The organism is Nitrosomonas sp. HPC101, assembly GCF_009833125.1.
Classification (GTDB): domain Bacteria; phylum Pseudomonadota; class Gammaproteobacteria; order Burkholderiales; family Nitrosomonadaceae; genus Nitrosomonas.
On record NZ_QRCC01000010.1, the window covers coordinates 57,672 to 115,342 of the forward strand.

The following is a 57,671-nucleotide window of genomic DNA, read 5'->3' on the forward strand; positions in this document are numbered from 1 at the left end:
GAGATGTTATCCATGTAGGCGCGTACCAGCTGGTGGTAATAGTCATCCTGCATGAGAAAGGAGTCGTGCCCGTATGTGGAAGGTATTTCCGCATAGCTGACGTTCAGTTTATTGTCGAGCAGTGCCTTGACGATCTCGCGTGAGCGTTCCGGAGAAAACCGCCAATCGGAGGTGAACGAGAGCACCAGGAAATCTGCTTGTGCACGCGCAAATGCTGCGCTCAGGTTGCCATCATAATCCTGGGCCGGATCAAAATAATCCAGTGCTTTCGTCATCAACAGGTAGGTGTTGGCATCGAACAGATCGGCAAATTTATCCCCCTGGTAATGCAGGTAAGACTCGATCTGGAACTCGACATCATAATTGAATGCAAGTGAGCCATTGCGCAGTTCACGGCCGAATTTGGTGGCCATGGAGTCATCCGATAAATAGGTGATATGACCCAGCATGCGCGCCAGGCGCAGCCCCCTGCGCGGGTGAGTGCCACGGGAATAATAGTCTCCGCCATGAAAGTCGGGATCGGTCAGAATTGCCTGGCGTGCGACATCATTGAAAGCGATGTTCTGTGCCGTCAATCTGGCGGAGGCAGCAATGACTGCGACATGACGCACTCTTTCCGGAGCATCCAGCGCCAGCTGCATGGCTGACATCCCTCCCAGGCTGCCGCCGATGATAGCAGCGAAACAATCGATACCGAACTGGTCAGCAAAACGTACATAGGTTTTTGCCCAGTCAGCCGTCGTAACCAGCGGAAAATCCGGGCCATAGCGCTTCCCGGTTCTGTCATTGATGCTGATCGGCCCGGTGGAACCATGACAGCCACCCAGATTGTTAACGCCAATAACGAAGAATTTCCGGGTATCAATCGGTTTTCCCGGACCGATCATGTTGTTCCACCAGCCGGTATTTCTGGGATTGTCTGCGTAAACACCGGCCACATGATGATTACCGGATAGTGCGTGACAGACCAGAATCGCATTGGATCGCTCCGGATTCAGTTCTCCGTAAGTTTCGTAGATAAGTTCGTAGTTATCCAGTACGGCACCGCTTTTCAGGCTGAGTGGCGTGTCAAAATGCACGCGTCGTGCCGAGACGATGCCGATTGAATCAGAATCTTGCATAGACATCTGAAAATAATAAAACCAACTGTAGATGTGAAAAATGAATGCTCATTGTATCCAATTGTGTTACTGAAAATTCAATATTCCTTGCGGGTCCTCTGCAGTGCGGCTCATAGGGGATTTAATCATAGGTTTCTTAGCTATTGAGTTTCTGCAGCAGGTCATGAATTTTGTCCGGCTCGTCCGCCTTGAGTATCTTTTGTGTCAAGCGGGTAATGTCAGGCAGATGGCTATCCAGTACTTCCCGTTTCACGGTCAGCAGCTGTGTTGGGTACATGGAAAATTGCCGTAATCCCATCCCGAGTAGCAGGCGAGTATATTTTGAATCCCCCGCCATTTCTCCACAGATGGAAACTGGCATACCGGCTTTAGCAGCGCTCTGGATGATTTGGGATAATAGCCGGAGAATGGCCGGATGCAGCGGATCAAACAGATGTGCAACGGTTTCATCGGTGCGGTCGATTGCGAGCGTGTACTGAATGAGATCGTTTGTGCCAATGGATAAAAAATCCAGTTTGCGCATGAACAGCTCCAGGCTGAGTGCAGTTGCCGGAACTTCCACCATGCAACCAATCTTGATGGTTTCATCGAAAGGCATGTTTTCATCCCGCAGGCTTTGCTTGGCAAATTCGATCATTTGCAGTGTCTGATCGACTTCCCGGCTGCTGGAGAGCATCGGGATCAGAATTTGAGTGTGACCGAGGATTGAAGCGCGCAGAATGGCGCGCAGCTGTACCAGAAACATGCCCGGTTCGGCCAGGCTCATCCGGATTGCGCGCAATCCAAGTGCCGGATTAGGTGCCATGCGATAAGCGCTTCTGAGATTCTTGTCCGCGCCGAGATCAAAAGTGCGGATAACGACGGGCAAGCCGTTCATGCCCCCGATAACCGTGGAATAAGCCTCAAACTGCTCTTCTTCATCCGGCAGATCATCCCGGTTCAAAAACAGGAATTCGCTGCGAAACAGGCCAATTCCGATTGCACTGTATTCTTTCGCCCGTTCAACTTCCTGCGGCAGCTCAATGTTGGCGTGCAGATCCACCGGTGTACCATCTCGTGTAACCGCTGCTACAGAGCGGAGACGCCAGAGTTTGCGTTTTTCCAGTTCGAGCTGGTTTTGCTTCAGGCGATATTCGGCGAGGATATATTTATCCGGATTGATGATGACGATGCCCTGGTTGCCATCTACAATCAGATTGTCATTCTCGTAGATCAGCTGCTGGGCATGCTGCATGGCTACAATCGAAGGAATGTTAAGGCTGCGCGCTACGATGGCGGTATGCGAGGTTGGCCCGCCCATGTCTGTCAGAAAGGCAGAGAACTGGTGCTGCTTGTACTGCATGACATCCGCTGGACTCAGGTCGTGCGCTACCAGAATACCAAAACCATCGTGTTTCACCGGGGGCGGAGTATGCCCCGGATGGCCGAGTAACACTTTCAGAACACGTTCGGCTATCTGAGCAACATCGGTTTTGCGTTCGCGCAGATAGGGATCCTCTATTTCTTCGAAGCGCGCAATCAGTACCTCCGTTTGCTGTGCAATTGCCCATTCAGCATTGCATTGCGCTTGCTTTACAATGCTCTGTGTGGCCTGGGAAAATATCGGATCGTCCAGAATCATCTGGTACAGCTCCAGGAAGGCGTTGAATTCAGCGGGTCCGGTTCCCGGTAGAATAGAATTTTTGAGTGTTTCCAGTTCCAGCCGTACCGTGGAGAATGCGCTGCACAACCGTGTCACTTCGGTATCAATCTGATTTTTTGGCAGCTGGTAGTGAGGAATGTTCAATGCAGCCGACGAAGCCAGATGAGCGCGTCCGATCGCAATGCCGTTGGATACACCGACACCGTGCAGGATGAAACTCATTCATCTTCCTCGAAGTAGTCATTAATCAGTGCTTTTAGGGCCTCCATCGCTTGAATTTCATCCGAGCCGATGGTTTCCAGTTCGACTACAGTACCCTTGCTGGCAGCAAGGGTCATAACACCCATGATGCTTTTGGCGTTAACCCGGCGCCCGTTGCGTGTCAGCCAGACCTCACTCTCAAATTTTTCTGCCAGCTGCGTCAGTTTGGCTGACGCGCGCGCATGCAAACCCAGTTTATTGAGGATTGTTAACGTTTCAGTTGGCATCGTCCGCTTCCTGCGCTATTTGAAGAATGCTTTCCCGGCCACCGGTCAGAACTTTATCAATCAGCTGGGGCAGCGGAAGATGTCGATGTTGTACGGCGCGTAACAACATGGGCAGATTTAATCCGGCCAGGCACTCAACGCGTCCATCCTGGATCAGTTCGCAGGCAATATTGGCAGGTGTGGCGCCTAGAATATCCGTCAGAATCAGAACACCATCCCCCTGATCCAGCTGCCGGAGCATTGCCTGCAATTGAATGATCTCGATCTCCGGATCTGCAGCAGGAGAAACAGCGTGATTCAGCAGCAATGGAGGACACTCGTCCAGAATGTGTATGATGCAATTGATCAGACTGGCCCCCAGCTGCTCATGAGTGATGATCAGAATGCCGATCATTTTGTGATTTATCCACCTGTTTACCGAAAATATCTCCGGATTTTATCATTCTCTTCTGATTGATCAGAGGTTCCTTCACCGCTTCCGGATTTGTTTGGGGGCAGCAATGGCAGCAATGTACTTTTCTATAGCCAGCGTTTATGGCGAAAGTAGATCAGCATGCCGATGACGACAACCACCATGATACTGAGTACATAGAGGTAACCGAAGGGCCAGTGAAGTTCCGGCATGTTCCAGGGACTGGAGGTATCAAAATTCATTCCGTACAACCCGGTGATGAACATCAGCGGAAGAAAAATGGTTGCGGCGATGGTGAGTGCTTTCATGATGTCATTCATGCGCTGACTCACTGCGGACAGATAGGTATCAAGCAGGCTATAGGCCATTTCGCGATAAGTTTCCACAAAGTCGATGATAATGACGCAATGGTCGTAGCAGTCACGCATATAAAGGCGTGTGGTTTCAGAGAGAAATCGCCCGTCGTCGCGCATGAGCTCGGCAATAATCTCGCGTTGCGGCCACCAGGTGCGACGCATCAGCACCAATTTACGTTTGGCATAATGAATGCTGTTGCGTGCTTCACGATTGGGATCATTCAGGATTTCGTCTTCCAGTGATTCCAGTTCGTCACCCAGTTCTTCAAGCAGAGGAAATCCGCTGTCTACAATGACATCAAGCAGCGCATACAGGAGATAATCTGCCCCGTGCGTACAGAGCTTGCTCACGCCACGAATCCGCTGGCGTACAGATTCGAACGTATCATTCCGGTTTTCGCTGATGCTGATCAGGTAGTTTTTACCGGAAAAAAAGCTGATCTGGTTGATAACCAGCGTATTTTCATCCGTCCGGTGTACGTGATTGAATACAATGAACTGGTGATTGTCATAGGCTTCAATCTTTGCTCTCGCCTCCTGATGCAATACATCTTCAAGTGCAAGCGGGTGTAGACCGAAGGCCTGGCCAAGTATTCCCAGTTGTTCCGGCGTTGGCTGACCTCGCAGGTGCAGCCAGGTAATATCAGTGGCGTCAGCTTCAGGAGGCTTGCAATCTGTGATCGCCAGATCATGCCGTTCCTCAACCGGGCCTTCTTTGCGGTAACGCAACAGAGATAACTTCGCCGGCAGTATATCGGTGGTTTTTTCGCCTTTGGCAAGTTCCAGTGAGCCTGGAGAGGCACCCGGTCGATAATTGCGCGTGCGCTTTCTGTGCAGTCTGGCCGAGCGCGTTGCTGTTTTGTGTCGCATAAAATCTGTTATATGTTGAGATCTATTGGAGAATAGCGGTTGATCAGCATATGATGCGACAGGATTAACAGTCAACCGAGGTTTCCAGGTTCAAGTGCCTGGTAGTAACTTTGCCAGTCGAAATAGGGGCCGGGATCGGTTTTTCTGTGTGGAGCAATGTCGGCATGGCCGACGATATTATCGACTGGATAAGCTGCCTGTATAGCCCGTGTAAGTTTGACCAGCCGGGTATATTGAACAGGTTCAAACGGTTGATTATCGCTGCCTTCCAGTTCGACGCCGATCGAAAAATCATTACAGTGTGAACGGCCCTGCCAGCTGGATATGCCGGCGTGCCAGGCGCGCAAGGTGCAGGGGACAAACTGGATGATTTCCCCATCGCGGCGAATGAAAAAATGACTGGACACTTTCAAATCCTGTAATCCCTGATAATACGGATGTGCCTGTGGATCGAGCTGGTTGGTGAAAAGCTCGATGACACTATCGCCCCCAAATTCTTCCGGCGGCAGGCTGATGGCATGGATAACCAGCAGGCGGATGTCACTCCGATCCGGTCGTTCGTCGCAATTGGGCGAGGGGATGTATCTGGCCAGAGTCAGGTGGCCTGCGGTATCGATAAGCATGGATGTGACGGATTAATAGAGCAGTGATTTGAGCGTTGCTTCAAAGAAGAAGAGATGATTTTAATCAAATGATTACCTTGCAGTACGGAAAATTTATTACCTTTGAAGGCATCGATGGCGCAGGAAAAAGCACGCATCTGGCCTGGCTGGAGCATTTTCTGCAGGACAAAGGGTTGGAGGTGGTCGTGACACGCGAGCCTGGTGGTACCGCATTGGGCGAGGCGCTGCGGTTGCTGCTGCTGGATCATCGTCAGGCCATGCATCCCGAGACTGAAGCCTTATTGATGTTTGCTGCACGACGGGAACATCTGGATAAAGTCATACTACCCGCGCTGGAGCGCGGCGCCTGGGTAATTTCAGATCGTTTTACCGATGCCAGTTTTGCCTATCAGGGCGGGGGCAGAGGGATCGCACTGGAAAAACTGGAGGCGCTGGAACAGTGGGTGCAGGAAGCGTTCTCGCCTGACCTGACCGTGTATTTCGATGTGCCGGTGGTACTGGGCCGTGAACGGGTGCAATCCACCAGAGCGACCGATCGTTTTGAAAAAGAAACGGATCTATTTTTTGAACATGTACGACAAGCTTACCTGCAACGTGCCAGACAATTTCCGCAAAGGATTCGGGTGGTGGATGGCAGCCAGCCACTGGAAGCTGTCAAAACAGCTGTGGCGGAAGTAGTGGAGAACTTTTGGTCAGATCAAGCTGATCCATGAGCTTACGAGTACTGCTGTTGCAGTTGCGAAAATTTTCAAAGAACACCGATTTTCCGGCAAGCATCGAGAAACGGCTTTTTGAGGAAGTTACATTCAGCGTACGGGTTCTTCTGCACCTGTCGCGCTAGCGTGGTCATGAAGTCTGCAGGATCCCGACCATCTTCTTTCCACTCATCCAGTACCTGTGTCAACCAGTATTTTCCATCGTTCTCAGCGCAGATTTTGGCTTTGTAGCGCTCATCAATGCTGTATACGTCCTTCCAGGTTTCGATTTCCTCGGTGATGGCAGCGGGGCCGAATTGTAACTGTACGTTCACAGGTTTCAGATGTTCGATGTTGGAATGCTGCAAGACTACCTGAATATCGATGGTGTGGGCCGCAGTTGCGAATGGGTAGAAGGCCTTGCGCCGCCCAGCCGGGTTGCGGGTAGGATCCTTGCTGAGCTTATAGGTACTATTGCACTCGTGGCAGGCGGGCGCAAGATTGTGAAAATTGATGGAATTGAATGGATATAGCGCTTTCGGTAGATAGTGGTCGTAGGCCTCACGTTTGCTGTGATGCTCACCCAATGAAAGGCTTATGCTGACTCATTCGGCTTTAGTCGTTTTGGATACCATGCAAGGATCTATCCAGAGCTTGTTCAAATGTCGATGCCTTGTGCCTCATTTCGAGGTCAATTTCTCCAAATACATTCCGCAGTTCCTCTCGATAGGAGCGCTTTGTCGGAATGGTCGTCCCCAAGATCACGGCAGTCATGAATGACGATGAAACATTTGCCAGATCGCGATCACTCTGAAGCTTGATATGGCTGCGAATGGCAATTTCCAGCAGAGAGGTCTTGGATGATTTAGAGAGTTTCTCGCTTGGGATGATGTCTTCTAGCATAGAGCCGAGCACCTTAGTGGCTTCCTTGGAAATATAGTGCCGATCAAAACCATCGGCAATACGGGTAGCCTCGGGGATATCAGAGTCATTAATCCACGCACACTGTTCAGCCCAATCTGTGACAACGCTGACCAAGCGGTAGAGAAGATAGTGAAAAGGCGTCGGCCACTCCTGATAGGTTTCTTCGTCAGGTAGCCCAGACATTTGCTTGAGGATCTTTTTCGCAAAGTACCCAAAATAGTGTAGCCACATATGGTCTTGCAGGCCTTGATGAATACCCTCGTGGACCATGATTTCGAAGAGTGTTATTCCCGAATTGATTGGGCAGCGGAATCTACCTGCATCGGAGTATGAACCTAACGATCCATTGAGCTTCTCGACCAGCTTAATATCTTCATCCAGCCGTCGGCATACTGCCTCACCGATGGCTTTATCCAGGCCATTATTCAACGCAGCAGCTGCGTCGGCAAAGAAGAATCGGAGCAACCGGTTATTCTCCGGAAGGGATAGTCGATTTCCAACACTCAGGTTCTGGTTGTTTTTCAACTCTACGTAGAGACGGCTTCCAGATGCATCGAGCAATGCATCTATGTAGCGCCCAATGAAGTCAGAACGCATTGCTTCGTCGGATTCAAGGAGCTTGAGGCAAAAATGTGGGTGAGCTATCGCCAAGTGGATGGTCAGCTCCGGGGAAGTGACTAGATTCAAGAGAATCTCGTGGGCTTGCGTGCCGACCTCGTCACGAGCTAAGCTCCAGGATTTCAGATGTTGAAGCAAGGAATTCCAGCGCTTTCGCCAAGCCGGTAATGCTTTAGGTTCATCTCCGCGCAACAGTGCAGCTATGTCAATTTTGCGTTTGTCTAGACGATCAATCCAGCGCACAAGCAAAGACTGCTGCTTGGTCAAAGAAATAAGTTTGGGTAATTGAGGTTCAACTAGCAGTACCAACTCGTCGTAGCGCTTGGTGAGATGCAAGTTCTCAATTAACTCACGAAAGATGTGGACTCTTCCTCGGGAAAGTATAGGAAATCTTGTGCGCCAAAAGAAGTAGAAGGCAACAGAGAGCAGCAACAGGTAAACTGCGCTCGAACTATCGAGCCCCCATTTCCACGGCCCCAGGCTGTAGTATACAGCCCTAGACTTTTCAAGGCGGGAGCAAACACCAAATAGTGGATGAGGAGAAAAGCTATGCCGCCGATAACCCAATCCCCCCAAGTCATGCAGAAGCGAAGTCGAAGCCTATTAGTAGGAGATATTAGCGCCCATACTGCGGCGATAACGCCCAATATGGTGAGTAAGCTGGTCGTATCAATTTGGGTAGGAGCTGTCATAGTGCGGTGGTCAAGTAATTTCAGACACTTTAATAGGTTTTTGCGCCGCCATTTTTCGTTTGTAGACAGTGGGCGACAGATTGCCTAGCGCTGAAACGCCGATGCGTTACCGCTCCATTGCGATCTGTGCAGTGTGTATGTCATTGTAATCATCCATATTTTTGATCTATCTGTTTCTCGTTCATATTCAAATCCTCGCGGAATGTCCGGAGCGCAGCAAGCCGATTCCCAGCATAGCCATGATGATGGAAATCAGGGGGTTCAGCACATTGAGCAAAGCGTACGCGGCGTAATCCAGCGTCGGTACGCCCAGTGTTGCAGCATAAAAAACACCTGCTGTCGTCCACGGGATCAGGCCCGTGGTCAATGTGGAGCCTTCCTCGACAGAGCGCGATAATACGGCCAGATCCAGATTTTTTTCCTGATAGGTTTGCTTGAACAGCTGACAGTTGAGAATGATGGAGATATACGCTTCTCCCATGACCAGGTTGCCGGCCAGGCCGGAGGTGATGGTGGCTGCAATCAGGGTGCTGACCCGGTTAATCGGGGCGATCACCCGCTTCAGCAATATCTGTAGAAATCCGGCATGATGCAAAATACCGCCCAGCGCCAGTGCCATGATGGACAACAGCAAAGTCCAGGCCATGCTGTAGAGCCCGCCCCGCCCGAGTAATTCATCAATACTGGGAATGCCGGTATTGCCCGGTGTGTTCAGCCATAGTGCGTTGATGACATCGACGCTGTCTTTTCCCTGATAAGCCACAGCGATCAGCATCGCCAGCAGAATGCTGCACGTCATGCTGGTTTCGGCGCTGTAGCGTTTCATACTCATGCCAAGCATGACCAGCAAAGGCAGCAGGGTGATTGCTCCATCCATTCGATAGGAACCGGCCAGTGCAGTGCGAATTTCGGCCAGATGCACCTGTGACAGGGCGTGATCGCCATATTGCAAACCCCACGCGAAGAAAATGGCCAGAACGATCATGAATGTGGGCAGGGTGGTGTACAGCATCGAGCCGATATGCCGGTACAGATTCGTGCCGGCACTCATGGCTGCCAGATTGGTGGTATCGGAAATCGGTGACAGTTTGTCGCCAAACGTGGCGCCGGAAACGATCATGCCGGCTACCAGCGGCAAGGGAATCCCCATGGTATCGCCGATGCCGATGAGCACGACCCCGATGGTGCCAGCGGTGCCCCAGGAGGTACCGGTTGCAACTGACATCAGGCTGCACAACACAAACCCGGTTGCCAGAAACAGGGCAGGATCAAGCCGATCAAGGCCAAAATACAGTAAGCTTGCAATGGTGCCGCTGTGCATGAAACTGGCAATGACCATACCGATCAACATGAAAATATAAATCGCCGGTAATGCCTTGATGATGCCTTGATCCATCATGCTGCGAATGGTGGTGAACGAATGACCCAGCGCGTGTGCGTGCAAACCCGCCCAAACCAGCGTGAGGAAAATCAGCGCATGCAGACTGATCTGAAACACAAACAAGCCGAGCCCGATCAACAACACGGTTCCTGTAAAGCAGATGGTTGCCTGCCGGAATGAAGGCAGCAGCTGTATATCTGGCAATTCCCTGATTGCTGTTTCCTGATCTGTCATTGTTGCGATTGTCAGTGCTGGAGTTTTGTTTCAGAATTGACGGGAATAATGCTACATTTTTCGTTTCCCGAAAGAAGTGCCGACTGTATCATCGGAGCATATGAACAGCCAGACGGGTTGCAGGATTTTCGATATGGGCACGTTTGTCGGGAATGGCCGTATGCTCATTCGGAGCAGTTTTTTTATCCGGCGGAAAAATTGTTTTGCAAAACAGGATAACTTTGAAAATGACCGTGGCTGAAATTTTTCCGTGGCAGCAAGTCCTCTGGCAGCAGATCAGGCAGCCGGAGAATTTGAAGCGACATCATGCCCTGTTGCTGAAAGGACGCAAGGGAATCGGCAAACTGGGTTTTGCGTTTGGCCTGACGCAGTCCGTGCTGTGCGGACAAGTGGATGCAGCAGGTGTGGCGTGTGGAAAATGTCAGGATTGTTACTGGTTTGAACAGGGGCTGCATCCGAACTTTCGTCTGCTGGAGCCAGAAGCGTTATCAGCGCCGGGTGGTGCAGCAGGCAAGGAGAATGAAGAAGGCAGGGTAGAGGCTGCAGGGACTAAATCAGGCAAAAAACCAAGTCAGCAGATCACGATTGCGCAAATTCGTTCACTGGATGATTTTATTTACCTCAGTGCCCACCAGGCGCGTGACAAAGTAGTGCTGATTCATCCGGCCGAGGCGATGAATACAGCCGCTGCCAATGCATTGTTGAAGAAGCTGGAAGAACCTCCTGAGGGGGTTTTGTTTATTCTGGTTGCGCATGGCGCATCGTTGATTCCGGCGACTGTTCTCAGCCGTTGCCGGCAGATCGCAATGCCAGCTCCGGAGCATAAGCTTGCAAGAGATTGGCTTGTCCGGCAGGGCATTACGGATCCTGATTTCCGTTTGGCCATATCAGGTTTCTCACCATTGCTGGCGTTGCAGCATGACGAACAGCAATCCGCGCCTCATGCCGATTTTATTCAGAGCTTATGTGTGCCGGAAAAATTTGACCCGATCGGGCTGGCTGAAAAACTGCACAAGCAGGATTTATCCAGCGTGACCAGCTGGTTACAGAAATGGTGCTATGACCTGATGAGCAGTCGTATCAGCGGGAGAGTGCGTTACCATCTGCAGCAGGCAGATAGCATAAAGCGGCAGGCGGCTTTAATGAATCCGGTCGCGGTTGGATTTATGTGGCGTAACCTGGCTGCTTCACAGCAACTGGCACGCCACCCGCTTAATTCCAGATTGTTTCTGGAGGAGCTGTTTCTGACCTACGGAGAATTAATACGTCCGGTGGGTTCAGAAACGAGGTAATTACTACTGAATGCAGGATTCACTGGTTGGATCGATGGTGCAGGCCCAGAGCGTTCTGTGAATACCTGCCGCACGATTGACCAAGTGATCTGCCTGCTGGGATTTTTGCTGTTCCAGCGTGAGGGAAGCTTTTTCAGGAATGAAGTATTTCTGCACCCAGAAACGTACTCTGCAGAATTCCTTTTCATTGGCGCATAGCTTGTGAATGGCGGAGCTGTATATTGTTTTATCCGCCTGCCGTCCTTTTTCTATCAGCACCATGTTTACAAATTTTCCTGAATTGCCCATTTCAACACGGCGTATCAGTTGCCAGCCGATCCCGCTGGGCAGGGTATTATCATCCGCCTTGGCCGCAGTTTCGGGTGTGGCAGCAGCTGGAGCTGTTTCTTCCGCAGGAGCGGAGGAGGCAGCATTATCGGATGCAGCTTGTTCTTCGCCCTGTGCTGAAAAAGCCAGGCTTGACCAGGTGATTGTGAGTGCAATCAATAATCCTTTTCCTATACTGTTCATTTTCTCTCCTGAAAAAAAACTGTTCCAAAAATTGAATTGCATTACTCTGCCCGCGTCCAGCATGAATGATCAAATTGTTTGTGAAACGTGAAAAATCCGGCCATGACAACCTGCTTTCGTAACGCCCGACAGACTAACGTTTCTGATCTTATCCAAAGATTGGATCACTGTGCAACGATTGTGGCCGGAAACCGGCGGCTTGCACGTTCATTGCACCAGGAATTCGGCCGGAGCAAGTCTGCTGAAGGGCACGAGGCGTGGCCAGTTCCGGATATCCTGCCGTGGGATGCCTGGCTGCTGCGAGTGTGGCAGGAAGCGGTTATTTCCGGCCGGACTGAAGGCGCTCGGAGAGTGTTGCTTACTGCCCATCAGGAGTATTTTGTCTGGCAGAAGATGCTTTCAGAGCAGACCAGTGAGATGCCATTGCATGCTGTTAATGAAACCGTCACGCGCATCATGGAAGCGTGGCAGATATTGCATGCATGGCGTATTCCCCGTAACGCAGCGGATTTTGACCATAATGCTGATACCCGTTTGTTCTGGCAGCTGGCCACGCTATTCGAAGCAAGATGCCAGGAAAACGGCTGGCTTTCTGCTGCAGACTTGCCTGAAATACTGGTGGAATGTGTGCGAGCAAGTGACTTGCGATTATCACGTGGATTGCCGCATGAACTGATATTGATCGGTTTTGATGAATGGACACCGCAGCAATTGTTTTTGCTGGATGCACTTGAACAGGCAGGTTGTTCATTGCAGTGGCTGCAATTATCCGGTCAGCCGCAACAACCCGGCAAGCTGGCATGTGCAGACGGCCGTGATGAGATCTGGCAGGCAGCATGTTGGATACGGCAATGTCTGGAGGAAAATCCGGCGGCGAGGATTGCGCTGGTTGTGCCGGAATTGGCTGCACAGCGGGAAATGGTTTGCCAGACACTGGATGAAGTATTGATTCCGCAGGCATTGCAGCCAGATCAGCATGATCGTATGCGTCCTTACAATTTGTCTCTGGGTAAGCCCCTTAACCGATACCCGCCTGTCAGCCTGGCGCTGGATGTTCTTGATTTGTCGAAAATGATTATTGAGCTGCCGTGCGTCAGTCGCGTGCTGCGTTCTTCCTTCATCGCCGGGGGAGATCAGGAAATGAATGCGCGTGCCTTGCTGGATGCCCGCCTGCGTGAAGCAGGTGAATGGAATCTGGCATTGCAAAAACTGCTGACGAATGCTGCTCGCAGCGGCCAGTCCTATTCGTGTCCATTGCTGGCTGAATGTCTGGGCAGTTTTATGAAGCAGATGCAAATGTTACCTGTATCAGCTGGCCCGGGAGAGTGGGCGCAGCGATTCGGGCAGTGGCTGAAAGCCATCGGTTGGCCGGGTGAGCGAGGATTGTCCAGTGAGGAATATCAGGTTGTCCAGACATGGCAGGGCGTGCTGAGAGAATTTGCCACCCTGGATTGGGTGGCCCGGCCGATCAGTTTGGGTGAAGCGCTGCAGCAACTCAGGCGCATGGTTGCCGGTACGATTTTCCAGCCGGAATCGGTAGAAGCGCCTGTGCAGGTGTTGGGGCTGTTTGAAGTCAGCGGGCTGCAGTTCGATCATCTCTGGATCACGGGGCTGCATGACGGCGTATTTCCCGCACCACCCCGGCCCAATCCGTTTCTTCCCCTGATTCTGCAGCGCAAGGCGGATGCACCGCACTCCAGCGCCAGACGTGAATTGCACATAGCTGCGACGCTGTTGCAGCGAATTGCTGCTAGCGCGGCGGATGTTGTCATCAGTTACCCGCAGCGCAACGGTGATGAAATACTGGATGCCAGTCCGCTGATCAAAGATTTTCCAGCCTTGGACAAGGCAGAATGGGTGGGCGAATCATTGCCTCGCTGGCGAGAGCGCCTCTATCACAACAGGCAGCATGTGACGGTGATAGAGGATGCTGCGCCTGCTTTTACCGGGATGGTGATTCCGGGTGGCAGCCGGATGTTCAAACTGCAGGCCGCCTGCCCGTTTCTGGCATTTGCCGAGCTACGACTGGGTGCGCGTCCGTTGGGCCGTATCCAGACTGGTTTGGATGCGCGAGTGCGTGGCTCGTTGCTGCACCGGGTTATGGAAACGATCTGGGCTGAGCTGGATTCATCGGCGGTATTGGCAGATTTATCCTCTGATGAGTTGCACGTACTGGTCGCCAGCAAGGTGAGCGAAGCGATACGTGAAATCGCCCCGCGCTACCCGCATACTTTCGGCCCTCGTTTGCAGGCACTGGAAAGTGAACGGTTGCTGGCGCTGGTATTGGCATGGCTGGAAATAGAAAAACAACGTACCCCGTTCCGCGTATCAGGCCGGGAGCAGAAAATGGAGCTGGAGCTGAACGGTTTGCGTATTTATTTGAGGATAGATCGCATTGATACGCTGGCAGAAGGAGGTGAATTGCTGATTGACTACAAAACCGGCGAAGTCAAAACAAGCGCATGGTTTGGTGATCGTCCCGATGAACCACAGTTGCCACTGTACAGTCTGGCGTTTGCTGACGAGCTGGCCGGGATTGCATTTGCGCAAATCAGAGCGGGGAATGTGCAGTTTGCGGGTGTGACGCGTGCGGAAACTGCCATCCCGGGCGTGCAATCCTTTGAAAAACTGAAACAGACTCAGGAAGCAGCAAGCTGGGATGCGGTACTGACTGATTGGCATCAGGTAATGGAGAAGCTGGCACAGGATTTCATGGCTGGAGAAGCCGGGGTGAGCCCTAAACAATACCCGCAAACCTGTACTTATTGTGAACTTAAGCCTTTGTGCAGAATCGGAGAGAGCGTTGGAAACGACTGAAATCGAGATCAAAAAATTTCTTTCTGTTTAAATGGAGTTGTTGTGAGTGGAGCTATCCTGAGATTCTTGTCGCTCATCATAATTGTGGTGTTTTATACATTTCCCGTAAGTGCTGCGACACCTGATGATTCATATATTGCAGGTTATGCTGCAGCCATTCTGAAACTTCAGTTCGGGATCGATCTTCCTGTATTAACCGTGCGGAATGGGAATATTACGCTGCCAGCCGACAAGCTGCCGGCAGAGAATCATGCCAGGATTACGCAGCTGTTCTCAGAGATTCCCGGTGTTACCAGAGTGGAAATAGTGGAATATACCGCGCAGCAACCTGCGTTTACTTCTCCGGAGCCGGCTGAAGCGGTTGTCGATAAAGGCGCTTTGGTAACGCGCTCAACGATGCTGGCAAATGGCCTCCTGCCGGAAGGCCATTTATTCAAGCCATTATTGGCTGACCCGCGTTGGAATCATTTCTCGGCTGCTTACCGCAATTATGTGGGGAAAAATGTAGACGGTAATCATAATGGCTCTGTCAGCTTCGGTGAAACGATACCATTTTATCGTGCCAATATCGGGCAATCGATTGTGCAATGGGAGGTCGGGCTTCAGGCTGGTATATTCAGTGATTTCAACTTAGGTGCCTCTTCAACTGACCTGATCAATACCGATTTTATCGGAGGAATTTATACCGGCGTACGGGCAGGTAATGCTTCTGCTTTTGCCCGTATTTATCATCAGAGTTCTCATCTTGGCGATGAATTTCTATTGAGAAAACTCACTACTATAGAGCGTATCAATCTGAGTTATGAGGCTGCCGATCTTAGACTTTCTTATGAATTTCCTTACGGAATACGTGTTTACGGCGGTGGTGGCGGAATTTTTCGCAAAGAACCATCAGCGATCAAACCCTGGTCAGTGCAATACGGAGTAGAGTTCAGAAGTCCATGGAGAATGGAATTTGCAATGATACGGCCGGTTTTGGCTGTAGATATCAAAAACTATGAGCAACACAACTGGGATGCTGATCTGTCTGCCAGAGTCGGGATCCAGTTCGATAATTTCCAGACTTTCAACAGAAAACTGCAGTTTTTGCTGGAATATTTTAATGGACACTCCCCTACCGGCCAGTTCTTCAGGGATAAAGTCGAATATCTTGGTATCGGTGCGCACTATCACTATTAAGAAATCTTTGAATAAGACTTCCTGATTTTAGCAAAGTACCCGGATTTCACGCGTTGGGCAGCCTTACCTCAATCCAGAAATTAGCCATGGCAGCATACCTCTACTTTTAAGTATCACCTCTAAAAAAAGGGGGCTGTCACGCCATCTATCCTGTAAAAATGTCTGGCAATGTTTATTTGAAAAGCATTGCAGCCGCACCACAATAAACTATGACTTTCGCTACGTAGTATCAGTATTGACAGGAAGCAGGTTTATGGGCATGCCGACTTCTGAATAATCTGGTTCTTCAACTTAATAATTGTGCGGATATAGCCATTTCGGTTTAATGTGCGCATCCGCAGCTGTAAGACTATACCGCCAGTGGTTTGAACCAGTATACGACCGCTGCTGATGCTGCTCTCATTCACGACATCAGTGGTAATCTGATTGTTGTGGTGTGTGGACTTGCGGCTATGATCCCGACAGCAGCGTTGAAGAACGCCAGCAAGACCGGTTACCTATCCAAGGTAACTCAACAGGGGGATCATTGATAAAAAAACTTGTATTTTTATTTTTTATAAATATAATAGTAATCATTCTTATTTGTGATTATGAAAACTATTACAAATAAGTAACAATATATTTGCCAGACGGTGTTGGTTTATAAGAGTAGTGTCTTTGTTTTTCTCCGCTGGCAAAAGAGATTTCAATAGTTTTTCAAGCACTCTTCTTCATTAGCAGTTCTGTAGCTCGTCAGCCCGTTCTGGGCAAGCCAGCCAATTTAACCCGGTGCACCGGGAATATGGCTATGAGCACTATCAATATAGTATTTCAAGCAAGTATCGTTGCGCCTTGTCCGGAAACGGCGTTATTTAGTCATGAAATGGATTTTGACCATGTCATCCGGTGGGCTGCAAATCTGGATCCGGCAATTGTCTGTCTTGATCAGGATTGATAACAACCGGTTTATGATCAAATTTGCCTTTCGAAAATAGAAGAAATGGAGAGGGCAAAGTTCAATTCAATATTGAAGTGAAATGCCTATCATTTGCATTATTTTTATTATTTAATGGGAGGTTCCATATGGTCCTTCACAATATCCTTGATGGTATAGGGAAGACGCCAATAGTCAGTCTTTCGCGTATGTTCAATGATCCACGATGTGAAGTACTGGCAAAGCTGGAGATGCTCAATCCATGTGGCAGTATTAAAGACAGACCGGCTCACTATATGATTGAACGTGGATTGGCAGATGGTTCCATAAGCGCCAAATCTCATATTATCGAAAGCTCTTCCGGTAATTTGGCCATTGCACTGGCAATGGTTTGCAGCATGTATGGGCTGCGTTTCACCGCAGTGGTGGATCCAAAGCTTTCACCTGTGAATCGCCAGATCATTCAGTGCTATGGCGGTAATATCGAGCTTGTTACCAAGAAAGATCGTCAGGGTGGCTATCTGGAAACTCGCATTGAGCAGGTCAAACGTATGCTGCGCGAGCAACCTGATGCGGTATGGACGAACCAATATGCTAACAAGCTCAATTGGCAGAGTCATTATTACGGCGAGGGCGAAGAAATCCTGCGAGATTTGGATCGACCTGTTGATTATCTGGTGCTGGGTGTCAGTACATCGGGAACCATTCACGGTATTACGCGACGCCTGCGCGAAGCCTGGCCTGCCATGAAGGTGATCCCCGTGGATGCATTCGGCTCCGTGTTGTTCGGCACTTCACCAGCTGTTCGTGAATTGCCCGGGCTTGGCGCGAGCCGCGTACCGGAGTTATTGAAACGCGATGAGCTCGGTGAGGCCATCCAGATTGATGACTATGAATCTGCTATCGCGTGTCGGCAATTGGTAGAACATGAAGGAATTTTTGCCGGAGGATCATCCGGTTCTGTAATTGCTGCTATCCAACGCCTTGCCACTCATCTGTTGCAACCAGCGCGCATCCTGACCATCTTGCCCGACCGGGGCGAACGCTATCTGGACACGGTATACAACGACCAGTGGCTGTTACGCATGAAAGAACGTCATTTTACACGTATGACAACAGAATTGACCGTCACACCTCAGGAGCAAACAGCATGAGAATACCGGATACCTCGCCTGATCTGCTCTACCTTAGCCGCAATGATCTCGGCTCGTTGGGGGGGGATCACTCGCAGCCTTATGTCGATGTGATAGCGGACGGACTGGCTGCACATGCTCGTGGCGAGTATGTACAGCCGCTCAAACCGTATTTGCGCTGGCCGGGCGCTGACCACATTGCTGACCGTATCATTGCTATGCCCTGCTATCTGGGCGGCAAGCAGCCAATCGCTGGCCTGAAATGGGTCGGTAGTCGTCAGCATAACCCGGTTCATTTCGGTCTTGAACGTGCCAGTGCGATTATCGTGCTGAATGATGCGGAGACCAATTATCCGGTCGCGATCCTGGAAGGCGGGCTGATTAGTGGTATGCGCACGGCAGCCATTACTGCTGTAGGCACTCGCTATCTGGCACGCAGAGGTTTTACCAATGTTTCTTGTATCGGATGCGGGCCGATAGCACGTATGCAGCTGCAAACGCTGCTGGAGCAGTTTCCGAATATCAAGTGCGTTCATTTGTTTGATTTGTGCCCCGATGCCGCCAAATTGCTGGGTGCTTTGTTAGCGGAAAGCTATCCGGATGTGTATTTTATTACTGCGGATTCAGCAGAATCCGCAGTGCGAGCGGCTGATGTGATTGTAACCTGTACCGTAACCAGCACACCCTACCTGGCCTTCGATTGGCTTAAACCCGGTACTTTCATCAGCAATATATCCATCATGGATGTTCATAAGGAAGTCTATGAACGGGCTGACAAGGTGGTGGTGGATGATTGGGATCAGTCAAATCGTGAAAAGAAGATCATTAACCAGCTGGTGCTGGAAGGCCGCTTCAGTCGTGAACAGTTGCATGCCGAGCTTGGAGAGATCGTTATTGGCGGTAGACCGGGGCGGGAGAACGAAGATGAGATCATTTTGCTCAATCCCATGGGTATGGCTCTCGACGATATTGTTTGCGCGCGCTACTTTTACCATCTGGCGCATGAGCGCGGGATTGGTACCCGATTGCCGCTATACGGCTGAACCGTATGCAGATTATCCCACCTCATCCGTATGCAATCCGGCTCGCCCAGGATTTGTTCGATGCACTCTGGCTGGAGAACCTGTATGGTTTCCGCGGGCATTGCCTCATGCACCCGGATACCCAGGGAAAAGCAGTCATGGAGATTGTGCTTGACGAAATGCGGTCGTTACACTGGCAAGGGGAGAAGGCAGACGGTTTGCGCCCGTTCCGGGTATCGGACTCGAACGCGGTTTTGCATACGGCTACGAATACGATCAGCCTTGAACTCGGTAAGGTTGTCGAAGTCCTGCAGACCGCAGATTGGTGGAGCAGCCGGACAGACCGTTTTATGCGACTCTTCCAGCTTGCTCATGATCAGGCCGTACTTACGGCAATGTATGAGCAGAAAATTCTGGAAAATCTCATGGCTGCACCAGAAGATTTATTGTCATGGGAGGCGCTGAGTTGCCTGAAAGACCGACCGTTCCACCCCCTGGCTCGTGCCAAGGATTGGAACGGAAATCACGGCTGTGATTATGCTACAGAAACCATGGCATCGTTCCCGCTCCACTGGATTGCGGTACCTCGAGAACGAATAGTAAGCAAATCTGCAGATCTACTCGTTGGCCAACCGCTGGCGGAGGGGTTGCTTGACTCTACCCAGCGTGACAAGTTGACCAGCGCCGCTTACGTTTTCCACGTCGATAGCGAGGATTGGTTATGGATGCCAGTTCATCCATGGCAGTGGGCCTGGCTCAACCAATCAAATTCTCCACGGCTCGATGAGTGTATTTATTTGGGCAAAGGTCCGGGAACGGCGATTCCCACTGCATCGTTGCGTTCGCTTGCCGTTACAGGAAAGCCTGGCATCCATCTGAAACTTGCACTTTCTGTTCGTACATTGGGGGCAACTCGCGCTCTGCCGCCACGCTATCTACATAACGGCACACTTGCCAGCACTTGCCTCGAATCCTTGCGTCGGCGTGATGACTGGCTGGCAGCTCATCTGTTGTTATGCGACGAGAATGAATGGTGGGCATTGAGTCAGTGCGATTCACTCGAAGCCGAACCAGGCGAGCTCGCTTGCATGATTCGCCGTTATCCGGCACTCCCCGGTGCAACACTCATTCCGATGGCAGCTTTGCCTGCAATCTCGGCTGATGGCAAGTTACCAGTATTCAATCATCTGATCGGCGCCACAATGCCGGAGGATGTCGCCTGGCGTCTGTTCAGCAATATTGCCGAGGTCTTGCTTGAACTGGGGCTGCGCTGTTTTGCATACGGCGTTATGCCGGAGCTGCATGGGCAGAACGTATTACTTGCCTTTAAGAACCAGAAAATTACTGCTCTGGTGCTGCGTGATCACGACACATTGCGTGTGTGCCATCCATTAATGCAGAGCCAAAATATCACGATTCCGGATTATGTAATCAATCGCAGTACCCCTAATACACTGGAGTTGAATACCCCGCGAGAATTGCTGGCTTATCTGCAAACCCTGGCAATCGAGGTCAATCTGTATGCGATTCTTGCTGCACTGGCTACCTATTATGGCCGGGATGAAGCGCATGGCTGGGGGATCGTCCGTCAGGCGCTTGAAATCTGTCTGGCACGTGCTCCGTTACCGGTTGAAACGGCTGGACCGGCAAGAAAAATACTGCTGGAGGCAATGGAATGGCCTTTTAAACAGTTACTTGCGCCACTGTTTAATATCACAAGTTTCGGCACCGGTATGCCCAGTTCCATGGGACGTTTGCCCAATCCCTTATTAGCCGGCAATCCGTCGTGGCCGGAACACAACAGACAGGTGTCGTGATAATGGCAGGCATAAGCAACCTTACGCTGCTACTGATTTGTCAGGCTGTTACCACACTTGGGCTGATGATTTTTGTACCCATCATGCCGCTATACATTGAAACGCTGGAACAGATGGATACCGAGAGCGCAGCGTACTGGAGCAGTCTTGCATTGGCAGCACCTGCCGTCGGTACATTGTGTTTCGCTCCTTATGTCGGCAAATGCTGCGATCATTTCGGCTATAAACGGATGCTGCTGGTGTCGCTGGCCGTATTTATTGCCAGCATGCTGTTGATGGCGCTGAGCCCGGATGTGTACGGCTTCATGCTGGGCCGTTTGCTACAGGGCATCAGCACTATAGGCGTGGTGCTCACCGCTTTCATTGGCTATGTCAGCAATGATGCTGCTCGCGGACGCTCACTGGGTTTGCAGGAAAGCGCTATTGCGTGCGGAGCACTGATTGGTCCGCTGTTGGGCGGCATGATGCTGGACTATTGGTCGCTCAAGCCACTGTTGTTGGCGAGTGCTGTATTCACAGGAATCGCGGGTGGAATATTGTGGATTCAACTCAGCGAGCCGCAAAAAGTTACAGGAATTTCGGACGGTTTGCCTTTTGCCGGATTGCGCACCGTACTTGGTGACAGAAACCTGCGTAACTGGATGCTCGCGGCCTGTTTTATTCAGGCAGCCGCATTTGCCTTTGTCAATGTCTTCGCGCTCTATCTGGTGGCGCGTTTTCCTGCTATCGGGACAATGGCGAGCAAGATCGGGTTCTTGCACGCGCTGGGCTGGCTTGCGACGATGCTGGCTGCCCCATGGTGGGGTCAGCTGAACGATCACGGTGAACCGCGGCGCTACTTCACGTTTGCTGCCATGGGATGCGCGCTATCGGCCGGTTTGCTGATCTTTACCGATGAAATCTGGATTGTCGCACTATTACGGATAACCCAGGGTGCTTGTTACGCAGCATTGATGCAATCGGTATTGCTTGCTTGCAGTCGTCAACTCCCCATCTCGGTATATGGCCATGTAACCGGATTAAGCAGAAGTTTCATGGTCGTCGGCCAGCTGGTCGGCCCGTTACTCATTTTATTCTTGCTGTCGTTTCTTTCTCCCATTGATCTTATCTGGCCTGTTGCCATGCTGTTTTTTGCAGCCGGGTTGCTGGTTTTCAGTGATCGTACTGCTGATTTTTCATTGATAGCGTTAAAAAAATGATTCCAATGTCTTCAGATTTATTAAGAATGGCACCGATAGAGCGACGCCTGGCAGAACAGTATGTCAACACCTATTGCCGGGAAACAGGCTGTTTCGATCCACGTCTCGCTGCAGATGATGCAGGGCCAGTTGAACTGCATGCGCATATCAAGGCCTGGCGTGCTGCCAGCCTGATGCCATATCTGGTTTCGCTTGCAAAAACCGGATACCAGTTGGTGGGTGCGTTTGCTTATTTTTCACCGATTGGCTATCACCGGCTGGCACCATTCGCCTGGATTGGACGATCCGATAACTGGCAGCCCTTGACAACAGACATGGCACTGCTGACTGATCTGATCGCTGATGCGCTCACTGTGATCGCCAGTCAGTCTGTGGAAGCGGCTGATCATAATCGTACCCGCTTAAAAACACTGATGCGAAACAGTATCGCCCAGGTTCGCCGCTTCCATTTGCATAAACCCGTCGAGGGGCGCCCCTCTTTCCTCTTTGCTGAGCAGGGACTGCGCTTTGGTCACGTTTTTCATGTTACCTCCAAGGCTGCGGAAGGTTTCAGTGAAGAAGATTCGCAGCGTTACGCACCTGAACTGGGTGCGTCATTTCGCCTGCACTACTTCGCGGTCGCAGCCGGAATACTGGAAACTCACGCTATCAGCGAGAAGCAGCCTGTCATTGACCCGGAAGTAGCATTGTTCTGCCGCGATCTGCTTGCTGATGGTAATTTCCGGCTCTTGCCCTGCCATCCCTGGCAAGCCAATTATTTGCTGAGCCTGCCTGAAATCAGCGCACAAATAAATCAAGGAAAGCTGATTTCGCTCGGTCCAATGGGTGAAGTGGCCTGGCCCACCTCATCGGTGCGCACGGTCTGGCTACCCCATCAGAATTTGTTTCTGAAGCTATCGCTCAATATCCGCATCACCAATTTTATACGCAACAATCCGTCTGAACAGATCAGGCGAGCGCTGGATGCCAGCCTGGCTCTATCGCTGCTGCCGCAATATATCTTCGGGCAGTCGACATTTCGTATTCTTCCTGAACTGGCAAGCCAGACGCTGAAATTACCGGACGAAGCCTTGCGTGCTGCCTGTGCTGTGCTGTACCGGCAGGCAATGCCGGTAACTGAATCCGAGTCCGTCCAAACAATCGTGGCAGTACTAGAAGAGCCTGCTAACGGAGAAATCCCATTGTTGGCCTTGTTGCGGCTATCTGCCAAGGGAAAATCACTCAGTGAGAAATTGATCCGTTTATGGTGGAAATGCTACCTGGATGTCACCCTGCTGCCGTTGTTACATCTTTTTCTGAAGCATGGCATCAGTCTTGAAGCCCATTTGCAAAACACGCTGATCGCTTTTCATGAAGGCTGGCCATCTCGTGGTTATGTACGAGACATGGAGGGGGCCAGTATCAGTCGTACACGTTTCCAATTCTCCGATCATCTGCCTGACGACAGCCCGGTTCTCTACCCGGAGGAACAGGCCTGGCACCGTTTCCAGTATTACGTACTGGTTAATCATATAGGCCATGTGGCTGCCTGTCTGGCTCGCACCGGATTGACTACTGAGACAGTACTGTGGCGTGACATTACATCCATGTTGCGTTCATTCGATGATCCCCTGATTGATCAATTGCTCACACAGCCAACATTGCCAGCCAAGGCCAACATGCTGAGCAGTTTCCAACAACAGGGGGAATGTCCATCATGGATTGAGATACCCAATCCAATGATCGCAAAAGTAAACCAGTGAATCCATTTGATTATGAAAGCCTGATTGATAGTCCAGTTTACCGCCAGGCGAGCCGCCGCGTGTTACGTCAACTACTGGAGGCACTTTTATTCGAGCGTGCTTTACCGCATTGCACCTGGGACGGAGAAACACTGAATTTGCCTGGCCTTCGTGCGGATAACATTCTTCTCAGCTACCAATGTCAGGCCCGCCAAACCATGAGCTTTGGCCGCGTACGCATTACTACACCGCTGCTGCGCATCAACGACGGCATTGCCCATGAAGCTTGCGATCCCGCGTTATTCCTGACAGAAATTTCGCCCTGGCTGGTTGCTGACAAACTACGGCTCAGCCAATTTGCATCCGAGCTATTGGCTACCCAGATCAAGGATGCACAAACGTTATTCGCGCGCAGCGGCAAGCTGTTACGTAATACGGACTATGACATGCTGGAAGCAAGGCTGACCGATGGTCATCTCTATCATCCGGTCTACAAGTCACGGGTGGGTTTCTCGCTGGATGACAACGAAATGTATGCCCCTGAAATCACGGCCTCGATAAGACCACTATTGCTCGCCGTACGCCGGGATCGTTGCCAGTGGTCAGTCAGTGAAACACTGAGCAATGATGCGGAAAGAGGCATTGTGCTGCTGGGTGAACCCGGCTGGCAGTATTTTTGTGATCAGTTATCCCGACGATCTTTGCGATCCGGCGATTATTTACCACTACCGGTTCACCCGTGGCAATGGGATGAAGTCGTGCTGCCCTGCTATCACCAATCCCTGGCACAAGGGGAGCTGTCGGCGCTGGGTCTGTTACCTGACCAATACTTGCCCCAGCAATCGATCCGCACCCTGAGTAATTTGAATGCCCACAACCGCCTGTCACTTAAGCTTTCGATGAACCTCGTCAATACATCTACCTCGCGGGTACTGGCACCCCACACGGTGCAGAACGCGCCGGTCATCAGCGACTGGTTACATGAATTGGTCGAGCGTACCGACTGGTCACTACCCCTGGCACGTCCTGTGCTGCTGCGTGAAGTGGCCGGTGCGAGTTTCACGCCAGTGGCTCTCGCTCATGGCCAGTATGGCGCACTGTCGTGCATCTGGCGCGAAAGTGTACATAGTCATTTACGTCTGGGCGAGAGAGCAGTGCCGATGACTGCCATCACGCATATTGATATCGACGGGAAGCCCTTCATCGATCCATGGGTTCAGCGCTATGGATTCGAGCACTGGCTGAAGCGGCTGGTAGAGCGGGTATATCTGCCGGTACTGCATCTGCTTTGGGAACATGGGATCGCATTGGAGTCGCACGCCCAGAATATGATCCTGCTGGTGGAGGAAGGGTTGCCGGCGCGCGTAGCACTAAAGGATTTCCACGATGGCGTACGTTTCTGCAGAGCGCTGTTATCTGCGCCAGCACCTGTGCTTGCTGCACCACCGCCCGAACACACGCAGATCAATCCCAATTCTTTTCTGGAAAGCGAAAACGCTGAGGAATTACGGGATTTCACCTTTGATGCACTGTTCTTCGTCAATCTTGCAGAACTGGCCTGGTTGTTTCAGTGCCACTACGGCATGACGGAAAAACAGTTCTGGCAAATTACCAGGGAAGTATTGCAGGCACACCAGAAGCGACACCCTCGGAGTGAAGCACGCTATTTATTGTTTGATTGCTTTGCCAGTGAAGTGGGTGTCGAGTTACTTGCCAGCCGGCGCTTCCAACCCGAAATCCGGCTACGTACACAACTTGCACGCAATCCCCTTGCAAAATCCGGGGAGCCATCATGCATCTGAAAGCACGCCTGGAAACGGGCGGTATTGTTTATGGCTTGTTCTGTTCTACACCTGCCGCGCTCAGCGTGGAAATAATCGCCGCCGCCGGTTATGACTTCGTCGTAATTGACCTGGAACACACGCTGATTAGCACCGAACAGCTTGCTGCAATGCTATTGGCAGCCCGTGCCAGCAACATTGCGGCGCTGGTCCGGGTGGCGTCGCCTCACCAAATTCTTCAGGCATTGGATGCCGGGGCGGAAGGTATTGTATTTCCGCATATTCACTCGGCGCAGGAGGCACGGGATGCGGTGCGTCTTTGTCATTTCTCTCCGCTCGGGGAGCGCGGCCTGAATGCCACTTTGCACACCCGTTATGGGCGAGATGACCTCGCCAGATTCACGAGTATCGCGCAAAAATGTACTTTGGTGGTGGCAATGATTGAGAATTGCGAAGGGATAGAGAATATTGATGAAATTGCTGCGGTGGAAGGTGTAGACGTATTACTGGCAGGTGCGGCAGATCTTTCGCAATCGGTGGGCTTGCCTTGGCAAACCCACCATCCGGATGTACGTAAAAAGGTATTGCTTGTTCGCGCCGCAGCAGAACGCCACAACAGGATATTCTGCGGCTTGCCGAGGATAGCAGGGGATTTTGAATCTGATTATCACAATTCGGTTCGCATGTTTATTCTTGGGGACGATCGTGGAATTACGCGACGTGCCATGGCATCACATCTGGTACAGCACCAGGCCAAGGTGCTTGAGCAATGAATCCGCAACGCCTGTACGACTATCTGCATGGTCGCGCCCAGTCTGGTTCGGCCGATATTCAACCTGTATGCGCTTATGTCTATGATCTGGCTCATTTGCGGCGGCGCGCCGACATCCTGCGCTGCAGCCTGCCTGCACAGTGCCAGCTTTTTTACGCGATCAAGGCCAATAGTGATGAACCGGTATTGAAGACGCTGCTCAATCACACCGACGGCTTCGAAGTGGCATCACTGGGTGAAATTCAGCGTGTACGCGCAGTTGATAGCGCTGTTCCTATCGTATTTGGCGGTCCGGGGAAAAGTGACATCGAACTGGAAGGTGCGTTGGATCAGCGAATTATGCTGATCCATGTGGAAAGCGAGCATCAGCTGCGGCGCCTTGACTGGATCGCTCAATGCCGTCACGAAGTTGCGGACGTTCTGCTCCGTGTGAACCCGGCTCATGTGCCGCAAGAGGCAACATTGCACATGGGTGGACAGGCGACCCAGTTTGGTATCGAAGAAGCACAGATTCCTGACTTGCTCCGGCTCATTCAAATCTTGCCGGGTGTTCGCCTCAAGGGCCTGCACATCCATGCCATTTCCAACAATCTGGATCCGGATACCCATCTTGCTCTGATAGCGCATTACTTTGATCTGGCAGAAGCCTGGCAACGTCACTACGGGCTGAAATTTGACTGGCTGAATGTCGGCGGTGGCATTGGCGTTAATTATGCTGATCCGGGTTCATCTTTTGACTGGGAAAATTTCTGCGCAGGCCTGTCGGCGCTCATTGCTGCGCGTCAGCCCGAGTTTCGGATTGTCTTCGAGTGCGGGCGTTTTCTCGCAGCAGATTGCGGTTGCTACATGAGTGAAGTGATTGATGTGAAGACTACTTATGGCAAACATTTTGCCATCCTCCGCGGGGGGTCGCACCACTTCCGGTTACCGGTTTCGTGGCAGCATAACCATCCTTTCATCATACTGGAACGTGAAAGCTGGCCCTACCCATTTCCGCGTCCTGCGGTTCACGATGCGCCCGTCACGCTGTGTGGCGAGCTATGCACGCCGAAGGATATTCTTGCCCGCGATGTCCGGATCAAACAGCTTCGAGCTGGGGATTGTGTCGCTTTCCTGCTGGCTGGAGCCTATGGCTGGCATATTTCCCATCACGATTTTTTAAGTCACCTTCACCCCGAACGGGTGTTTTTAGACAATTGTTAAAAAGGGATTAACGATGCTCTGTTCGCTGCCTATTCATTTTATACACGTCAAACGGGTTCGCCCGAACGAGTGTCATTATTCCAATCACGCAGCAGCCCTGGCAGACACCATTTTGCGCGAACAGCTCTGGCGTATCCCTATCGCTGTGGAACGTGCCAGCCTTGCTGTCATGGATGGTCATCATCGCCTGGAGGCAGCGCACCAGCTCGGGCTGAAATATATCCCCTGCCTGTTACTTGATTACAACTGCGTAAAAGTGGATGCAACGCGTCAGGGTTACCTGGTCAATCCACATGAAATCGTGCGTCGCGCCAGGAATGGAGAGTTATACCCGCCGAAAACCACTCATCACTGCTTTCCATCACCCTTTCCCATTTGCAATATTTCAGTGTCATTGCTGCAGGATTCGGCAATTACATCTGTTTTGCCTGTGCCCGCCATGCGTTTCATGGCGGGATACGAAACCATGTATGCCAACGGCCACGGGTAAGCAATATTTGAACCACATGTCAGGATTTCAGGATTTAACATGAAAGAGCTATTAATAACCATGAAAATTAATCTATACCCGGTAATCGCTGTATTTGCATTAATATCCTGGGTTCAGCAGGCAGAGGCTGAATCCAGTCAAGTTGAAACAGAGCAAAAATTACCAGCCGTAACCGTGACTGGAGAACGGATAGGAAGTTTCAATTCTGATTTTGTTCAGGTCGGAACATTCCGGGATATGGCACCAATCGATGTGCCACAAACCAGTAATGTAATCACACGAGAAGTACTCGATGCACAGGCTACAACCGGCATATTTGGCGCATTGCGCAATACGGCAGGAGTCACGCGTTCGCAATTGAGCGGTTCGACTTATGACAATATTGCGATTCGTGGCATTCTGGTGGAGAACCGCAGTAATTATCGGCTCAACGGATCTTTGCCGATTATTAATCTGATCGATATCCCCATGGAAAACAAGGAGCGTGTTGAAGCACTCAAAGGCGCTTCATCCCTGTACTATGGTTTCGTGCCGCCATCCGGCATCGTTAATCTGGTAACCAAGCGTGCGGGCAAGGATCCCGTTTCAAATGTCTCGTTGATGGCAAATATGTATGGAGGTATAAACGGGCATGTTGATCTGGGGCGACGTTTCGGCAGTGACCGGCAGTTCGGGGCACGCATCAATCTTCTCGCCGGGCGCGAAGATATTGGTATTCACAATTTTTCCGGTCACCGCGCCCTTGTATCAGGCGCTTTCGACTGGCGGATAACGGATAAATTTTCCGTCAAGTTTGATGTAGAGCACTACCGCAAGGAAGTTTCTGAGCAGGCAGCCATTCGAGCTCCTGCTGCAATCAACGGTGTTATAACCTTGCCATCTGTTCCGGATGCGCGCCTCAATCTCGCTGGGAAATGGCAAAAATATGATGCAAGCGCAACGAATCTGCTGCTTCGTGCAGATTATGCAATCAGCGACAATTGGGGACTGCTATTCGAGATTGGCAGAGCGGAAACCAGGCGGGATCGCAATTTCTCCCAGTTTCAGAATTACGACCTTGCTACCGGCAATGGGACTTTGCGTACCTTCTTTAATCGTGGCCAGCATTGGGATAATCAGAATATTCGTACTGAAGTATTTGGGCGATTTCCTGGCCAGATTATTACCCATGAGGTATCTCTAGGGTTTACCGGCAACGAGCGCAAGCAGAACCCCCGCACCTCATCCATGTTCGATACTGCGCAGAATCTATACGATCCCATTGATATTGCACGGCACTCTCCCACCGTTCCATTTAGTGCAAATCGATCAAAAATAACAGATTGGGGTGTGTATATATCCGATCGGATCCTGATCGGCAGCAAATTACAAGCTATGCTGGGAGTGCGCAGCAGTTTCTATGAAAGCACTGCCAAAACGACTCATTACAAGGCCGACAGGATCAATCCGTCATTTTCCTTGATGTACAAACCCATTCCTAACGTATCAGTGTACGCGAGCTATATCGAGGGTGTCGAAGAAAGCGGACAGGCACCCTCCAACCGTGCCAACAGTGGAGAAATCCTGGCACCGGCAGTATCGAAGCAGAAAGAGGTTGGCGTCAAGGCACTGGTCGGGCAAGGCATATTGCTTCAAGTGGCATATTTCGACATCAAGCGCGCTTCAACATCCGTAGATACGGCCAATCGTTTTGTTCTCAACGGTATGGCTCAGTATAGCGGCTTTGAGTTGTCCGCTTCTGGCGAGGTGACGAAACAATTATCACTCATCGGATCGGCCCTGTTTATGGACTCAGAACAATTGAACAAGGCCAATGCCAGTACATTTGGCAAAATCCCGGATAACACACCGAAACGCACAGCCAGTCTCTTTGCAGAATATCGTCCGGACAGCATACCCGGACTGGCGCTCAGCGGTGGCGTGTATTACGTAGGGAGACGACCTGTGGATAGCGCCAATCAGGCCTTTGTAGATGATTACGCAACACTTTCCCTGGGTGCACGCTATATGACCCGTGTTGCAGGCAAGCGCGCCACAATCCAGGCAGTTGTGGATAACGTAACCAACAGCAATTACTGGAGTACCGCAGGTAACGGATTACTGGGTGTTGGTGCACCTGTCATGTTCAAAATTGCATCCCGGGTCGAATTCTGATTGCCAGATTCCAGCAATATACTTATGAAATCACAAGATGCATCCATCCATACTTAATACCCAAAGAGGTATTTGCCATGAAAGTTCGGAAAATTATCTTCTATCTTCATCTTTATATCGGGTTGATAGCAGGGTTATTTATGGTGCTGGCTGGATTGACTGGTAGCATGATTGTGTTTCGAGAGGAGATTGAAACGCTTTTACATCCTGAATTGATGAAAACAGTGGCGGACGGCAAGCGGGTTCCGCTAGAAACTGTGCTGAATACAGCCAGGAAAGCCTATCCCGAAGACACTATTTTCTCTGTTCGCATGCCATGGACACCAGAACAGACTTACCTGCTGAAAATGAATGAGCCGCATGGTTTATTCGTTTATGTAGATCCTTACAGTGGCGAACTGCTGGGTGCCCATCGGCAGGAAGATACTTTTATGGGGTGGGTTACCCTGGTACATACTGAACTTCTTGTTGGAGAGCGTGGTAAAACCATTCTCGGCGTTAGCGCTCTGCTGCTCATTTGCATGAGTATCACCGGCTTTTTTCTATGGTGGCCACCTAATGGAAAGGGAATGGGGAAATTTGCGCGAGGCTTCAGGGTCAGTTGGTTTGCGCCGCGGAAAAAAATGATTTTTGATCTGCATCGCGCATTGGGCGCCTACACTATTGTTTTTCTCCTGATTGCGGCCTTTACTGGCGTTTCCCTTGTATTCAATAAAACCATACAGACTCTTACTAATTTTGTGACAGCAAGTGCGCCAATACCCGGACCACCGCATTCCGATCCTCTCAATGCCGGAAAAATGACTCTTCCGATAGATACTCTGCTGCACCAGGCTGACAGCAGCCTTTCCGGACCAGCTACATGGATCAGTTTTCCACAGACGCCACAAGCACCTGTGGTGGTACGCAAAAAAATGCCTGAAGAATTCAATCCGAATGGAAAAAGCTTTGTTTATCTCGATCAGTACACTGGGGAAGTGTTGCGTATTGAAAATGCCTTGGCAGCACCCTTGGGTACCCGGATTTATAATTTCTTTTATCCCCTCCATATTGGAGTGCCAGGAGGAACATTCACCCGAATTTTGCAGGTCATCACAGGACTTTCGCCTCTCATACTGTTTATTACCGGCTATCTCATGTGGAGAAACCGGACGAAAGCAAAAATATATAAAATGTAAAATTCTCGGCGTTGTTTACAGTATTTATGGGAATACTGTAAATGGATATACACAAACGAGGCCGTTTAACATTACTGGATCGCCAGGAGATCTGGCGATCTTTATCAAACCTGGTTATGGAAAGTAATATATCTTGCAGAACGCTTCCATGTCAGCTGATCAGTCATTTATGAGGTGCTGAAGCGGCCCTGTGACAGCACCAGCCAGCAATTCAGGGCACTTCAAACGTCTGGCCAGGCGTTAAACAAATTTACGGCACTGGACAGAAATTCACACATGTTAAACGCCCCAAACCAATGACAAAACTGAGCGGGTCATTTGTACTCTCATGGAAATGCGACACAACAACATCCTGTTTGAGAACATCACTGATCGTACATTCAGCTATTTTGTTTTATCAGCTTCTTACGTGACAAAACGAGATCTGATTGTTTTTCCATTAATCTGATTGAAATAATGAACACCATCTCGCAGCTGGAAATCCCGGATCTGGTTGAGCGCTTGCAGGCGCTTGATCCGGCGGGTTCCTTTATCGTTCAGGCGCCGGCAGGATCAGGCAAGACAGGATTGCTGACGCAGCGGTTTCTGGTGCTGCTCGCTACGGTAGAGGAACCGGAGGAAATCATTGCTATTACGTTTACGCGTAAGGCGGCCAGTGAAATGAAGCGCAGGGTTCTGCAAGCCTTGCGTGATGCAAATGACGATGTAGTGCTGCCACAGGATGTGTATCAACGCCAGTTTCAGGCGCTAGCCAACCGGGTGCTGGCGCATGATCAGGTACGAGGTTGGCAATTGCTGCAAAATCCGTCACGTTTGCGTATCCAGACGATTGATTCTTTGTGTGCCTGGCTGGTTGATCGTATGCCGGTGAGTTCCCGGCAAGGTGCCTTGTCATCAGTGGCAGAGGATGCGGACCCGTTGTATCTGGAAGCCGCGCGTCTGACAGTCGAGGCATTGGAAGAAGAGAGCGAATGGACCGCAGCGATCGAACATTTGATCCGTCATCTGGACAATCGTCTGGATAGATTGCAGCGTCTGATTGCCGATATGCTGGCACGGCGTGATTTGTGGTTGCGGCATGTCATTGATGCAGCTGATTCGATTGACATGCGTGAACGCCTGGAATCGGCACTGACGGATCAGGTTATAGCAGTTCTAAGAAAACTGGCTGAATCGTCGCCAGCAGATTGTCAGGCAGAGATTATCGAGCTGATGCAGTTTGCTGCGCAAAATCTGACTGAAGCTGATCAGGATGATTCGATGCTGCGCTGGCCCGGCCAGGCGCTTGAAGATCGTCCTGTTTGGTCAAGGGTCGCAGATTTTTTACTCACCCAGGCAGGAGAGTGGCGTAAACAGGTAACGAAGACGAATGGATTTCCTGCGCCATCGGTGGTACGCGATGCCGCATTAAAGGAACGTCTGAGTGGAATGAAGCAGCGAATGACTGAATTACTGTCCACTTTGCAGGAAAAGGAAGTATTCCGACAGCATTTGCTGTCGTTCAGGCAGCTGCCACCGGAGCGCTATGCGGATGAGGAGTGGGAAACGCTGCAGGCCCTGTTCAGCTTACTCAAGGTGGCTGCCGGGTATTTGCTGCTGGTTTTCCGGCAGCATGGTCAGGTGGATTTTGCCGAGATTGCCATGGCGGCCGTCCGCGCACTGGGTGAACCGGAAATGCCGACGGATCTGGCGTTGGCGCTCGATTACCGTATTCGTCATATTCTGGTGGACGAATTCCAGGATACGTCTTCCAGTCAGGCGGAATTACTTCAGCGGCTGACTGCCGGCTGGCAGGCTGGGGACGGTCGTACGCTGTTTCTGGTGGGGGATCCGATGCAATCCATCTACCGCTTCCGGCAAGCCGAAGTGGGATTGTTTCTGGATATTCGTGATCGCGGATATTTTGGCCAGATTCCAATAAAATTTCTGCAGCTTTCCGTCAATTTTCGCTCACAGCAAGCGGTTGTTGATTGGGTCAATCGCTATTTTTCGCAGATATTGCCGGATGCCGATGACGTCAGTACCGGAGCCGTATCATATGCAGATTCTGTAGCGTTTCACGCAGCCTCTGGCGGGGAGGCAGTCAAAGTTTATCCTTATCTGCACAGAGATGATCGGGCTGAGGCAGAGCAGGTGGCGGCGATCGTAGAGCAGGCGAGGGCTGTGCAGCCAGATGGCAAAATTGCCATCCTCGTGCGTAATCGCGGTCATCTTGCGAGTATCGTTGCTCGTTTCAGGCAGGAGGGTTTATCTTTTCAGGCGGTGGAAATCGAACACCTGGCGCAGCGCACGGTGATTCGGGATTTGATGGCATTGACCCGGACTCTGGTGCATCCGGCTGATCGCGTTGCCTGGCTGGCATTGCTGCGTGCGCCGTTTTGCGGACTTTCTCTGCAGGATTTGCATACCGTTGCCAATATATTGCCGGAGCATGTGCTGATTGATTCGCTGCGTGCCTGTACCGGTTCAGGCACTTTGAGTGAAGCAGGGTGCCAGCAGGTAAACAGGGTGCTGCCGGTTGTGGAGCAGGTGCTGATGCTGTACGACAGAATGTCATTAAGAAGATGCGTGGAGGGCGCATGGATCAACCTGGGAGGATCTGCCTGCATTCGGGATGAAACCGATCTGGCGGATGCTGAAGTTTATTTTCAGTTGCTGGAAGATTTCGATGTCACCGGTTACCGGCCGGATGTACAGGAGTTAGATGAACAGCTGATTCGGTTGTTTGCTTTGCCGGATGTGGCGGCGGATGACTCGTTGCAGCTCATGACGCTGCACAAGGCGAAAGGACTGGAATTCGATACCGTAATTCTGCCGGGGTTAGGTAAATCTCCCCGACGAGATCAGGAAAAGCTGCTCAACTGGCTGGAGTTTCGCGATCAGTCACAGCGTCCCGGTTTGTTGTGTGCACCGATCAGTGCACCGGGAAGCGACAAAAATCCGATTTCTGCCTGCATCCTGTCTGAAGAAAGAAAACGGTCTGCGCTGGAAGAGGCACGGTTGCTGTATGTGGCGGTCACCCGGGCGAAACACAGTCTGCATTTGCTGGGGCATCTCAAAATCAATCCAGAGAAACTGGGGAATGGTGCGTTGAGTCCACTGGAGGATACCCTGCTGGCAAAATTGTGGCCTGCTGTGGCAGCAGATTTTCAGGCGCGATTGAATGAAGTTGGAGCTGCAGATTTACCAATGCCTGATGTTGATGCAAGTTTGCAGCTTGTCAGCCGGGTATGCCTGACACCGGATTGGCACTTGCCACTGCCGCCTGAAGCTGTTCGGGTTTCAATGCATCCAAGCAAAAATAGTAGTGTAGAAGAACGGGTGGATTTTGATTGGGCAGGTGAGCCTGCACGATTGATTGGGGTGGTCGTGCATCGCCTGTTGCATCGTATCGGGGTGATGGGTATCGAACATCTGGATCAACAAACCCTGGATGGTTTGATGCAGGCAGGGCGTTCGCTGCTCATGCAATCCGGTATCGCACCTCAACACTTGAAGGCCGCTGTGCAGCTGGTTTCACAGGCGCTCAGGATAATGTGCATAGAGGATGAAACAGGCCGCTGGATTTTGAGCAATCAGCATCAGCATGCTCACTGTGAATGGGCATTATCCGTTGCGGCAGGCCATTTAACTTCCATCAGCATTATTGACAGAACCTTTGTAGATGCGGCAGGAGTGCGCTGGATTATTGACTATAAAACGGGATCCCATACCGGCGGAGGTGTCGAGGAATTCCTCGACCGGGAACAGTTACGTTACCGGCCGCAACTGGAGCGTTATGCAAACACATTGCGAAAAGTAGAGCAGCGACCTGTTCACCTGGCAATTTATTTCCCGTTGCTGGGAAAATGGAGAGAGTGGATCCCGGCTGCGGAAGTGTCTGCGGAACGGCGGAGTCAGCAACCGGAGTGATCTTGGAAAGAAGGAGATGGCGGAAAAGTCTGCCTATTTGATTTCTTCTTCTTCCGGCAGCCTTCTTGCTTCATCCTCTAGCATGACAGGGATACCGTCCCGAATGGGGTAGGCCAGCCGATCTGCCTTGCAGATCAGTTCAGACCGGTCTTTTTTGTAGATAAGCGGGCCTTTGCATAGCGGACAAGCCAAGATGTCCAGGAGTTTTGGATCCATGAATTTTTCTCTCAGTTTCTTCAGTATGATTTCGCGTAATCCGAGGTCAATACGATATTCCTGTTGTAAAACCCAGATACGTTCGTCGCGTAGACTTAGGTATTTTACTGCATCTTCTTCCGGTACCAGGATGATTTCAGCTTCGCCGAACTGGAAATCCTTCGCGATGAAATGATGATTTCCGGAAAAAATGTGGGAAGTGACCGTCAATTTCATGAATTTCAGGTTGTCCAGAAAATTTTGTGTATCTGGATCGCAGACAATCGCATGAATACGTTTGTTTGCAAGTTCTGCTGCACTGACAGTTAATTCAGGCTGTAATAGGTTGAAAAAACGCTCTTTGAGCGGTGTGATATAAAATATTCTGATTCCTTCGTCGATATCCGGGATTTGTCTCTGATGCCCTGCTTGTATAATGGCATTGGAATGTTTTAAGCGGGCAAAGCTGTCCCGTAGCGGCCCGGCAGGCATGATCAGGCCATTCCCGGAATTAATAACGCTGGTGTCAACAATGACGGCTTCAAAATCGCGTTTCAGACGGAGATCCTGTAAGCCATCGTTACAAATCAGTACATTACATTCCTTATGTGCCTCCAGCAGTGCTTTTGCCACTTCTATCCGGTCGTGGCCGATCCATACCGGGCAGGTTTCACGCAGGTAATAGGCAAGCCGTAATGATTTTTCACCAACAAGTTGAAGAGGGCTGTCGATGGTTACTCTCATTGGCGGGTGATAATTGTCGGTGTAGCCATGGCCGATGATTCCAGGCCGTAATCCACGTGCTCTCAGCATGTTGGCTATCTGAATAATGAGCGGTGTTTTAACCAGACTTGCAGTAGTGATGCTGTCAATAACAATCACCGGCACAGGGAGCGGAATCGAAGTCAGTATCTCGTGCCGGTAAAGATAGCGTCGAATGGACTGAAACAGAACGAACAGCAAGCTGACCGGCCACAAAAGAAGGTGTAGCGGAGTAATGCGCTGCCAATACAGTTCTGACCAGTTCATGAGGTGATTGGGATGGTTAGGCTTTGAAGACTATTTATTGTCAACTAACTGTAACACCATCCTGTTCAGTGACTCAATATTAAATAAATAGTTCTACAGCTGTGCTGCGGGAGCGATCAATTCGGCATATTCTAAAAAACTGTCTTAAAATGCCGCTGATATTAAGCAATAGCCTTTTGTGGAGTAATTATGCAACATCTTGAAGCAGTAAAAAACATTCTGGGGGATGTGTTAGCCCTTGGAGAGAGAAAACATGCATTGGTTGCCAGTTCTGTTCTGCTCGGAAATATCCCTGAACTGGATTCAATGGCAGTAGTCAACGTGATTACTGCGCTGGAAGAATACTTTGATTTTTCAGTGGATGATGATGAAATCAGTGCGCAGACTTTTGAAACACTCGGAAGCCTGACGCTTTTCGTTGAACATAAATTGTCGCACTGAAAATGTATGGATAATAACCCACCGGCTGAACCTTTTTTTCTGGATGCCTCGCCTGGGAAACGTTTTTGTATTTATCATCCGCCGGTCGGGAATCCATTGAATCAAGCACTTCTCTATATTCATCCGTTTGCCGAAGAAATGAACAAATCCAGGCGTATGGCTGCTTTGCAGGCCAAGGCATTTGCGACAATGGGATTTGGCGTGCTGCAGGTCGATTTGTACGGTTGCGGGGACAGTGAAGGAGATTTTGGGGAGGCTACCTGGGCGATTTGGAAGGAGGATATCGCATACGCCAGCCAATGGCTGATGCAACAAGGATTTGCATCGGTTCACTTCTGGGGGGTGCGGTTGGGAGCCTTGCTGGTACTGGATTATGTAAACAATGAAGAGGCGAGGATTGATCCGGTGAAACTGGTGCTCTGGCAGCCTGTTGTCAATGGCAAATCGTTTCTGACCCAATTCTTACGCCTGAAGCTGGTGAATAGATTGATGTCGGATGATATGGGTAAGACCGAAAATGTACAGGATTTTCGTGAAAAACTGGGAGCGGGTGAGGCGCTTGAAATCGCAGGTTATACCTTGTCTCCTGCAATGGCCGCCGCAATTGATGCATTGAGGCTGGATCAGCTGGTCGTTGAAGGCAGTGAGGTGTATTGGTTTGAAATTACACCTGATGCCGAGCGTGGGCTTTCTCCAGCCAGTACTTCAGTCGTGGAGGCATGGAATCAGTCTGGTATTTATCCAGAGGTCACGCTCATACCCGGGTTGCCGTTTTGGGCGACTCAGGAAATCAGCGAATGTCCGGAGCTGTTGATGGCTACTGCCAGGACATTTGAATCGTTTGCCGGAATCCCGGCATGAATTTTCAGGAACAGGCGTTACGTTTTCACTGTAGGGGTGACTGGTTATACGGTATTTTGAACATACCGCAATCATCCTCTGCGCGTGGTGTGCTGATTATCGTCGGTGGACCGCAGTATCGCGTTGGCAGTCATCGGCAGTTCGTATTGCTTGCACGCTATCTGGCGGAACGAGGCATTCCTGTCATGCGTTTTGATTTTAGGGGAATGGGTGACAGTGATGGTGAGATGCGGACGTTTGAGCATGTTGGAGAGGATTTGCGCAGTGCCGTCAATGTTTTTTTTGATGCATGCCCTTTTCTGAAAGATATTGTAGTTTGGGGGCTGTGTGATGCGGCTTCAGCTGCTTTGTTCTATGCGCACCAGGATCAGCGGATAAGCGGACTGGTGCTGTTGAATCCATGGGTTAGAACGGAGCAGGGTATTGCCAAAGCTTACTTGAAGCACTATTACCTGCAACGTTTGCTTGAGCCGGAATTCTGGCAAAAGCTACTGAGTGGAAAATTCAATCCGCTGCTTTCCATCTGGTCTTTATATGAGTTTGGCAGAAACAGCTTGTGGAGTGGGAAAGAGCCGGTTGTATCGGAGGATGGGGGCGAATCACTGTGTGATTTGACAGCGCCTTTGCCAGAACGTATGTTGGATGGCATGAAGCGTTTTCAGGGAAAAATACTGGTCATTACCAGTGGAAATGATCTGACAGCGCGCGAGTTTCTGGATCTGGTCGATTCATCGAAGCCTTGGCAGGCTACGATGAGAACGAAGCAGACAGAACTTTTCCATATGGAAAACGCCAACCATACTTTTTCCACACGTGAATGGCGCGACCAGGTGGCAGAGCTGACCGCAAACCGGGTGCTGTCATGGTAAAACGGGTGTTGATGATTGCCTATCACTTTCCACCAATGCATGGCAGCAGTGGTATGCAGAGGACATTGCGTTTTGCTCGCTATCTGCCTGATCATGGCTGGGAGCCGATTGTCCTAGCACCTTCGCCACGTGCTTACCAGCAGACTGATTCCGGCCAGCTGACGGATATTCCAGGGCAGGTGCGCGTTTATCGGTCGTTTGCGCTGGATACAGCCAGACATCTGACCTTGATGGGGCGATATCCGCGTGTGCTGGCTTTGCCGGATCGCTGGATCAGCTGGTGGTTGGGTGCAGTACCAATGGGATGGTATCTGATCAAAAAATATAGGCCGGATGTGATCTGGTCGACTTATCCCATCGCAACGGCACATCTGATAGGATTGAGTTTGCATCGTCTGACAGGTATTCCGTGGGTGGCTGATTTCAGAGATCCGATGGTGCAGCCAGATTATCCGCCCAATCCGTCGATTTATCGTGCTTATGAACGGGTTGAAAATAAAACGATTGAGTACTGCTCGCGCGCGGTTTTTACGACACCCGGTACGCTCAAAGATTATCAGACAAGATTTTCACATGTTCCGGCGGCGCGATTCCATCTGATAGAGAATGGATACGATGAGTTCAGCTTTACTTCGATCGTTCGCCCGATGGATCAGGTTGCCAGAACGGGTCGGATTACGCTGCTGCACAGTGGAATTATTTATCCATCGGAGCGCGATCCAACGTGTTTGTTCTCAGCTTTGTCCGTGCTATTGAAACGGAATGTCGTCAGTGCTGATAGTTTGCATATTATTTTGCGTGCTTCGCATCACGAGGCTTATCTGCAATCGCTGATCAACCGTTTTGAAATCGGAACAATTGTTTCTCTTGCTCCTCCTGTTTCTTACAATGAGGCGCTTGCAGAAATGGTGGCGGTTGACGGGTTGCTGATTCTGCAGGCGGCCAACTGTAACAATCAGATTCCTGCCAAGCTGTATGAATATCTGCGTGCACAACGACCCATTCTGGCTTTGACCGATCCGACTGGTGATACAGCGGAAAAGCTGCGCAGCGTGGGGATTGATACAATTGCGCCTCTGGATTCAGAGAAAGCGATCATGGAAGGTTTGAGCCAGTTTATGACTCTTATAAGAGAAAACAGGGCGCCGATTGCGCCAATGGATAAAATCTTGTCTAACTCGAGGGAGGCAGGTGCTAAAGATCTATCCAGGCTGCTGAGCATTCTCGGAGAAGAACCAGCAGGTTACATTGAATTTTAGAAGGCTGAAAATTTATGAAAACTCTGTTGGTTTTTGTTATGACGGTGCTATTTCTTACTTCGCCATCATTAGCGGTTGCGGTAAAAAAAGGAATTTACTGTGGAGAATTGAAAGGGGTGTGGTATGGTCCATATGATTATATGGAGCGGTTCGCGTATTCGCATGAACTGAACCTCGTGGAACGCCATCATTTTACACCCAAAGTAGAAAATTTGATTGACGGTGAATCAGGTCCTCTCGGCGGAGATTTGAATTATACGCTTCACTCCTGGCCGAATCATCATCGTGCACTGGCCTCACTGGTCAAATATTCGATTAAAGAGAAGTCCACTCGTATTCCGCATATGAAATATCCGATTGAGTGTTACTTCGACCGGGCGATCCGTATGAATGCGAAGGATGCACAGGTTCGGTCGATTTACAGTGCATTTTTATCTCATCGTGGTCGCAACAAAGAAGCGCTTGAACAACTGGAAGTGGCGGCTGATCTGCAGCCCGACAGCGCAACGATTCTCTATAATCTTGGTTTGATGTATTTTAAACATAAAAATTATGATAAGGCCAGGCATTATGCCGAGCAGGCGTATGCACTGGATTTTCCTTTGCCTGGCCTCAGAAACAAATTGATCCAGGTTGGAAAGTGGCGCGGAGCGAAACCAAAAGGCTCCGGTTCCGGCAAATAACTGGATGACCTGAATGCTCTATTAGTCTTAGTAAATCAATATTTACATGGAAAAAAACGGAAAGATACAGGCTGATATGCAAGCTCTTGGGCGTGCGGCGCGTGCAGCAGCGCGAGCGATTGCGAGAGCGGATACTGCTGTTAAAAATTGTGCACTCATTGCGATGGCTCAAGCCATCCGCCGTGATGAGGTATCGCTGCTGGCAGCCAATGCTGCAGATGTGGTGCAAGCCAGAAACAAAGGGATCGAGTCTGCCATGATAGATCGCCTGACATTGACTTCGAAGGGAATCACAAGCATGGCAGCAGGTCTGGAGCAGATTGCTGCACTGCCTGATCCGATCGGGGCGATGACGGATCTGGATTATCGGCCATCTGGTATCCAGGTCGGCAAAATGCGAGTACCGCTGGGGGTGATTGGTATCATTTACGAAGCACGTCCAAACGTGACGGCGGATGCGGCCGGTTTATGCCTGAAGGCGGGCAATGCTGCAATTTTGCGTGGAGGATCTGAAGCGATACAAAGCAATCAGGCAATTGCTGCTTGTGTGCGGGAAGGGCTCAGAACAGCTGGCATGCCTGAGCAGGCTGTGCAGGTAGTGGAAACGACTGATCGCGCTGCAGTGAGCGCACTCATTACCATGAGTGAATATGTGGATGTAATTGTTCCGCGTGGCGGTAAGGGATTGATTGAGCGAATCGCCAATGAGGCACGTGTTCCCGTCATCAAGCATCTGGATGGTGTGTGTCACGTTTATGTTGATTTGTCGGCCGATCTGGAGAAAGCCGTACGTGTTGCAGATAATGCGAAAACACAGCGGTACGGGACATGTAATACCATGGAAACGTTGCTGGTGCATACCGGCATTGCTGCACAGTTTCTGCCCCGTATTTGCAGAGTTCTTCTGGAAAAGGGAGTGGAGTTGCGGGGAGATGAAACTGTTTGTGCACTTGTTACCGGGATGAAGCCAGCGGTGGAGGAAGACTGGTACGCTGAATATCTTGCACCGGTACTGAGCATTCGCGTCGTGGCGGATATCGATCAAGCTATTACACATATTGCCACCTATGGATCACAGCACACTGATACCATAGTGACTGAAGATTATTCACGTGCTCGCCAGTTTCTGCGCGAAGTTGATTCCAGCTCAGTCATGGTGAATGCATCGACCCGTTTTGCTGATGGATTTGAGTATGGTCTTGGAGCAGAAATCGGGATTTCCACAGACAAGCTGCATGCACGTGGTCCGGTGGGACTGGAAGGATTAACCAGCCAGAAATTCATCGTGCTGGGTGATGGTCATATCAGAGAATGAAACGATGACACAATCAATAAAAGTAACTTTGCCTGATATTGGCGATTTCCAGGAGGTTCCGGTAGTAGACGTTCTGGTGAATCCAGGTGACGAAGTCGAGCAGGAAACGCCGTTGCTGGTACTTGAAACCGATAAGGCATCAATAGAAGTGCCGGCTCCACAGACGGGTATTGTGCGGGAGGTGCACGTCAAGACGGGTGATAAAATTTCACAAGGCTCACTCATCGTCACTTTGGAAATCAAGGAAGCAGATACTCAGACAATTTTAACTACACCATCTGATGATACGAGCAGGGCTGACAACCGGCCAGCCGCTCTGGATACGGAAACACCCGTCGAGAGCGTTGCATCGATTCCGGTAACTGCTCGTGGAGAAATTCAAGCTGAAGTGGTTGTACTGGGAGCCGGTCCAGGCGGCTATACGGCGGCGTTCCGGGCGGCTGATCTGGGTAAACAGGTGGTGTTGATTGAGCGTTATCCCATGTTGGGTGGCGTGTGTCTGAATGTGGGTTGTATTCCTTCCAAGGCGCTGCTGCATGCTGCAAAAACGCTTACGGAAGCGCAAGAAGCAAATTTGTACGGTATTCATTTTGGGCACCCTGAAATCGATGTTGACAAGCTGCGCTCATGGAAAGAATCGGTGGTGGGCAAGCTGACCAAAGGGTTGTCGATGCTTGCCAGGCAGCGCAAGGTAACCGTCATCCAGGGTACGGGTAAATTCGTTGATCCGCATCTGATTGAAGTTGAAACACCGGATGGAATCAAAACAGTTTCGTTCGATTATTGTGTCATTGCGGCCGGATCCAGTGTAGCGCGTATCCCGGGGCTTCCTGCGGATGAGCGCATCATCGATTCGACTGGTGCGCTGGCGCTGACAGATATTCCGGAACGCATGCTGGTTCTGGGAGGCGGGATCATCGGGCTGGAAATGGCGACGGTTTATCATGCACTGGGCACCAGGATCAGCATTGTGGAGCGGATGGCGCAGCTCATTCCGGGGGCCGATGCGGATCTGGTCAAACCGCTGTACAAAAAACTGAAAACAGAATGTGAAGCAATTTACCTCAATACCAGTGTCAGCCGGATTGAAGCGGATAAAGAAGGGCTGCAGGTATTTTTTGAAGGTGAACAGGATCCGGAGCCGCAACGCTATGATCGGGTGTTGGTGGCGGTTGGACGTCGACCAAACGGAAAACTGATCGATGCCGGGGCTGCCGGCGTCAATGTGGATGAACGTGGATTCATTCCAGTGGATAAGCAGATGCGAACCAGCGTTCCCCACATTTTTGCAATTGGTGATATTGTTGGGGATCCCATGCTGGCACATAAAGCATCCCATGAAGGCAAGATTGCGGCAGAAGTCATTGTTGGGCACAAGGTTGCATTCGATGCCTGCACTATTCCCTCGGTTGCCTATACTGATCCTGAAGTGGCCTGGATGGGATTGACAGAAACTGAAGCCGGGAAGCAGGGTATTGCCTATGAGAAAGCGGTATTTCCCTGGGCCGCCAGTGGCCGTGCCATTACCATGGCGCGCGATGAAGGCATGACCAAGCTGCTTTTCGATAAGGATACAAAAAGAATCCTGGGAGCTGGCATGGTTGGGTCGCATGCGGGGGAACTGATTGCGGAAACTGTACTGGCGCTGGAAATGGGTGCAGACATGCAGGATATCGGACTCGCGATCCACCCCCATCCTACTTTATCCGAGACCATTTCATTTTCCGCCGAAATAGCGGAAGGCACGATCACTGATCTATATGTGCCGAAGAAATGAAAGCGAAGCAGCCAATGCCTGGATAGTTTTTTTCTGTTGAATCAAAAATGCAGAATAGCGCTAGCCGAAAGCAGTACCTGGTCATTGTCCCTGCCATCTCTGAACACATCGTGATGAATTGCCGTATCGTAGCGGATTTCAGAGCGTAGTGTGATTCCAGTGATTGGTTTGTAGTTTAATCCTGCTGTAATGCCGATGAAATCCTCATCGTTGCCATCACCCATTACACGGGTTCCGTTCTGGTCGTGAAACCATTCAAAACGCAACCCTGCTCCAAGCCGGTTTGAAATATCGTACAGAAGGTATTGATTGATTCCATACCATGTGGCGGAGGAAGAATTTGATGTTTTTGCTTCAATTCCAAAGTCATGTTGTATCACGTAATGTAGTTTATCAGTGATGTTTCGTTCCAGTTCTATGCTGTACATCGTGCGATTGTGGTCATCGTTCAGAGAGCCGGTTTTTACATCACCCGTGATCAGTGATGCGGAGATCATGGTTTTTCTGTCATCGGTAATGTAATTCAATCCCCCCAGATAGTCAGGAGAATGTTTGGAAAAGGCATCCCATCGGGTAACGACTCCACTCTTAACAGTGAGGTTGTTATTGACCGGATAGGAAAGCATGACACCCATGTGTGTAAAAGGCTCGGCGTACCGCATGGTGTAAGCATGTGAAAAAAAGAAATTGTTGGGCGACATCGGAGACTCATACCCGATAATCGTATAAAAATGACCGACCGACATACTTACGCCATTTCCAATCGGGGCATACAGGTTGACATACACTTGAGGAAATACCAGCTGATGTTTCGGGTTGTCTCCCAGAATGGTTGAGTCGAAACTGGAAGTTTTGACGAATTTGGCATCTGTACCGTACAAAAGGTCGGCACGCATACCAATATCCCACGAATTTTTGCCGGGATCTATTTCTTTCTCGATATAGGCATAAACCTGGTGGAGCTTGAACTGGTTGGCGCCATCGTTGAATGCCACCGGGAAGTTCGAATGATTACGTGGACTCCCGGGGTTACCGGTAAAGCCAGCTTCTACCCATCCTCCAAATTTTAGTTGGATTGATGGAGTAGGCGTAATTTCATTGATGTTGTAGCCAGTCAGCGTGTTGATTAGCCCGGTTTCTTCAGCAGAAGTTGAAGTGGCAGCAAGCAGGCTGAATATCATGAATAGTGAGGTGCCGGTTTTATTACATCGAGATGGGCGCATAGGCTGATTTCCTGCTTGTTTTGTTATTCTATCGGATCAGATTCGTCGGGGCTAATTATTTTGAAGCGACAATACTTGCCGTTTCTAACGATACATTCCGTATGTTCGATATCTGCTTTCAGCAGATGCTTCATAAAACTGATGTCGAGCTTGCAAAACTCCTGGTGCTGCTGGGCGAGTTCCTGAAAAACACAGTTATTTGCAATAATTTCTGCCTGATTTTCTGACATCCGATATATTTGAGTATCGTAACCAAGCTCGCTCATGATGGTAATGGCTTCCTGAAGTTTATCGCTGCGTGAGGTATGCTGCGTGAGGCGATGTTCCAATCCACTTGCCATTTCTTTGCCAAGCTCGGTCAAACAAGCATCAAGCTCATGTTCACCCATATTTTTGTCTATCCAGGAAAGCAGTAGCTTTGCCAGAAATGAGTATCGTCGCTGGAATAGCTCCAGGCCATTGGCTGTCAGTGTGTATATCCGGCCCGGCCTGCCGCCGGTGCTTTCCTGCAAGGTACTCTGAATGAAACCGCTGCTGCCCAGATGGGTAAGATGCTGGTTGACGGCATTGCGGGAAATGGTCAGCAGGCTGGACAATTCTTCTACTGTCAGTCCTTTGCGATGATGCAGCAAGGCAGTGAGCAGGGATTGCTGGCGTTCCCCCAGCAACGATAAAGCGGATTTCATGACTGATTGAGCTTCATTTAAGTTTTAACATATTTATGTTGCAAAAGTATTCTGACGTGTAATATAGTAAAAATCCATCATTAAAAAGTGGAGGGAGAGAAAAATGTTGAATATTGCAATTATAATTTTTGCGATTGCTGCTGTCGGAGGTTTGTTTCTGGCTTCGAAAGTCCTTTCAGGACAGCTCGCGCCATGGGCCGTTTCAATTGTACATGCGCTGCTGGGCGCGGCTGGTCTGGTTACATTGATACTGGTGGTTTTGGAGGAGTCGGGTGATAATCGTCTGGTGGCTGCATTGGGTCTGCTGGTCGTGGCTGCTTTAGGTGGATTTTATCTTGCCTCAATTCATATGAAAGGCAGCGTTGCCCCTAAAAATATTGTTTTCATCCATGCAGGGGTGGCGGTTGCCGGTTTTCTCACGCTGCTCAGTGTATTGTTTTAGAGCGATATAACAGGAAATCTTGCCATGAGACACCCCGTTCATCCGATGCTGGTTCATTTCCCGATTGCAACCTGGTTTATATCAACGTTGTGCGATATTGCGGGTCTGCTTACGACAAATGAGCTGGTCAGTTGGGTGGCCGGGGTGCTGCTCGTTATTGGAACGATTACTGCATTGCTTGCCATGGTGGCCGGTTTGATGGAGCTCGCAAAAATTGACCAGCAGAGCCCTGCCATGAAAATTGCCAATCAGCATATGTTGTTGATGATGACCAGTTGGTTATTGTATGCAGTCAGCCTCTTTCTGCGGCTGGACGGTACCCAGTTGGGGCAGCCGGGGCTGGTTGCGATTGTTCTGTCTGTCGCGGGGTTGATTACTCTTTGTATTGCAGGCTGGCTGGGAGGCAGGCTTGTTTATGAATATGGGGTGGGCACTTACTCCAGTCGATCCTGAGGCGATATCCTTATTTGTTGTAATGGTTTTATGTCATCCAGCCTATATTTGTGGCGTGCACGCATCAGGTAATTGCGCTATCCAGTCCGTTTCCGGCAATTTCTGCTGCTCGTAGTAGTGCTTTGGCTTTGTTGCATGTTTCGATCCATTCATTCTGTGGAATGGAGTCGGCGACAATACCTGCCCCCGCCTGTACGTGTAACATACCATCCTTAATGATCCCGGTGCGAATTGCGATAGCCAGATCCATATCTCCGTTGAACCCGAGGTAGCCGACTGCACCGGCATAGATCCCGCGTTTGGAGATTTCCAGTTCATCAATGATTTCCATTGCTCTGACTTTGGGTGCTCCGCTGACGGTGCCGGCAGGGAAGGTGGCGCGTAGTACGTCGATAGCATTCAAACCCGGCTTGAGTTTCCCTTCGACATTGGAAACGATATGCATGACATGCGAATAGTATTCTATTTGCATGTTTTCGGTGACCTTTACGCTGCCGGTCTGCGCAACCCGACCGATATCGTTACGGCCCAGATCCATCAGCATGATGTGTTCGGCTCGCTCTTTGGGGTCCGCCAGCAAATCTGCTGCCAATGTCTGATCTGCCTGGGTATCTTGCCCGCGCGGCCGGGTGCCGGCAATTGGACGAACGGTAACCATATCCTTTTCCAGTCTGACCAGAATTTCCGGTGAGGCTCCCACGATGTGAAAATCGCCTAAATGATAATTGAACATGTAGGGCGATGGATTGAGACTGCGCAAGGCACGATACAATGCGAGCGGTGAAGCGGAATACGGTTGGCTGGTACGCTGCGAGAGGACAACCTGCATGATGTCGCCATCGACGATGTAGCGCTTGGCTTGTTCTACTGCGGCAATAAAATCCATCTCGGAAAATTCATTGGTGGCGATTCCGGAAGGAGTGGGTTTCTCGACGGGCACCGGCAGAGGTTCCCGCAGTTTGTGCAGTAATTCTTTGAGGTGATCTTTTCCGATTTGGTAAGCGTTTTCCAGTGCGGGATTGATGTAGATAATCAGATAAAGCTTGCCGGAAAGATTATCCATTACAATCAGTTCTTCCGAGAGTAGCAGTAAAATATCCGGTGTTTGTAACGTATCCGGTCGGGCCTGGCCAGACAATCTGGGCTCGATGTAACGAACCGTGTCGTAAGAAAAATAACCCGCCAGACCCCCGCCAAAGCGGGGTAATCCTGCGTAAGGAGCAACCCTGAACCGATCCAGGAAAGAGCCGATAAAACCGAGTACATCGGTTGTGTCGGTCTCTTCTTCCGTTTTATTCTCACTGAGAATACGAATATGGTTGGAGCGGGCTTCCAGTCTGGTTTTTGCAGGTAATCCGATAATCGAATAGCGTCCGAACCGTTCTCCTCCCAATACCGATTCCAGTAAGTAGGAATAGGGCTGATTTGCCAGTTTGAGGTAGAGGGAAAGTGGGGTGTCCAGATCAGCGAGTGTCTCCAGTACCAGGGGGATCCGGTTGTACCCTTGTGCTTTCAGATCGTTGAACTCACTTTCAGTGATGCAATGATCCATGGAAGGCGGTGTGTTGCTGAAATGACGCGATGAAACGCCATCAGCCGTTGTGTGTTTCATGACACTTCTGAAGTGTGTTGATAAGTGATCAACCTGGTCGTATCCACAATCGAGTCCACGACTGCATCGCAATCAAGTTTATGTACATCATGCCCTTCATTGTATCCGTAGGGTACACAGAAGATATGGCAACCTGCTGCGCGTGCTGCGATGGCATCGTTGGATGAATCACCAATCAACAGCGCAGCCTTGGGTGAAATTCCGAAATGTTTGCAGGCATGCAGCAATGGCAGCGGGTCTGGTTTTCTTTTCGGGAGGCTGTCGCCGGACAGTACCAGTTCAAAGTAATCCAGTAACCCGGTTGCATGTAATAGTGGAAGCGTAAAGATTTCGGTTTTATTGGTAATGCAAATCAGGTGAAATCCTTTCTGCTTGAGCTGTTCGAGTCCTTCAATGGCGCCAGGATAGGGGCATGTATTTACATGCAGGTTTTCTGCATAACAACGTTCGTATATCGGCAATGCTTGCTTGAAGAGTTCAGGATCCGGCTCATCGTCCGGACTGTTGGTAAGAGTACGTTTGACCAGCTTGGGAACGCCTTTGCCAATAAAACTTTGTATGGTGGATGATGGCAGTTCTGCCATATGTAGCTCACGCAACATTGCATTGGCCGCTAACGCCAGATCCTGAGCGGTGTCAAGCAGGGTGCCATCCAAATCAATGATGACAGCTTTAAGTGGAATCGGAAACGAGTTTCGATTAGACGACTGTATGGTGGATTGGGTCATATCTTGGCTCCGATCAGGCAACTTTTGCTAACTCAGCGCGCATGGCAGCGATGATGCTATCGTAGTGGTGAGGATCGCTGTCTTTGCCCGCACTGTAAATGGCAGAGCCCGCAACAAATGTATCTGCACCGGCACGCGCGATTTCTGCAATATTATTCACCTTCACGCCGCCGTCGATTTCCAGCAGAATATCGCAGCCACTTGCGTCAATGCGCTCTCTTGTCGAACGCAGTTTGTTCAGCGCCTCGGGAATGAATGACTGTCCACCAAAACCGGGGTTGACCGACATGATCAGGATCAGATCGAGTTTATCCAGAACATGATCGAGGTATGAAAGTGGTGTGGCCGGATTAAACACCAGGCCAGCTTTACATCCTTGCTCTTTGATGAGTCCGATGGTGCGATCAATATGTCGCGAAGCTTCCGGATGGAAGGAGATAATGTTGGCACCCGCTTTGGCAAAATCCGGAATAATGCGATCAACGGGTTCAACCATCAGATGTACGTCGATAATTGCCTTGGTCAGGGGGCGGATCGCTTCGCACACCAAGGGCCCAATCGTTAAGTTGGGAACATAATGATTATCCATGACATCGAAATGAATGATATCTGCGCCTGAGTCCAGGACTTGTGTGACTTCTTCACCCAGTCTGGCAAAATTGGCAGAAAGAATGCTAGGGGCAATGCGATACATGATTAGACCTCATAAGAAAATGCTACATTTTAACCACAAACGGAAATCGGGAGTTAATAATGCTTTCTCATCTATTGCAATTGTTGATGTCGGGCAGATGCATGACAGTCAGTTTGACAGGTTCCCGGCCGGTTACGGAGATCCGGTGACATGATTCCAATCCAGACGTATGTTGACCGCAGAAAGCGCTTGTTGTTACAAATTCAGCGAGGCGTCGCGATCGTTGCTACATCACCGGAAAAATACCGTAACCGGGATACGAACTACCCCTATCGTTTTGATAGTTACTTCTACTACCTGACGGGCTTCCAGGAACCTGAAGCAATTCTGATGCTGGTTGCTACCGGAGATGAAAGCACATCGCAACAAATCCTGTTTTGCCGGGACAAGGATAGTGAGCACGAAATCTGGAACGGGTTTCGTTATGGGCCGGATGCAGCACAAGAGGCTTTCGGTTTTGATGCTGCCTACCCGATTGTCCGGCTTGATGAACTTGCCGGTGAATTTTTGGCGAATCAGCCCGTGGTATTGCATGCATTGGGGCATGATCCTGCTTGGGATCAGCGTGTGATCACGTGGATCAATCGTGTGCGGGAGCGGGCTCGGCAAGGCGTGTCAGCGCCAACTGAAATACGGGATATCCGTCATTTACTCGACGAAATGCGTCTTATTAAGGATGATCACGAACTGGCTGTGATGCGTGAAGCCGCCAGGATTTCGGCCAAAGCACACAGGCGTGCCATGCAGGCAACATGCTCTGACAAGTACGAGTATGAGATAGAAGCTGAGCTGCTCCATGAATTTCGTCGGCAGGGTGCGCAAGCCCCTGCTTATACATCCATTGTGGCAGGGGGTGCGAATGCTTGTGTATTGCACTATGTTCAGAATGATGCGCAGCTGAAAGCAGGAGATCTGTTGCTGATCGACGCGGCGTGCGAATTGCATGGTTATGCAGCGGATATCACGCGTACTTTTCCGGTAAATGGCACGTTTTCTGCAGTACAGAAAGATGTTTATCAGCTGGTGCTTGCTGCCCAGCTGGCTGCAATTGCTGCGGTGCGGCCGGGCAGCAATTGGGATGCGCCTCATCAGGCCGCTTTGCGGGTACTGGCTGAAGGGTTTGTCGATTTGAATTTGTGCCAGGGTAGTCCGGATGCAGTGATCGAGACGGAGTCCTACAAGCGCTTTTATATGCACCGAACCGGGCATTGGCTGGGGCTGGACGTGCATGATGCCGGGGAATACAAGCAGGCCGGTCAGTGGCGTGAGCTGGTTCCCGGAATGACGTTGACAGTCGAGCCGGGCTGTTACATTCGTCCTGCTGAAGATATTCCGAAACATTTTTGGAACATAGGTATAAGAATTGAGGATGATGTGGCAGTGACATCGGACGGACATGAAGTACTTACCCGGGCGGTACCTAAGAGTGTGGCTGAAATAGAGGAGTGGATGCAATGCGCGATGACTACAGGAAGATAATTATCAGAAGGGTTATTCACCAGGGACAAGCTGATCCGGCGGGTGAACCATTGAATACATCGCCGGCTAGCCGATGGGCATTTTATCTGATGCTGATTCCAGCAGTTATTGTGGTGGTCGTGCTGGGTGCGTTTTTCTTTTCAATCGTACTGGCGTTGTTTGCGGTGACGGCAGCTGGAGTGGGTGCGAGGCTATGGTGGTTGCGCCGCAAATTTCGGCAATCGATGGCTGCCTCGGCTGAACAAGATAACGGGATGATCGAGGATGCAGAAATTATTGAAATCAGGGAAGATGATAAAAAGAATCACAGGCATGACTGATCCCGCCCTATATAAAATGACGCTCAAAGCGATATTGATTGCTCTGTCTTTGATGGTAAGTACGTTTGGCTGGGCTGAAACCGGCATCCGGCCTGGACTGTGGGAAGTGACCACTCATTCGGATTTGCTCGGACTGGTTCAGCATGTTCCGTCTGAGCAAATGCAGCAGATCACCCTGCTGGCCAGGCAATACGGGGTGAAAATTCCACATGTCAAAGATGGCGCAGCAACTTCTCGTATTTGCATCACACCAGAGATGGCGCAACAGGATATTCCCTCACGGTTTTACGAAAATCAGTCCGGATGCTCGGTTGTCGATGTGAGCCATTCTGGAAACCGCTATCAGGTGGAACTTGCTTGTGATAATCCACGCTTTAAAGGCAACGGTCATGCCGAAGGTGTTTTTTCCACGCCTGAGCGTTTTTCCGGAAAAACAGAGTTCAACAGCACAGTGCAGGACGTGCCGGTTTATGTATCTGCTGACACAACTGGTCGCTGGATTGGTGAGCGGTGTGAGATGATGCAGCCACAGCAATAATGAACCAGAACGGTACCCGATAATAGAATCGGGAATGATTGACTGGACGGATAGCAAATCCAGTTTATTTTTCGAGGAGAATCATCATGAAAGCAACACAATTATTGCGTAACCTGGGCCAAAGCATCTGGCTTGACAATATTACACGTGATTTATTGATCAATGGCACGCTCAAGCGTTATATCGATGAGTTGTCAGTAACGGGATTGACCTCGAATCCAACGATTTTCAACCAGGCGATTAAGCACAGTGATGTTTATGATGCTTCCATCCGTTCCGATCTGGCACAAGGGAAATCGAGCGAAGTGATTTTTTTCGATCTGGCACTGGAGGATTTGACCCAGGCTGCCGATTTGTTTCGTCCTATTTATGATCGTACTAATGGCATTGATGGCTGGGTGTCGCTGGAAGTATCTCCTCTGCTGGCATATGACACTGCTGCTACCATCGCAGCCGTGGAGGCGCTGCATAGTCAGATAGAGCGACCGAATCTGCTGATCAAGATTCCGGGAACCAGGGAAGGCCTGCCTGCCATTGAAGAGGCGATTTTCGCCGGAATTCCGGTCAACGTGACCTTGTTATTCAGTCGCGAGCAGTACCTTGCGACGGCAGAAGCTTATCTGCGAGGAATCGAGCGACGTGTCGAGGCTGGGCTCAATCCTGATGTTACCTCTGTTGCTTCCGTATTTATCAGCCGCTGGGATGCTGCAGTGGCGGGCAAGGTTCCAGAGAAGCTGCAGAACAAGCTTGGTATTGCCATTGCCAATCGTACCTATAAAGCAGTATGCGAACAGCTTGGCTCTGCGCGCTGGCTGCGTATTTACAACGCTGGTGCACGGCCACAGCGTCTGTTATGGGCAAGTACAGGTACCAAGGATCCCAAGGCTTCTGATGTGCTTTATGCGACGGCGTTAGCCGCGCCATTTACCATTAATACCATGCCTGAAAAGACTTTGAGCGCGCTGGTTGACCATGGTGATCTGAGTGGTGGCACTATGCCTGTCGATGGAGGAGACAGCGAAACAGTTCTACAACAATTTACTGAGGCAGGAATTGATATTGACGCATTGGCTGTCAGTCTTCAGGAAGAAGGTGCCAGGAAATTTGTGGATTCCTGGCGAGATTTGATGGAGGTAATTGCCTCGAAGTGTACGGTCATGCAGCAGGAAAAAACGAATTAGCCTTCATAGCAGAATTCTTTTTATGAGAGAATTTTGGGCAATCGGAAAGTTATTGTGCAATACGTAAATAAATTCTGGTTTGTCGGGATGGTTTGATTTGATATCTGATGAGTAATTTGCGGGTTTTTTAGGGGAGATTTGGAAATGGAAAGAATAGGTCCTGATCGTTTCGCAAAAAGTGTTTTTGTGCTGTTTTTGGCTGGGATTGTTTCTGGTTGTGGAGATCAGCCGGAAGAAACCACCCGGCAGAATCAGCCTGGCGTCACTGCGGAAGCTACCCAAAGTAATGAGGGCGCAGTTGAGCTGGGATCAACTGCATCCGGGGAGGCTGCTGCAGAGGCAACGGAAGAATCTCTGGAATCCATACTGGCAAGAGCAGATGAAATTATTCAACGCACCGGATCTGCAATTGATACTGCAGGTGACGATGTGGAACATGAATTGGAAGAAACTGCTGGGGATGTTGCTGAGGAAGCGAACTCTGTTTTGGCCGAGATTCCAAAGGTGAATCAGACAGCAGAAAAAACGATTAATGATGGATTGGAAGTTGTCAAAGCATCGCCGGATCTGATTCGTAAAATTCAGCAGGCACTGAAGGATGCGGGTTTAAACCCCGGGGCAGCGGATGGCATGATGGGGCCCCGTACTCGGAATGCACTGGTCGATTTTCAGAAACAGCATGGTTTAGCTGAAGGCAAGATAACCAAAGAAACGCTGCATGAACTGGGAGTTACTTTTTAGGGATTTCTGAAGAACAGTCCGCGCTGCTTCGGCATTACGGTGAAAACAAGCGCAAAATATACGTTTACGACTTGTAAATTGCATTTTTCGTTTGTTTTTACCTTGCGCTGGCTGCTTCGCTAACATTTTTCAGAGAACTTTCTGTTTTTCTGCAAACCAGGAGTTTGTCTGGAAAGCATGAGTCTATTCCAGTCACGGAGTCAGGCTGTATATGATGTAATGGGCGTCAGTCAGACAGTAAAACTTTGGTGTTGAGAAGTCTGGTACCGTTGTTCAGATCCTGGAAATAGAATTTTCCTGAAGAACTGTGTAAAATTCCCGGCCGTTTAATCATCTATTTCTGAGAGATATCTTTCGTGGCATTCCTTGTTCAAAAATATGGCGGCACTTCGGTGGGCAGTGTTGAGCGTATCAAGCAGGTTGCGCGCCGGGTAGCTGAATTCCGAGGACAGGGACATGAGCTGGTGATTGTTGTATCTGCCATGAGCGGAGAGACAAATCGTCTTGTTTCTTTAGCAAAGGAGATTCAGATCAATCCGGATCCTCGCGAACTGGATGTTGTTCTGGCGACAGGTGAGCAGGTTACGATCGGGTTGCTGGCAATGGCTTTGCGTGAACTGGGAGTCAAGGCAAAAAGCTATACTGGCCCCCAGGTCAGTATCACAACCGATAGTGCTCATACCAAAGCGCGCATCCTGAAAATTGATGAAGATCGTATTCGTGCTGATCTGACTGCTGGTAACGTGATTATCGTGGCTGGATTCCAGGGCAGGGATGAAACGGGCGATATCACTACGCTTGGACGTGGTGGCTCGGATACAACTGCAGTTGCACTTGCTGCAGCACTTAAAGCTGACGAGTGCCAGATTTATACGGATGTGAATGGTATTTATACAACGGATCCGAGAGTCGTGCCGGAAGCCCGGAAACTGAATACCATTACCTTTGAGGAAATGCTTGAAATGGCCAGTCTGGGTTCCAAGGTGCTGCAGATACGTTCGGTGGAGTTTGCTGGAAAATACAAAGTCAAGCTCAGGGTTCTTTCCAGCTTTGAAGAAGGCGAAGGTACGCTGATCACGTTTGAGGAAGATAACAAGATGGAACAGCCCATAATCTCAGGGATTGCATTTAATCGTGACGAATCAAAGATTACGGTTGTCGGTGTGCCGGATCATCCTGGCATTGCTTACCAGATACTGGGCCCGGTTGCGGATGCCAATATCGATGTGGATATGATTATTCAGAATATAGGGCGTGACGGTACCACTGATTTTTCATTCACGGTCAACCGGAATGAATTTACCAAAACGATGGATATCCTGAAGGAACGGGTGTTGCCACATATTGGTGCACGCGAGGTAATTGGTGGGGAAAAGATTGCCAAGATTTCAGTGATTGGCGTGGGAATGCGTTCCTATGCCGGCATAGCCAGTAAAATGTTTCGTGTTCTGGCTGAGGAGGGAATTAATATTCGAATGATCGCCACTTCAGAAATCAAAATTTCTGTCGTGGTAGATGAGAAATACATGGAATTAGCTGTCCGGGTTTTGCATAAAGCTTTTGATCTGGATAGGGGAGCTACATTGATGTAAAAACATGTTAATATTACGCGCTCTTTAAATCGCGATCCGTCGTAAGAGCAGTAAGAGTGTTTTATATACTGTATACGGAGAGATGGCCGAGAGGTCGAAGGCGCTCCCCTGCTAAGGGAGTATAGGCTCAAAAAGCTTATCGAGGGTTCGAATCCCTCTCTCTCCGCCACGCATTCAATAAAATCAAGGATAACGAATATTTGTAGTCCTTGACCCACATAAAAGCCCACAACAAAAGGCCTGATGCCGCCCGTCGAGTTCCTGTCAGTTGCGGAACTTCTAGTTCTTCATGCACGAGTCGGAGAAGAACTACGCGAACGGAGCGTAGCGCGTAGCGCAAACAACCCGACGGGCGATCTAGCCGAATACCTGTTTTTCCGGATGTTCGGGTGGCAGCAAGCGCCGAAGTCAGAAGGGGATATGACGCCACCGGGTCGGATGGTACGTGGTATCAAATTAAAGGCCGCCGCATTCAACGACGCAACAAATCGCGACAGCTTTCAGCGATTCGCGATATAAACGGCGGACATTTCGACGTACTGACGGGCGTCCTGTTCGACAACGACTTTAACATGATGAAGGCGGCATTGATTCCAATCACGTTTGTTGTCGAACAATCAATCTTCGCAGCTCATACGAACAGTAACAAGTTCATTTTGTGGGACGAAGTGTGGAAAACTCCTGGCGTTCGCGACGTAACCGCCGAAATTACAGCAGCCATGCCATAAAAAAACCGGCACGAAGGCTGGGCTAAAGTCCCCAATGGCACTTAGGGTTCGTTAAATCTGAATGCGTGTTGAAGCTTTCGCCAAAAGCGTCGGGTTATAGAAGCTGTTGCGAACGCTGGCCGCAGCCTTGTTGAACTTCGGTACAAGTTCACGAAGCGCGACGCTATCGATCATGCGCTTGTAGGCTGTGGGAACCCAACGTTCGGTGGCTTCGTAACGAAGCTTCGAATGCGTTTCGGCGTTGCCAAAAAACCGACGAATAGAAGATGGCAGGTCAAATGGAAAACATGAGAAAAGTTGCTTGACTGGGTGTACAAAAAACCTTGATCACGTCACACTGCTTATGTTCGGCTATGCCCATCGCCTTTCGTAAAGCAGGAGGCCCAGGGAGAATAAATATTATTTACGGATAAATTCTTAATTTCTTAAAGCTATCTACTGATCTGGATTTATTTCTATGGCTACCCTTCTAAGAATAATACTTGCTTTTGCTGTTATCGGATGGATATGGTTGCCGGAATTTTTATTATGGCACGTTCAGCCTGCTACGGTGACTACGGAAATAATAGAACATTCTCGAACAGTACCTCAGCAAAGTGTGCTTAACGAACTAAGCCAGATCAATCTGCAGCCGCCAGCAAACTGGGTTCCAAGTACAGGGGTAGCTGAACGTGCAGAAAATGTAGCAAAGGGAATTTTAGATATCCCTGACTTTCCATCAGTTGAGATTTCACCTGTTTTTTCACCCGCCGATCTACAGAAACATCCTCAGCTTCTTGTTGCTAGCCTGGTAGCAGTCGATCAATTGCTTGATGGATACCTTTTTACAGGAAAGGAAAAGTACTTTCACCTTGCTAAAGAAAGCCTGATCAAATTTTCAGAATTTGAATCATCTCGTTTTTTTGATACAGGTTTTTTATGGAACGATCACGCTATTGCTGCTCGTATTTCAGTATTAATCAAATTCTGGGCGCATTATCGAAATCGGGAAGATTTCGATCTTGAAGACGCAAAAAAAATCTTTTTATTGGTAACCAGGAGTGGGTTGTTATTAGCAAAATCCGAACAATATGCCTGGCGAACGGGGCACGGTATTTTAGCTGATTTGGCTCTGATGCAAATCAGTACAGCATTTCCGTTCCTGAGTGAAAGTAATTATTTTCGTGAAACCGCAATACGCCGCTTTTCATCGCACCTGCCTTATTATGTAAATAACGAGGGAGTTACTTTGCTGCATTCTGCGGGATACAACTTTGGTGGTGTTCAATTCCTGGCTACGATGTTGCGTTTATACACGTTGAATAACTTAACAATCCCGATAGACTGGTGGGAACGCTACAACAGGGTTAGTGATTTTTATGCACGGTTACGACGGCCGGACGGAACAATGCCAATGTTCGGAGATACTTCAAGTAAATCAAACTTTCTTGGCCCTCCCCGAACATATCAGCTAGAAAATGGAGATGCTGGCCCTTTGCAGCGAACAACAGATTGGCCGTATCACGGGGGGTTAAGCTTATATCCACAGGCTGGCCATGCAATTTGGTGGTATCCACAAAATCCGGATAGAAATAAAACACGCTCACAAACCGTTACCACATGGTCGTATTATCCACAGCTGGGACACAAACAAGCAGATGAATTAAGTATCCTGACTTGGGCAGAAGGTCGAAGTT

At 50.0% G+C, this 57,671-nt stretch carries 50 protein-coding genes, 1 tRNA gene and 1 pseudogene (2 of these 52 cut by a window edge); 35 read left to right on the top strand and 17 right to left on the bottom strand.

What is annotated here, in order from left to right:
- From ABO04_RS07310 to ampD, 6 genes are all read right to left on the bottom strand, one after another.
- Positions 1 to 1,127 carry the 5' portion of a homoserine O-acetyltransferase gene (locus tag ABO04_RS07310; protein WP_160810025.1) on the bottom strand. 7 nt of this gene lie to the left of the window's left edge, so 1,127 of the gene's 1,134 nt are visible here — the first part of the coding sequence; the start codon lies at positions 1,125 to 1,127; the stop codon falls past the left edge of the window.
- A 130-nt stretch (positions 1,128 to 1,257) separates the two neighbouring features.
- Entirely contained in the window at positions 1,258 to 2,985 is a 1,728-nt protein-coding gene (ptsP, locus tag ABO04_RS07315; RefSeq protein WP_160810026.1) for a phosphoenolpyruvate--protein phosphotransferase, read from the bottom strand.
- A complete protein-coding gene (locus ABO04_RS07320; RefSeq protein WP_160810027.1) occupies positions 2,982 to 3,251 on the bottom strand; it encodes an HPr family phosphocarrier protein in 270 nt (89 codons plus the stop codon). Before ABO04_RS07320 ends, ptsP begins: the two co-directional genes overlap by 4 nt.
- Complete coding sequence (locus ABO04_RS07325) at positions 3,241 to 3,645, bottom strand: PTS fructose transporter subunit IIA (RefSeq protein WP_160810028.1); 405 nt, start codon at positions 3,643 to 3,645, stop codon at positions 3,241 to 3,243. Before ABO04_RS07325 ends, ABO04_RS07320 begins: the two co-directional genes overlap by 11 nt.
- A 125-nt stretch (positions 3,646 to 3,770) precedes the next feature.
- Positions 3,771 to 4,889 (bottom strand): magnesium/cobalt transporter CorA, encoded by a 1,119-nt coding sequence (gene corA, locus ABO04_RS07330; RefSeq protein WP_160810029.1) that lies wholly within the window; start codon positions 4,887 to 4,889, stop codon positions 3,771 to 3,773.
- 71 nt (positions 4,890 to 4,960) lie between these two features.
- Positions 4,961 to 5,512, bottom strand: coding sequence for a 1,6-anhydro-N-acetylmuramyl-L-alanine amidase AmpD (ampD, locus tag ABO04_RS07335; RefSeq protein ID WP_160810030.1), 552 nt, complete (start codon positions 5,510 to 5,512; stop codon positions 4,961 to 4,963).
- 77 nt (positions 5,513 to 5,589) lie between these two features.
- Between ampD and tmk the strand changes: the two genes are divergently transcribed.
- The gene (tmk, locus tag ABO04_RS07340) at positions 5,590 to 6,225 is read left to right on the top strand and encodes a dTMP kinase (protein ID WP_160810290.1); all 636 of its coding nucleotides are present in this window, start codon (positions 5,590 to 5,592) and stop codon (positions 6,223 to 6,225) included.
- 35 nt (positions 6,226 to 6,260) lie between these two features.
- On the opposite strand, the gene ABO04_RS07345 is transcribed toward tmk, so the two are convergent.
- From ABO04_RS07345 to nhaC, 3 genes are all read right to left on the bottom strand, one after another.
- On the bottom strand, positions 6,261 to 6,794 hold the full coding sequence (locus ABO04_RS07345) for a hypothetical protein (protein ID WP_205012763.1): 534 nt from the start codon (positions 6,792 to 6,794) through the stop codon (positions 6,261 to 6,263).
- A 28-nt stretch (positions 6,795 to 6,822) separates the two neighbouring features.
- A complete protein-coding gene (locus tag ABO04_RS07350) occupies positions 6,823 to 8,085 on the bottom strand; it encodes a hypothetical protein (RefSeq protein ID WP_205012764.1) in 1,263 nt (420 codons plus the stop codon).
- Positions 8,086 to 8,628: 543 nt separating this feature from the next.
- Entirely contained in the window at positions 8,629 to 10,056 is a 1,428-nt protein-coding gene (gene nhaC / locus ABO04_RS07355) for a Na+/H+ antiporter NhaC (RefSeq protein ID WP_160810031.1), read from the bottom strand.
- 227 nt (positions 10,057 to 10,283) lie between these two features.
- On the opposite strand from nhaC, the gene ABO04_RS07360 reads away from it, so the two are divergent.
- Positions 10,284 to 11,348 carry a DNA polymerase III subunit delta' gene (locus tag ABO04_RS07360; protein ID WP_160810032.1) on the top strand — a complete coding sequence of 355 codons (1,065 nt, stop codon included), beginning with the start codon at positions 10,284 to 10,286 and terminating at the stop codon, positions 11,346 to 11,348.
- Between the two features lie 3 nt (positions 11,349 to 11,351).
- On the opposite strand, the gene ABO04_RS07365 is transcribed toward ABO04_RS07360, so the two are convergent.
- A complete protein-coding gene (locus ABO04_RS07365) occupies positions 11,352 to 11,858 on the bottom strand; it encodes a hypothetical protein (protein ID WP_160810033.1) in 507 nt (168 codons plus the stop codon).
- Positions 11,859 to 11,960: 102 nt separating this feature from the next.
- Between ABO04_RS07365 and ABO04_RS07370 the strand changes: the two genes are divergently transcribed.
- The 15 genes from ABO04_RS07370 to ABO04_RS07440 all read left to right on the top strand — a co-directional run bounded on the left by ABO04_RS07370 (position 11,961) and on the right by ABO04_RS07440 (position 35,149).
- Positions 11,961 to 14,675: a PD-(D/E)XK nuclease family protein gene (locus ABO04_RS07370; RefSeq protein WP_160810034.1), complete on the top strand. Its 2,715-nt coding sequence runs from the start codon at positions 11,961 to 11,963 to the stop codon at positions 14,673 to 14,675.
- A 42-nt stretch (positions 14,676 to 14,717) separates the two neighbouring features.
- The gene (locus ABO04_RS07375) at positions 14,718 to 15,854 is read left to right on the top strand and encodes a DUF1207 domain-containing protein (RefSeq protein WP_345853151.1); all 1,137 of its coding nucleotides are present in this window, start codon (positions 14,718 to 14,720) and stop codon (positions 15,852 to 15,854) included.
- Positions 15,855 to 16,641: 787 nt separating this feature from the next.
- The gene (locus ABO04_RS07380; protein WP_160810035.1) at positions 16,642 to 16,788 is read left to right on the top strand and encodes a hypothetical protein; all 147 of its coding nucleotides are present in this window, start codon (positions 16,642 to 16,644) and stop codon (positions 16,786 to 16,788) included.
- Between the two features lie 128 nt (positions 16,789 to 16,916).
- Positions 16,917 to 17,921: a 2,3-diaminopropionate biosynthesis protein SbnA gene (gene sbnA / locus ABO04_RS07385; RefSeq protein ID WP_160810036.1), complete on the top strand. Its 1,005-nt coding sequence runs from the start codon at positions 16,917 to 16,919 to the stop codon at positions 17,919 to 17,921.
- Entirely contained in the window at positions 17,918 to 18,943 is a 1,026-nt protein-coding gene (gene sbnB, locus ABO04_RS07390) for a 2,3-diaminopropionate biosynthesis protein SbnB (RefSeq protein ID WP_160810037.1), read from the top strand. Before sbnA ends, sbnB begins: the two co-directional genes overlap by 4 nt.
- 5 nt (positions 18,944 to 18,948) lie before the next feature.
- A complete protein-coding gene (locus ABO04_RS07395) occupies positions 18,949 to 20,739 on the top strand; it encodes an IucA/IucC family protein (RefSeq protein WP_160810038.1) in 1,791 nt (596 codons plus the stop codon).
- Positions 20,740 to 20,741: 2 nt separating this feature from the next.
- Positions 20,742 to 21,938 carry an MFS transporter gene (locus ABO04_RS07400; RefSeq protein ID WP_160810039.1) on the top strand — a complete coding sequence of 399 codons (1,197 nt, stop codon included), beginning with the start codon at positions 20,742 to 20,744 and terminating at the stop codon, positions 21,936 to 21,938.
- 5 nt (positions 21,939 to 21,943) lie between these two features.
- Entirely contained in the window at positions 21,944 to 23,680 is a 1,737-nt protein-coding gene (locus ABO04_RS07405; protein WP_160810040.1) for an IucA/IucC family protein, read from the top strand.
- Positions 23,677 to 25,461, top strand: coding sequence for an IucA/IucC family protein (locus ABO04_RS07410; protein WP_160810041.1), 1,785 nt, complete (start codon positions 23,677 to 23,679; stop codon positions 25,459 to 25,461). The genes ABO04_RS07405 and ABO04_RS07410 overlap by 4 nt, the downstream gene beginning before the upstream one ends.
- The gene (locus tag ABO04_RS07415; protein WP_160810042.1) at positions 25,452 to 26,213 is read left to right on the top strand and encodes an aldolase/citrate lyase family protein; all 762 of its coding nucleotides are present in this window, start codon (positions 25,452 to 25,454) and stop codon (positions 26,211 to 26,213) included. The genes ABO04_RS07410 and ABO04_RS07415 overlap by 10 nt, the downstream gene beginning before the upstream one ends.
- The gene (locus ABO04_RS07420; RefSeq protein ID WP_160810043.1) at positions 26,210 to 27,415 is read left to right on the top strand and encodes a type III PLP-dependent enzyme; all 1,206 of its coding nucleotides are present in this window, start codon (positions 26,210 to 26,212) and stop codon (positions 27,413 to 27,415) included. The genes ABO04_RS07415 and ABO04_RS07420 overlap by 4 nt, the downstream gene beginning before the upstream one ends.
- A 13-nt stretch (positions 27,416 to 27,428) precedes the next feature.
- Complete coding sequence (locus ABO04_RS07425; protein WP_160810044.1) at positions 27,429 to 27,905, top strand: ParB N-terminal domain-containing protein; 477 nt, start codon at positions 27,429 to 27,431, stop codon at positions 27,903 to 27,905.
- Between the two features lie 39 nt (positions 27,906 to 27,944).
- Positions 27,945 to 30,059 carry a TonB-dependent siderophore receptor gene (locus ABO04_RS07430; protein WP_240141471.1) on the top strand — a complete coding sequence of 705 codons (2,115 nt, stop codon included), beginning with the start codon at positions 27,945 to 27,947 and terminating at the stop codon, positions 30,057 to 30,059.
- A 77-nt stretch (positions 30,060 to 30,136) separates the two neighbouring features.
- Positions 30,137 to 31,237, top strand: a complete 1,101-nt coding sequence (locus tag ABO04_RS07435) for a PepSY-associated TM helix domain-containing protein (RefSeq protein WP_160810045.1) — start codon at positions 30,137 to 30,139, stop codon at positions 31,235 to 31,237.
- Positions 31,238 to 31,693: 456 nt separating this feature from the next.
- A complete protein-coding gene (locus tag ABO04_RS07440) occupies positions 31,694 to 35,149 on the top strand; it encodes a UvrD-helicase domain-containing protein (RefSeq protein WP_160810046.1) in 3,456 nt (1,151 codons plus the stop codon).
- Positions 35,150 to 35,182: 33 nt separating this feature from the next.
- On the opposite strand, the gene ABO04_RS12110 is transcribed toward ABO04_RS07440, so the two are convergent.
- Together ABO04_RS12110 and lpxK are read right to left on the bottom strand one after the other, a co-directional pair.
- On the bottom strand, positions 35,183 to 35,365 hold the full coding sequence (locus ABO04_RS12110) for a Trm112 family protein (protein ID WP_240141492.1): 183 nt from the start codon (positions 35,363 to 35,365) through the stop codon (positions 35,183 to 35,185).
- A 24-nt stretch (positions 35,366 to 35,389) separates the two neighbouring features.
- A pseudogene (gene lpxK, locus ABO04_RS07445) lies at positions 35,390 to 36,373 on the bottom strand (tetraacyldisaccharide 4'-kinase); the annotation flags it as partial.
- A 189-nt stretch (positions 36,374 to 36,562) separates the two neighbouring features.
- Between lpxK and ABO04_RS07450 the strand changes: the two are divergent.
- From ABO04_RS07450 to lpdA, 7 genes are read left to right on the top strand one after another with little or no spacing between them, the layout of a single operon-like run.
- A complete protein-coding gene (locus ABO04_RS07450) occupies positions 36,563 to 36,814 on the top strand; it encodes an acyl carrier protein (protein ID WP_160810048.1) in 252 nt (83 codons plus the stop codon).
- A gap of 6 nt (positions 36,815 to 36,820) precedes the next feature.
- Positions 36,821 to 37,675: a hydrolase 2, exosortase A system-associated gene (locus ABO04_RS07455; protein WP_160810049.1), complete on the top strand. Its 855-nt coding sequence runs from the start codon at positions 36,821 to 36,823 to the stop codon at positions 37,673 to 37,675.
- A complete protein-coding gene (locus ABO04_RS07460; RefSeq protein WP_160810050.1) occupies positions 37,672 to 38,544 on the top strand; it encodes a hydrolase 1, exosortase A system-associated in 873 nt (290 codons plus the stop codon). The genes ABO04_RS07455 and ABO04_RS07460 overlap by 4 nt, the downstream gene beginning before the upstream one ends.
- Positions 38,493 to 39,803 carry a glycosyltransferase gene (locus ABO04_RS07465; protein WP_240141472.1) on the top strand — a complete coding sequence of 437 codons (1,311 nt, stop codon included), beginning with the start codon at positions 38,493 to 38,495 and terminating at the stop codon, positions 39,801 to 39,803. Before ABO04_RS07460 ends, ABO04_RS07465 begins: the two co-directional genes overlap by 52 nt.
- Before the next feature lie 14 nt (positions 39,804 to 39,817).
- Positions 39,818 to 40,486, top strand: coding sequence for a tetratricopeptide repeat protein (locus ABO04_RS07470; protein ID WP_160810051.1), 669 nt, complete (start codon positions 39,818 to 39,820; stop codon positions 40,484 to 40,486).
- 46 nt (positions 40,487 to 40,532) lie between these two features.
- Positions 40,533 to 41,801, top strand: a complete 1,269-nt coding sequence (locus tag ABO04_RS07475; protein ID WP_160810052.1) for a glutamate-5-semialdehyde dehydrogenase — start codon at positions 40,533 to 40,535, stop codon at positions 41,799 to 41,801.
- A gap of 4 nt (positions 41,802 to 41,805) precedes the next feature.
- Positions 41,806 to 43,578 carry a dihydrolipoyl dehydrogenase gene (gene lpdA, locus ABO04_RS07480; RefSeq protein WP_160810053.1) on the top strand — a complete coding sequence of 591 codons (1,773 nt, stop codon included), beginning with the start codon at positions 41,806 to 41,808 and terminating at the stop codon, positions 43,576 to 43,578.
- A 41-nt stretch (positions 43,579 to 43,619) separates the two neighbouring features.
- Here lpdA and ABO04_RS07485 read toward each other — a convergent pair whose 3' ends face one another.
- Positions 43,620 to 44,801, bottom strand: coding sequence for a porin (locus ABO04_RS07485; protein WP_160810054.1), 1,182 nt, complete (start codon positions 44,799 to 44,801; stop codon positions 43,620 to 43,622).
- 23 nt (positions 44,802 to 44,824) lie between these two features.
- Positions 44,825 to 45,487 carry a methanogen output domain 1-containing protein gene (locus ABO04_RS07490; protein WP_160810055.1) on the bottom strand — a complete coding sequence of 221 codons (663 nt, stop codon included), beginning with the start codon at positions 45,485 to 45,487 and terminating at the stop codon, positions 44,825 to 44,827.
- Positions 45,488 to 45,590: 103 nt separating this feature from the next.
- On the opposite strand from ABO04_RS07490, the gene ABO04_RS07495 reads away from it, so the two are divergent.
- Both ABO04_RS07495 and ABO04_RS07500 read left to right on the top strand, forming a co-directional pair.
- Positions 45,591 to 45,929, top strand: coding sequence for a hypothetical protein (locus ABO04_RS07495; RefSeq protein WP_160810056.1), 339 nt, complete (start codon positions 45,591 to 45,593; stop codon positions 45,927 to 45,929).
- Positions 45,930 to 45,953: 24 nt separating this feature from the next.
- Positions 45,954 to 46,382 carry a DUF2231 domain-containing protein gene (locus tag ABO04_RS07500; protein WP_160810057.1) on the top strand — a complete coding sequence of 143 codons (429 nt, stop codon included), beginning with the start codon at positions 45,954 to 45,956 and terminating at the stop codon, positions 46,380 to 46,382.
- Positions 46,383 to 46,446: 64 nt separating this feature from the next.
- Here the strand turns inward: ABO04_RS07500 and trpE are convergent, their stop codons facing one another.
- Genes trpE through rpe form a run of 3 tightly spaced genes read right to left on the bottom strand, consistent with a single transcriptional unit; the run spans position 46,447 to position 49,416 of the window.
- On the bottom strand, positions 46,447 to 47,934 hold the full coding sequence (gene trpE, locus ABO04_RS07505) for an anthranilate synthase component I (protein WP_160810294.1): 1,488 nt from the start codon (positions 47,932 to 47,934) through the stop codon (positions 46,447 to 46,449).
- 56 nt (positions 47,935 to 47,990) lie between these two features.
- Positions 47,991 to 48,722 (bottom strand): phosphoglycolate phosphatase, encoded by a 732-nt coding sequence (locus ABO04_RS07510; protein ID WP_160810058.1) that lies wholly within the window; start codon positions 48,720 to 48,722, stop codon positions 47,991 to 47,993.
- Between the two features lie 13 nt (positions 48,723 to 48,735).
- Positions 48,736 to 49,416, bottom strand: a complete 681-nt coding sequence (gene rpe, locus ABO04_RS07515) for a ribulose-phosphate 3-epimerase (RefSeq protein ID WP_160810059.1) — start codon at positions 49,414 to 49,416, stop codon at positions 48,736 to 48,738.
- Positions 49,417 to 49,566: 150 nt separating this feature from the next.
- Between rpe and ABO04_RS07520 the strand changes: the two genes are divergently transcribed.
- The 9 genes from ABO04_RS07520 to ABO04_RS07560 form a co-directional block, all read left to right on the top strand.
- Entirely contained in the window at positions 49,567 to 50,895 is a 1,329-nt protein-coding gene (locus ABO04_RS07520; RefSeq protein WP_160810060.1) for an aminopeptidase P N-terminal domain-containing protein, read from the top strand.
- Entirely contained in the window at positions 50,871 to 51,215 is a 345-nt protein-coding gene (locus tag ABO04_RS07525) for a hypothetical protein (RefSeq protein ID WP_160810061.1), read from the top strand. Before ABO04_RS07520 ends, ABO04_RS07525 begins: the two co-directional genes overlap by 25 nt.
- A complete protein-coding gene (locus tag ABO04_RS07530; protein ID WP_160810062.1) occupies positions 51,208 to 51,753 on the top strand; it encodes a DUF3617 domain-containing protein in 546 nt (181 codons plus the stop codon). The genes ABO04_RS07525 and ABO04_RS07530 overlap by 8 nt, the downstream gene beginning before the upstream one ends.
- 86 nt (positions 51,754 to 51,839) lie before the next feature.
- Positions 51,840 to 52,934 (top strand): transaldolase, encoded by a 1,095-nt coding sequence (tal, locus tag ABO04_RS07535; protein WP_160810063.1) that lies wholly within the window; start codon positions 51,840 to 51,842, stop codon positions 52,932 to 52,934.
- A 144-nt stretch (positions 52,935 to 53,078) separates the two neighbouring features.
- Positions 53,079 to 53,675, top strand: a complete 597-nt coding sequence (locus tag ABO04_RS07540; RefSeq protein WP_160810064.1) for a peptidoglycan-binding domain-containing protein — start codon at positions 53,079 to 53,081, stop codon at positions 53,673 to 53,675.
- A gap of 356 nt (positions 53,676 to 54,031) precedes the next feature.
- Positions 54,032 to 55,267, top strand: a complete 1,236-nt coding sequence (locus ABO04_RS07545; RefSeq protein WP_160810065.1) for an aspartate kinase — start codon at positions 54,032 to 54,034, stop codon at positions 55,265 to 55,267.
- A 76-nt stretch (positions 55,268 to 55,343) separates the two neighbouring features.
- Positions 55,344 to 55,436 (top strand) — tRNA-Ser (locus tag ABO04_RS07550).
- A 220-nt stretch (positions 55,437 to 55,656) separates the two neighbouring features.
- Positions 55,657 to 55,995: a hypothetical protein gene (locus tag ABO04_RS07555; RefSeq protein ID WP_205012765.1), complete on the top strand. Its 339-nt coding sequence runs from the start codon at positions 55,657 to 55,659 to the stop codon at positions 55,993 to 55,995.
- A 457-nt stretch (positions 55,996 to 56,452) separates the two neighbouring features.
- Positions 56,453 to 57,671: the 5' portion of a heparinase II/III family protein gene (locus tag ABO04_RS07560; protein ID WP_160810066.1), read on the top strand. It continues 1,004 nt past the right edge of the window; only the first 1,219 of its 2,223 coding nucleotides appear in the window; its start codon is at positions 56,453 to 56,455; its stop codon lies off the right edge, out of view.

Bases quoted from the DNA above. Each gene is read 5' to 3' on its own strand.
- ptsP (WP_160810026.1), bottom strand. From the start codon at position 2,985: ATGAGTTTCATCCTGCACGGTGTCGGTGTATCCAACGGCATTGCGATC.
- ABO04_RS07320 (WP_160810027.1), bottom strand. From the start codon at position 3,251: ATGCCAACTGAAACGTTAACAATCCTCAATAAACTGGGTTTGCATGCG.
- ABO04_RS07325 (WP_160810028.1), bottom strand. From the start codon at position 3,645: ATGATCGGCATTCTGATCATCACTCATGAGCAGCTGGGGGCCAGTCTG.
- corA (WP_160810029.1), bottom strand. From the start codon at position 4,889: ATGCGACACAAAACAGCAACGCGCTCGGCCAGACTGCACAGAAAGCGC.
- ampD (WP_160810030.1), bottom strand. From the start codon at position 5,512: ATGCTTATCGATACCGCAGGCCACCTGACTCTGGCCAGATACATCCCC.
- nhaC (WP_160810031.1), bottom strand. From the start codon at position 10,056: ATGACAGATCAGGAAACAGCAATCAGGGAATTGCCAGATATACAGCTG.
- ABO04_RS07360 (WP_160810032.1), top strand. From the start codon at position 10,284: ATGACCGTGGCTGAAATTTTTCCGTGGCAGCAAGTCCTCTGGCAGCAG.
- ABO04_RS07365 (WP_160810033.1), bottom strand. From the start codon at position 11,858: ATGAACAGTATAGGAAAAGGATTATTGATTGCACTCACAATCACCTGG.
- ABO04_RS07370 (WP_160810034.1), top strand. From the start codon at position 11,961: ATGACAACCTGCTTTCGTAACGCCCGACAGACTAACGTTTCTGATCTT.
- ABO04_RS07380 (WP_160810035.1), top strand. From the start codon at position 16,642: ATGAGCACTATCAATATAGTATTTCAAGCAAGTATCGTTGCGCCTTGT.
- sbnA (WP_160810036.1), top strand. From the start codon at position 16,917: ATGGTCCTTCACAATATCCTTGATGGTATAGGGAAGACGCCAATAGTC.
- sbnB (WP_160810037.1), top strand. From the start codon at position 17,918: ATGAGAATACCGGATACCTCGCCTGATCTGCTCTACCTTAGCCGCAAT.
- ABO04_RS07395 (WP_160810038.1), top strand. From the start codon at position 18,949: ATGCAGATTATCCCACCTCATCCGTATGCAATCCGGCTCGCCCAGGAT.
- ABO04_RS07400 (WP_160810039.1), top strand. From the start codon at position 20,742: ATGGCAGGCATAAGCAACCTTACGCTGCTACTGATTTGTCAGGCTGTT.
- ABO04_RS07405 (WP_160810040.1), top strand. From the start codon at position 21,944: ATGTCTTCAGATTTATTAAGAATGGCACCGATAGAGCGACGCCTGGCA.
- ABO04_RS07415 (WP_160810042.1), top strand. From the start codon at position 25,452: ATGCATCTGAAAGCACGCCTGGAAACGGGCGGTATTGTTTATGGCTTG.
- ABO04_RS07420 (WP_160810043.1), top strand. From the start codon at position 26,210: ATGAATCCGCAACGCCTGTACGACTATCTGCATGGTCGCGCCCAGTCT.
- ABO04_RS07425 (WP_160810044.1), top strand. From the start codon at position 27,429: ATGCTCTGTTCGCTGCCTATTCATTTTATACACGTCAAACGGGTTCGC.
- ABO04_RS07430 (WP_240141471.1), top strand. From the start codon at position 27,945: ATGAAAGAGCTATTAATAACCATGAAAATTAATCTATACCCGGTAATC.
- ABO04_RS07435 (WP_160810045.1), top strand. From the start codon at position 30,137: ATGAAAGTTCGGAAAATTATCTTCTATCTTCATCTTTATATCGGGTTG.
- ABO04_RS07440 (WP_160810046.1), top strand. From the start codon at position 31,694: ATGAACACCATCTCGCAGCTGGAAATCCCGGATCTGGTTGAGCGCTTG.
- ABO04_RS12110 (WP_240141492.1), bottom strand. From the start codon at position 35,365: ATGGATCCAAAACTCCTGGACATCTTGGCTTGTCCGCTATGCAAAGGC.
- ABO04_RS07450 (WP_160810048.1), top strand. From the start codon at position 36,563: ATGCAACATCTTGAAGCAGTAAAAAACATTCTGGGGGATGTGTTAGCC.
- ABO04_RS07455 (WP_160810049.1), top strand. From the start codon at position 36,821: ATGGATAATAACCCACCGGCTGAACCTTTTTTTCTGGATGCCTCGCCT.
- ABO04_RS07460 (WP_160810050.1), top strand. From the start codon at position 37,672: ATGAATTTTCAGGAACAGGCGTTACGTTTTCACTGTAGGGGTGACTGG.
- ABO04_RS07465 (WP_240141472.1), top strand. From the start codon at position 38,493: ATGGCGCGACCAGGTGGCAGAGCTGACCGCAAACCGGGTGCTGTCATG.
- ABO04_RS07470 (WP_160810051.1), top strand. From the start codon at position 39,818: ATGAAAACTCTGTTGGTTTTTGTTATGACGGTGCTATTTCTTACTTCG.
- ABO04_RS07475 (WP_160810052.1), top strand. From the start codon at position 40,533: ATGGAAAAAAACGGAAAGATACAGGCTGATATGCAAGCTCTTGGGCGT.
- lpdA (WP_160810053.1), top strand. From the start codon at position 41,806: ATGACACAATCAATAAAAGTAACTTTGCCTGATATTGGCGATTTCCAG.
- ABO04_RS07485 (WP_160810054.1), bottom strand. From the start codon at position 44,801: ATGCGCCCATCTCGATGTAATAAAACCGGCACCTCACTATTCATGATA.
- ABO04_RS07490 (WP_160810055.1), bottom strand. From the start codon at position 45,487: ATGAAATCCGCTTTATCGTTGCTGGGGGAACGCCAGCAATCCCTGCTC.
- ABO04_RS07495 (WP_160810056.1), top strand. From the start codon at position 45,591: ATGTTGAATATTGCAATTATAATTTTTGCGATTGCTGCTGTCGGAGGT.
- ABO04_RS07500 (WP_160810057.1), top strand. From the start codon at position 45,954: ATGAGACACCCCGTTCATCCGATGCTGGTTCATTTCCCGATTGCAACC.
- trpE (WP_160810294.1), bottom strand. From the start codon at position 47,934: ATGGATCATTGCATCACTGAAAGTGAGTTCAACGATCTGAAAGCACAA.
- ABO04_RS07510 (WP_160810058.1), bottom strand. From the start codon at position 48,722: ATGACCCAATCCACCATACAGTCGTCTAATCGAAACTCGTTTCCGATT.
- rpe (WP_160810059.1), bottom strand. From the start codon at position 49,416: ATGTATCGCATTGCCCCTAGCATTCTTTCTGCCAATTTTGCCAGACTG.
- ABO04_RS07520 (WP_160810060.1), top strand. From the start codon at position 49,567: ATGATTCCAATCCAGACGTATGTTGACCGCAGAAAGCGCTTGTTGTTA.
- ABO04_RS07525 (WP_160810061.1), top strand. From the start codon at position 50,871: ATGCGCGATGACTACAGGAAGATAATTATCAGAAGGGTTATTCACCAG.
- ABO04_RS07530 (WP_160810062.1), top strand. From the start codon at position 51,208: ATGACTGATCCCGCCCTATATAAAATGACGCTCAAAGCGATATTGATT.
- tal (WP_160810063.1), top strand. From the start codon at position 51,840: ATGAAAGCAACACAATTATTGCGTAACCTGGGCCAAAGCATCTGGCTT.
- ABO04_RS07540 (WP_160810064.1), top strand. From the start codon at position 53,079: ATGGAAAGAATAGGTCCTGATCGTTTCGCAAAAAGTGTTTTTGTGCTG.